The sequence below is a fragment of the Mesorhizobium qingshengii genome (genome assembly GCF_900103325.1).
Lineage (GTDB): Bacteria > Pseudomonadota > Alphaproteobacteria > Rhizobiales > Rhizobiaceae > Mesorhizobium > Mesorhizobium qingshengii.
This window is the reverse complement of record NZ_FMXM01000015.1, coordinates 115,057-172,727: the sequence shown is the minus strand read 5'-3', so window position 1 is coordinate 172,727 and position 57,671 is coordinate 115,057. Positions and strand designations below refer to the sequence as shown.

At 59.5% G+C, this 57,671-nt stretch carries 52 protein-coding genes and 2 pseudogenes (1 of these 54 running past the window's edge); 29 read left to right on the top strand and 25 right to left on the bottom strand.

All coding sequences use genetic code 11. The features are described from left to right. The 7 genes from BLS48_RS22935 to BLS48_RS22905 form a co-directional block, all read left to right on the top strand. Positions 1-1,081: the 3' portion of a 2Fe-2S iron-sulfur cluster-binding protein gene (locus BLS48_RS22935; protein ID WP_091582490.1), read on the top strand. Its footprint begins 41 nt before the window's first position; the window shows 1,081 of its 1,122 coding nt (coding positions 42-1,122); its start codon lies beyond the left edge, outside the window; it ends in the stop codon at positions 1,079-1,081. Between the two features lie 47 nt (positions 1,082-1,128). Continuing rightward, positions 1,129-2,250, top strand: coding sequence for a histidinol-phosphate transaminase (gene hisC / locus BLS48_RS22930; RefSeq protein ID WP_091582489.1), 1,122 nt, complete (start codon positions 1,129-1,131; stop codon positions 2,248-2,250). After that, positions 2,247-3,773, top strand: coding sequence for an FAD-binding oxidoreductase (locus tag BLS48_RS22925; RefSeq protein ID WP_091582486.1), 1,527 nt, complete (start codon positions 2,247-2,249; stop codon positions 3,771-3,773). Before hisC ends, BLS48_RS22925 begins: the two co-directional genes overlap by 4 nt. 67 nt (positions 3,774-3,840) lie before the next feature. Then, entirely contained in the window at positions 3,841-5,811 is a 1,971-nt protein-coding gene (locus BLS48_RS36605; RefSeq protein ID WP_167365208.1) for a DUF2817 domain-containing protein, read from the top strand. Between the two features lie 75 nt (positions 5,812-5,886). Continuing rightward, on the top strand, positions 5,887-6,684 hold the full coding sequence (locus BLS48_RS22915) for a transporter substrate-binding domain-containing protein (RefSeq protein WP_091582483.1): 798 nt from the start codon (positions 5,887-5,889) through the stop codon (positions 6,682-6,684). Positions 6,685-6,758: 74 nt separating this feature from the next. Continuing rightward, positions 6,759-7,466: an ABC transporter permease gene (locus BLS48_RS22910; RefSeq protein WP_167365204.1), complete on the top strand. Its 708-nt coding sequence runs from the start codon at positions 6,759-6,761 to the stop codon at positions 7,464-7,466. Between the two features lie 4 nt (positions 7,467-7,470). After that, entirely contained in the window at positions 7,471-8,202 is a 732-nt protein-coding gene (locus BLS48_RS22905) for an ABC transporter permease (RefSeq protein WP_167365207.1), read from the top strand. 331 nt (positions 8,203-8,533) lie between these two features. On the opposite strand, the gene BLS48_RS22900 is transcribed toward BLS48_RS22905, so the two are convergent. After that, a complete protein-coding gene (locus BLS48_RS22900; RefSeq protein ID WP_167365203.1) occupies positions 8,534-9,577 on the bottom strand; it encodes a helix-turn-helix transcriptional regulator in 1,044 nt (347 codons plus the stop codon). A 195-nt stretch (positions 9,578-9,772) separates the two neighbouring features. Between BLS48_RS22900 and BLS48_RS22895 the strand changes: the two genes are divergently transcribed. The 5 genes from BLS48_RS22895 to BLS48_RS22875 all read left to right on the top strand — a co-directional run bounded on the left by BLS48_RS22895 (position 9,773) and on the right by BLS48_RS22875 (position 16,473). Next, on the top strand, positions 9,773-12,139 hold the full coding sequence (locus BLS48_RS22895) for a beta-glucosidase family protein (protein ID WP_091582474.1): 2,367 nt from the start codon (positions 9,773-9,775) through the stop codon (positions 12,137-12,139). A gap of 21 nt (positions 12,140-12,160) precedes the next feature. Next, a complete protein-coding gene (locus BLS48_RS22890; RefSeq protein ID WP_143019473.1) occupies positions 12,161-13,486 on the top strand; it encodes an ABC transporter substrate-binding protein in 1,326 nt (441 codons plus the stop codon). A 220-nt stretch (positions 13,487-13,706) separates the two neighbouring features. Beyond that, positions 13,707-14,519, top strand: coding sequence for a carbohydrate ABC transporter permease (locus BLS48_RS22885; protein ID WP_244529789.1), 813 nt, complete (start codon positions 13,707-13,709; stop codon positions 14,517-14,519). A gap of 56 nt (positions 14,520-14,575) precedes the next feature. After that, entirely contained in the window at positions 14,576-15,400 is an 825-nt protein-coding gene (locus BLS48_RS22880; protein WP_091582468.1) for a carbohydrate ABC transporter permease, read from the top strand. Between the two features lie 71 nt (positions 15,401-15,471). Then, positions 15,472-16,473 (top strand): ABC transporter ATP-binding protein, encoded by a 1,002-nt coding sequence (locus BLS48_RS22875; protein WP_342028530.1) that lies wholly within the window; start codon positions 15,472-15,474, stop codon positions 16,471-16,473. A 139-nt stretch (positions 16,474-16,612) separates the two neighbouring features. On the opposite strand, the gene BLS48_RS22870 is transcribed toward BLS48_RS22875, so the two are convergent. The 4 genes from BLS48_RS22870 to BLS48_RS22855 all read right to left on the bottom strand — a co-directional run bounded on the left by BLS48_RS22870 (position 16,613) and on the right by BLS48_RS22855 (position 19,633). Beyond that, a complete protein-coding gene (locus BLS48_RS22870; RefSeq protein WP_091582464.1) occupies positions 16,613-16,876 on the bottom strand; it encodes a hypothetical protein in 264 nt (87 codons plus the stop codon). Between the two features lie 301 nt (positions 16,877-17,177). Next, positions 17,178-17,972 carry an SDR family oxidoreductase gene (locus BLS48_RS22865; RefSeq protein WP_091582461.1) on the bottom strand — a complete coding sequence of 265 codons (795 nt, stop codon included), beginning with the start codon at positions 17,970-17,972 and terminating at the stop codon, positions 17,178-17,180. A 1-nt stretch (position 17,973) separates the two neighbouring features. After that, positions 17,974-19,155 (bottom strand): aminotransferase class V-fold PLP-dependent enzyme, encoded by a 1,182-nt coding sequence (locus tag BLS48_RS22860; protein ID WP_167365202.1) that lies wholly within the window; start codon positions 19,153-19,155, stop codon positions 17,974-17,976. Between the two features lie 16 nt (positions 19,156-19,171). Continuing rightward, positions 19,172-19,633, bottom strand: coding sequence for a RidA family protein (locus BLS48_RS22855; protein WP_167365201.1), 462 nt, complete (start codon positions 19,631-19,633; stop codon positions 19,172-19,174). Positions 19,634-19,728: 95 nt separating this feature from the next. Between BLS48_RS22855 and BLS48_RS22850 the strand changes: the two genes are divergently transcribed. The 4 genes from BLS48_RS22850 (at position 19,729) to BLS48_RS35740 (ending at position 22,297) form a co-directional block, all read left to right on the top strand. Further along, on the top strand, positions 19,729-20,574 hold the full coding sequence (locus BLS48_RS22850; RefSeq protein WP_091582455.1) for a LysR family transcriptional regulator: 846 nt from the start codon (positions 19,729-19,731) through the stop codon (positions 20,572-20,574). Positions 20,575-21,514: 940 nt separating this feature from the next. Beyond that, entirely contained in the window at positions 21,515-21,760 is a 246-nt protein-coding gene (locus BLS48_RS22840) for a hypothetical protein (RefSeq protein ID WP_091582451.1), read from the top strand. A gap of 145 nt (positions 21,761-21,905) precedes the next feature. Then, complete coding sequence (locus BLS48_RS22835) at positions 21,906-22,097, top strand: hypothetical protein (protein WP_091582540.1); 192 nt, start codon at positions 21,906-21,908, stop codon at positions 22,095-22,097. A gap of 32 nt (positions 22,098-22,129) precedes the next feature. After that, the gene (locus BLS48_RS35740; protein WP_167365200.1) at positions 22,130-22,297 is read left to right on the top strand and encodes a hypothetical protein; all 168 of its coding nucleotides are present in this window, start codon (positions 22,130-22,132) and stop codon (positions 22,295-22,297) included. Between the two features lie 498 nt (positions 22,298-22,795). Here the strand turns inward: BLS48_RS35740 and BLS48_RS22830 are convergent, their stop codons facing one another. From BLS48_RS22830 to BLS48_RS22790, 9 genes are all read right to left on the bottom strand, one after another. Further along, positions 22,796-23,017, bottom strand: a complete 222-nt coding sequence (locus tag BLS48_RS22830; RefSeq protein ID WP_091582449.1) for a DUF768 domain-containing protein — start codon at positions 23,015-23,017, stop codon at positions 22,796-22,798. A gap of 69 nt (positions 23,018-23,086) precedes the next feature. Further along, complete coding sequence (locus BLS48_RS22825) at positions 23,087-23,299, bottom strand: hypothetical protein (RefSeq protein WP_091582446.1); 213 nt, start codon at positions 23,297-23,299, stop codon at positions 23,087-23,089. Beyond that, positions 23,300-24,160, bottom strand: a complete 861-nt coding sequence (locus BLS48_RS22820; protein WP_091582443.1) for an ATP-dependent DNA ligase — start codon at positions 24,158-24,160, stop codon at positions 23,300-23,302. A 381-nt stretch (positions 24,161-24,541) separates the two neighbouring features. After that, on the bottom strand, positions 24,542-24,991 hold the full coding sequence (aroQ, locus tag BLS48_RS22815; protein WP_091582441.1) for a type II 3-dehydroquinate dehydratase: 450 nt from the start codon (positions 24,989-24,991) through the stop codon (positions 24,542-24,544). Positions 24,992-25,053: 62 nt separating this feature from the next. After that, positions 25,054-26,943, bottom strand: coding sequence for a bifunctional sugar phosphate isomerase/epimerase/4-hydroxyphenylpyruvate dioxygenase family protein (locus tag BLS48_RS22810; protein WP_091582438.1), 1,890 nt, complete (start codon positions 26,941-26,943; stop codon positions 25,054-25,056). A gap of 69 nt (positions 26,944-27,012) precedes the next feature. After that, entirely contained in the window at positions 27,013-28,245 is a 1,233-nt protein-coding gene (locus BLS48_RS22805) for an aminotransferase class III-fold pyridoxal phosphate-dependent enzyme (RefSeq protein WP_091582435.1), read from the bottom strand. Positions 28,246-28,247: 2 nt separating this feature from the next. After that, positions 28,248-29,534 (bottom strand): TRAP transporter large permease, encoded by a 1,287-nt coding sequence (locus tag BLS48_RS22800; RefSeq protein ID WP_091582433.1) that lies wholly within the window; start codon positions 29,532-29,534, stop codon positions 28,248-28,250. Beyond that, positions 29,531-30,049, bottom strand: coding sequence for a TRAP transporter small permease (locus tag BLS48_RS22795; RefSeq protein ID WP_091582431.1), 519 nt, complete (start codon positions 30,047-30,049; stop codon positions 29,531-29,533). The genes BLS48_RS22800 and BLS48_RS22795 overlap by 4 nt, the downstream gene beginning before the upstream one ends. Positions 30,050-30,059: 10 nt before the next feature. Further along, a complete protein-coding gene (locus BLS48_RS22790; protein ID WP_091582430.1) occupies positions 30,060-31,055 on the bottom strand; it encodes a TRAP transporter substrate-binding protein in 996 nt (331 codons plus the stop codon). Between the two features lie 236 nt (positions 31,056-31,291). On the opposite strand from BLS48_RS22790, the gene BLS48_RS22785 reads away from it, so the two are divergent. From BLS48_RS22785 to BLS48_RS22780, 3 genes and pseudogenes are all read left to right on the top strand, one after another. After that, a complete protein-coding gene (locus BLS48_RS22785; protein WP_091582427.1) occupies positions 31,292-32,194 on the top strand; it encodes a LysR family transcriptional regulator in 903 nt (300 codons plus the stop codon). A 306-nt stretch (positions 32,195-32,500) separates the two neighbouring features. Then, positions 32,501-32,596 (top strand): annotated as a pseudogene (locus BLS48_RS36290) (IS5/IS1182 family transposase); the annotation flags it as partial. A gap of 192 nt (positions 32,597-32,788) precedes the next feature. Then, positions 32,789-33,703 carry a nucleotidyltransferase and HEPN domain-containing protein gene (locus BLS48_RS22780; RefSeq protein WP_091582538.1) on the top strand — a complete coding sequence of 305 codons (915 nt, stop codon included), beginning with the start codon at positions 32,789-32,791 and terminating at the stop codon, positions 33,701-33,703. A gap of 465 nt (positions 33,704-34,168) precedes the next feature. On the opposite strand, the gene BLS48_RS22775 is transcribed toward BLS48_RS22780, so the two are convergent. Further along, positions 34,169-34,450: a hypothetical protein gene (locus BLS48_RS22775; RefSeq protein ID WP_143019471.1), complete on the bottom strand. Its 282-nt coding sequence runs from the start codon at positions 34,448-34,450 to the stop codon at positions 34,169-34,171. Between the two features lie 1,135 nt (positions 34,451-35,585). After that, on the bottom strand, positions 35,586-36,203 hold the full coding sequence (locus tag BLS48_RS22770) for a TetR/AcrR family transcriptional regulator (protein ID WP_208604660.1): 618 nt from the start codon (positions 36,201-36,203) through the stop codon (positions 35,586-35,588). 55 nt (positions 36,204-36,258) lie between these two features. On the opposite strand from BLS48_RS22770, the gene BLS48_RS22765 reads away from it, so the two are divergent. Further along, positions 36,259-37,425: an FAD-dependent oxidoreductase gene (locus tag BLS48_RS22765; protein ID WP_091582423.1), complete on the top strand. Its 1,167-nt coding sequence runs from the start codon at positions 36,259-36,261 to the stop codon at positions 37,423-37,425. A gap of 478 nt (positions 37,426-37,903) precedes the next feature. On the opposite strand, the gene BLS48_RS22760 is transcribed toward BLS48_RS22765, so the two are convergent. After that, positions 37,904-38,389, bottom strand: coding sequence for a MarR family winged helix-turn-helix transcriptional regulator (locus tag BLS48_RS22760; RefSeq protein ID WP_091582420.1), 486 nt, complete (start codon positions 38,387-38,389; stop codon positions 37,904-37,906). A gap of 66 nt (positions 38,390-38,455) precedes the next feature. Here BLS48_RS22760 and BLS48_RS22755 point away from each other — a divergent pair, with 66 nt between their 5' ends. The 5 genes and pseudogenes from BLS48_RS22755 (at position 38,456) to BLS48_RS22740 (ending at position 43,815) form a co-directional block, all read left to right on the top strand. Further along, positions 38,456-38,746 carry a DUF1330 domain-containing protein gene (locus BLS48_RS22755; RefSeq protein ID WP_091582417.1) on the top strand — a complete coding sequence of 97 codons (291 nt, stop codon included), beginning with the start codon at positions 38,456-38,458 and terminating at the stop codon, positions 38,744-38,746. 126 nt (positions 38,747-38,872) lie between these two features. Further along, positions 38,873-39,046, top strand: coding sequence for a Tn3 family transposase (locus BLS48_RS36805; RefSeq protein ID WP_143019474.1), 174 nt, complete (start codon positions 38,873-38,875; stop codon positions 39,044-39,046). Further along, positions 39,018-39,466 (top strand): annotated as a pseudogene (locus BLS48_RS22750) (recombinase family protein). The gene BLS48_RS36805 and the pseudogene BLS48_RS22750 overlap by 29 nt, the downstream one beginning before the upstream one ends. 86 nt (positions 39,467-39,552) lie before the next feature. Further along, positions 39,553-40,185 (top strand): LysE family translocator, encoded by a 633-nt coding sequence (locus tag BLS48_RS22745; RefSeq protein WP_091582414.1) that lies wholly within the window; start codon positions 39,553-39,555, stop codon positions 40,183-40,185. A 624-nt stretch (positions 40,186-40,809) separates the two neighbouring features. Continuing rightward, positions 40,810-43,815 (top strand): autotransporter outer membrane beta-barrel domain-containing protein, encoded by a 3,006-nt coding sequence (locus BLS48_RS22740; RefSeq protein ID WP_091582412.1) that lies wholly within the window; start codon positions 40,810-40,812, stop codon positions 43,813-43,815. A 74-nt stretch (positions 43,816-43,889) separates the two neighbouring features. Here the strand turns inward: BLS48_RS22740 and BLS48_RS22735 are convergent, their stop codons facing one another. Then, positions 43,890-44,768, bottom strand: coding sequence for a LysR family transcriptional regulator (locus BLS48_RS22735; RefSeq protein WP_342028529.1), 879 nt, complete (start codon positions 44,766-44,768; stop codon positions 43,890-43,892). Between the two features lie 198 nt (positions 44,769-44,966). On the opposite strand from BLS48_RS22735, the gene BLS48_RS22730 reads away from it, so the two are divergent. From BLS48_RS22730 to BLS48_RS22720, 3 genes are read left to right on the top strand one after another with little or no spacing between them, the layout of a single operon-like run. Continuing rightward, positions 44,967-45,938: a quinone oxidoreductase family protein gene (locus BLS48_RS22730; RefSeq protein WP_091582409.1), complete on the top strand. Its 972-nt coding sequence runs from the start codon at positions 44,967-44,969 to the stop codon at positions 45,936-45,938. A gap of 14 nt (positions 45,939-45,952) precedes the next feature. Further along, positions 45,953-46,330 carry a RidA family protein gene (locus BLS48_RS22725; protein ID WP_091582406.1) on the top strand — a complete coding sequence of 126 codons (378 nt, stop codon included), beginning with the start codon at positions 45,953-45,955 and terminating at the stop codon, positions 46,328-46,330. A gap of 11 nt (positions 46,331-46,341) precedes the next feature. Then, positions 46,342-47,226 (top strand): PhzF family phenazine biosynthesis protein, encoded by an 885-nt coding sequence (locus BLS48_RS22720; protein WP_091582404.1) that lies wholly within the window; start codon positions 46,342-46,344, stop codon positions 47,224-47,226. Between the two features lie 365 nt (positions 47,227-47,591). Here the strand turns inward: BLS48_RS22720 and BLS48_RS22715 are convergent, their stop codons facing one another. The 7 genes from BLS48_RS22715 to hglS all read right to left on the bottom strand — a co-directional run bounded on the left by BLS48_RS22715 (position 47,592) and on the right by hglS (position 56,649). Further along, positions 47,592-48,056, bottom strand: a complete 465-nt coding sequence (locus tag BLS48_RS22715) for a GNAT family N-acetyltransferase (protein ID WP_091582401.1) — start codon at positions 48,054-48,056, stop codon at positions 47,592-47,594. Positions 48,057-48,971: 915 nt separating this feature from the next. Beyond that, positions 48,972-49,853, bottom strand: coding sequence for a PhzF family phenazine biosynthesis protein (locus BLS48_RS22710; protein ID WP_091582399.1), 882 nt, complete (start codon positions 49,851-49,853; stop codon positions 48,972-48,974). Positions 49,854-49,889: 36 nt separating this feature from the next. Further along, positions 49,890-50,678, bottom strand: coding sequence for a dienelactone hydrolase family protein (locus tag BLS48_RS22705; protein WP_244529782.1), 789 nt, complete (start codon positions 50,676-50,678; stop codon positions 49,890-49,892). Positions 50,679-51,028: 350 nt separating this feature from the next. Then, complete coding sequence (locus BLS48_RS22700) at positions 51,029-52,264, bottom strand: pyridoxal phosphate-dependent aminotransferase (protein ID WP_091582393.1); 1,236 nt, start codon at positions 52,262-52,264, stop codon at positions 51,029-51,031. A 10-nt stretch (positions 52,265-52,274) separates the two neighbouring features. After that, complete coding sequence (gene amaB, locus BLS48_RS22695; protein WP_091582390.1) at positions 52,275-53,789, bottom strand: L-piperidine-6-carboxylate dehydrogenase; 1,515 nt, start codon at positions 53,787-53,789, stop codon at positions 52,275-52,277. A 38-nt stretch (positions 53,790-53,827) separates the two neighbouring features. Continuing rightward, the gene (locus tag BLS48_RS22690; RefSeq protein WP_091582387.1) at positions 53,828-55,249 is read right to left on the bottom strand and encodes an FAD-binding oxidoreductase; all 1,422 of its coding nucleotides are present in this window, start codon (positions 55,247-55,249) and stop codon (positions 53,828-53,830) included. Between the two features lie 2 nt (positions 55,250-55,251). Further along, positions 55,252-56,649, bottom strand: a complete 1,398-nt coding sequence (gene hglS / locus BLS48_RS22685; protein ID WP_091582530.1) for a 2-oxoadipate dioxygenase/decarboxylase HglS — start codon at positions 56,647-56,649, stop codon at positions 55,252-55,254. A gap of 113 nt (positions 56,650-56,762) precedes the next feature. Here hglS and BLS48_RS22680 point away from each other — a divergent pair, with 113 nt between their 5' ends. Then, complete coding sequence (locus tag BLS48_RS22680; RefSeq protein ID WP_091582385.1) at positions 56,763-57,665, top strand: LysR family transcriptional regulator; 903 nt, start codon at positions 56,763-56,765, stop codon at positions 57,663-57,665. Positions 57,666-57,671 lie beyond the last annotated feature (6 nt).

Below are 57,671 nucleotides of genomic sequence, written 5' to 3'. Positions count from 1 at the left end.
GTTTCGTGACCTGAAAGTGGTCGCGAAGGTGCGCGAAAGCGCCATTATCACGTCGTTCCATGTCGAGCCCGTCAATCCACAGGACTGGCGCGACTTCCAGCCGGGCCAGTTCCTGGTGTTCCGGATTCCGGCAGCGCGGGAGGGCGCCGGCGAAAGGGGATATGTGCTGCGCAACTACAGCGTCTCCTGTTCCCCCGACAGCACTCGCTATCGGATCAGCGTGAAGCGTGAAGCAGCACCTGCGCCGGGGCTGCCCGACGGGGTCGGTTCGTGCTTCCTGCATGACCGGATCGAGGTCGGCGATGTGCTTCAGGCGGAAGGGCCACGCGGCGATTTCGTGCTCGACAAGGGCAGCAGCCGTCCAGTCGTGCTGCTCAGCGGCGGCGTCGGGCTGACGCCGATGGTGTCGATGCTGCATGCACTGGCTTCCATGCCGGACCGCCGTGCCGTCTTCATCCACGCTTGCGAGAACGGGGGCGTACATGCCTTGCGCGACGAGGTGACCGGCCTGGTCACGACCCGGCCCGGCCTGACCGCGCACTACTGCTACCGGTTCCCGTCCGCGTGCGACAAAGCCGAGCAGCGCTTCCACAGCGAAGGCATGATTTCGCGCGAGGTGCTGCAGCGGCTGCTGCCGATCGATGACTATGATTTCTACCTCTGTGGCCCACCGCCGTTCATGCAGGCGATTTACGCTCTGCTTCGCGAGCTTGGCGTGCCGAAGCATCGCATTGCCTACGAATTCTTCGGCCCGGCGACGGTGCTTGAGCCCGATGCCGTGCCTGTGGTTCCGGCGCAGCCGGCAAGGATCGAGCCGGCCGGGGAGGCGACAACCGTGGAATTCCGGAAGTCGGGCCTGACGGCCGTCTGGGATGACTCGGCCGCATCGTTGCTCGACTTCGCCGAGAACCAGGGTCTGCTGCCTGAGTTCAGCTGCCGGGCCGGCATCTGCGGCACATGCAAGTCGCGGCTGATCCTGGGCGACGTCATCTATTTCGAAGAACCGCTGGATGAGCTTGGGGCAGGCGAAGTGCTGCTTTGCTGCTCCAAGCCGCGCGGATCAGTTGTCCTGGATATTTGACAAGATTGTGATGCCGCGTGTGGGCGCGGGGAAACGGAAGTCGGGATTTGGAACAGTCGGTCAAACCAGTGTCGAGCCTGCCGCTCAATCCGCATATCGCCGCCTTGCCGCCCTACAATGCCGGCATGAACATCGCGATGGCGCGGGCGCTGAGTGGCCGCCACGATATTGCGCGGCTGGCCAGCAACGAGAACCCGGATGGATGTTCTCCCGCCGTCATGGCCGCTTTGGCCTCCTCATCCTTCGAGCCATGGCGTTATGCCGATCCGGCCTGCACGGCGCTCCGGTCGGCGCTTGGCGAAAAACTGGCGGTCGATCCCGGGCTGATCGTTGCCGGCAATGGTTCCGAGGAGATGATCGCCGCCATCTCCCGAGCCGTCCTGGTGCCGGGCGCCTCGGTCGTCACGACGGTGCCGAGCTTCGGCCTGCATGAGATAGAGCCGCTGGCGGCCGGGGCCGATGTCGTCAAGATTCCGATGACACCCGAAATGGGGTTCGATCTTGCCAGGCTCGAGACGGCGATCGCCGCTCGGCCACGGATCGTTTTCATATCCTCGCCGTGGAACCCGGTCGGGCCGGGTCTCGGCCATTCCAGCCTGCGACGGCTGATCGGCGCCGTGCGGCCCGGTACGCTTCTTGTCCTGGATGAGGCCTATTTCGAATTCGCCGATCCCGGTGCGCCCGACGGCATCGAAGTCTTGCGCGACAGCGGTATCGACTATGTGGTGCTGCGGACATTCTCGAAGGCCTATGGCCTGGCGGGACTGCGCGTTGGCTATGCCGTCTGTTCCGGCCTCGAACTGGCAAGAGTGACCGCGGCAGCCAAGACGCCGTTCAACGTCAATGCTGCGGCGCAGACCGCCGCCGTCGCGGCACTCGCTGACGAAAGCTGGATGAAGGCGTCGGCGAGCCGCGTCAGGGCCGAGCGCGTGCGCACGTCCGCCGCACTTGCCGGCCTCGGCTTCGGGGTTGCCCAATCGCAAACAAACTTTCTGTTCTTCGACTGCAAGGGCGACAGCTCTAGCCTTGCCGCCGGTCTCCTGAAGCAGGGGATCATCGTCAAGGCGTGGCGCGAAGCCGGCTACGAACACTATCTGCGCGCCACCATCGGCTTGCCGGCTGACAACGATCGGCTGATTACAGCGCTTCGGGAATTGGCGGGGCGATGAGCAGCCTCGTGTCTCCCAGGCAAACGAACTGGATCGAGCAAGCTGTCCCGTTGCCGGTTGTCGACGCGATCCGCGATGTCGTTGGCGGCTCGAATGTCCGCATCGGTGATGATGCCGGGGCGATCGACCTTGGTTCGAATGGGGCGGATCGCCACGCCGGAATCGTCGTTGCGCCTTCATTGACCGACGAGGTCGCGGCGGTGGTGCGCATCTGCCGCCAGAACGAGATTCCCATCGTGCCGCAAGGTGGGAAGACTGGTCTGGTCGGCGGCAGCGTTTCGCGGCCGGGCGAGATCGTTCTTTCCCTGCTACGCATGAACCGCATCGAGCGGCTCGATCCGCTCGAACGCGTGGCCGTGGTCGGCGCCGGCGTCACCCTCGAAGCCCTGCGGATGGCCGCGCTCGAACACCGGCTGGAACCGGGCATCGACCTTGCCGCGCGCGGCTCAGCGACGATCGGCGGCATGGTGTCCACCAATGCCGGGGGCGTGATGGCCTTTCGCCATGGCGTCATGCGCCACCGCGTGCTTGGCCTGGAGGCCGTGCTGGCCGACGGATCGGTCTATTCCGATCTGACCCGGGTGGTGAAGAATTCCGCCGGCTACGATCTGAAGCATCTCTTCATCGGCGCCGAGGGCACGCTCGGCATCGTCACCCGCGTGGTCGTGAAGCTCGACCCTTCGCCGCGAGCCACGGTCACCGCGCTTTTCGGACTGCCGTCTGTCGAAGCGGCTCTACAAACCATTCGCCTGGCACTTGAATCGGATGCCGGGCATCTGCGCGTGGCGGAGGCGATGTGGACCCGGTATTTCAGCCTGGCCGCCGCCGCGCATGAATGGTCCGAACCCGGCGTGCCGTTGGACCAGCCGCTGTTCCTGCTGCTGTCGCTTGGCGGCGCGCGCGAAGAGGCGCTGCGCGAGGATTTCGAGCGGATCTATTTGGAAGTGATGGAGCGCTATCCCGAAGCCACCGGCATCATCGCCGGCTCGCGGCGGCAAGAGGACGACCTGTGGCGGTTGCGCGAGGACACCGGTGTGCTCTATCGCGCCCATCCCAATGCGCCTTCCTTCGACGTTTCGGTGCCTCTGTCGGAAATTCCGGCCTATCTCGACAGAATCCTGCCCGGCCTCGCCGCGATCGAACCGGGTCTGGCGCCCTATGTCTTCGGGCACCTGGCCGATGGCAACCTGCATATCATCCTCAACCGTCAGGGTCCGCTGGCGCCTGACATGGCGGAGGCTGTCGAGGGCGTCCTGTATCACCAACTGCGGGAGATCGGCGGTTCCTTTTCCGCCGAGCACGGTGTCGGGTCCAAGCGCATCCATTCGCTGCTGGCGACGGCCGACCCGACGAAGCTCGCCGTGATGGAGCGGGTGAAACTTGCGCTGGACGATCAGTCGATCATGAACCCCGACAAGGTGCTTCCCTCTGACGCCTGGTTCGTCCGGTCCTCAAGGCCGCTCCTTTATGGCAATGAGCGCCGATTGCCACCTCACAACGCGAGCGATCACAACGATGAATAGCCCCTCGGTGGAACGACAGGGAATGAACGGATTGACCGCAACCGCCAGCGGTCCAGTGGGATCGACCATGCGCCATGATGAGCCAGCACCAGCCTACGCCTGTGATTTCGCCACCCTGCGCCAAGGATTTCGCGAAGCCGCTGAGCGGGCTGGCGCGGAACTGTCGGAATATGTTCATCCGCTGAACGGTCCGGATGGCGAGACGCTGGCGACGGATGTGGCGCTGCTTGGCCGCCGCGATGCGCGCAAGCTGATCGTGCTCATTTCCGGCACGCATGGTGTCGAGGGCCCGTTCGGCTCGACCTGCCAGACCGCCTGGCTGGGCCAGAAGAACCTGCGGCGCCTGCCCGCCGACACGGCGATCCTTGCCATTCACCTCATCAATCCCTGGGGCACGGCATGGTCGCGGCGCGTCAACGAGGACAATGTCGACCTCAACCGCAACTTCATCGACTGGTCTTCGAGTGCTCCGGTCAACAATGGCTATGCGGGCCTACACGACGCCGTGGTCTATCGCGAATGGGAAGGGCCAGACCGCATAGCGGCCGATGAGAAGCTCGCGGTTGCGCGCAAGAGGCTTGGGCATGCCGGGCTGGCGGCGATCGTCGAGGCCGGCCAGTATGAGTTCGCCGACGGCATGTTCTACGGCGGTGGTGGTCCGGTCTGGTCGAACCGCACATTGAACGAAATCCTGAAGACCTTTGCCGGCGCGGCACGCCAGGTCATCGTCTTCGACCTGCATACCGGAGCAGGGCCTTACGGTTATCCGGCTCTGCTTTCGGTCGCGAGTTCCGAGCATGCCGGCCTTGCCTGGGGAAAATCCATCTTCGGGCCGGCGCTGGTGACAGTGCTGACCGGCCCAGGCGCCAGGACCGGCACCGGCATTGCGGCGACAGCGACCGGCTACGTCTCCGACGCCGTCCTCAAGGCAATGCCAAATGCGCGCGTGCTGCCACTTGTCGTCGAATGTGGCACGCTGGACGGGCCGACTGTCATGGAAGCGGTCCAGGCCGACAATTGGCTGCATCTGTTCGGCAAGATCGATTCGTCGCTGGGCAAGCGGATCCGGGACACGCTGCGAGTTGCCTTCCTTCCGAATGACCCAGACTGGCAACGCACCTGCCTAACCAGCAGCCTGCGCTATTTCGACCGTGCGCTGGCGGATCTACGGACTGTCAAGGTAACCCAGGACGCGGCCATCGGCAGCGAACAGACGCGGCCAACCGCTCCCGCCGTGGTGGCGGATCCGGCGCCCGCTGAAGAGGCGAAGATCGCCACGCCGGCCGTGCAGATCGACGAGCTTCACAAGAGATTTGGCTCGCTTCTGGTGTTGAAGGGCGTCAACCTCACCGCCCATGCCGGCGAAGTCATTTCCATGATCGGCTCGTCGGGCTCGGGCAAGAGCACGTTCCTGCGCTGCATCAATCTTCTGGAACAGCCGGACGGCGGCAAGGTCGCCATCGACGGTGAGGTCATCAAGATGAAGCCGCTGTCGAACGGCCGCCTTGGGCCAGCCGATATGGCGCAGGTCGAACGCATCCGTGCCCGCGTCGGCATGGTGTTCCAGAACTTCAATCTGTGGCCTCACATGACGGTGGTGGAGAACATCATCGAAGCGCCCCGACACGTCTTGAAGGAGCCCCGCGAGAAGGCCATCGAACATGCTCACGCACTTTTAAAGAAGGTCGGGCTCGCCGACAAGCACGCCCATTATCCCGGCCAGTTATCCGGTGGCCAGCAGCAACGGGCGGCGATCGCCCGCACGCTGGCGATGCGGCCCAAGGTCATCCTTTTCGACGAACCGACTTCGGCGCTCGATCCCGAACTGGTCGGCGAGGTGCTGCGGGTGATCCGTCAACTGGCGGAGGAAGGCAACACCATGATCCTCGTGACGCATGAGATGCAATTCGCGCGCGAGGTCTCCCACAAGGTTCTGTTTCTCCACCAGGGAAAGGTGGAGGAAGAGGGTGCGCCAGCGGAGCTGTTCGGCAGCCCGCGCTCGGAGCGTCTGCGCCAATTCCTGGCACGGACGTTGTGAGGAAAGCCTGCATTCTCGAAGCGTCCGGTTCGCACCGGACAACGGCAATGAAGACCAACAACAAGGGGAACTGATATGAAATTGAAAGTCTTGACGCTGCTCGCATGTCTCGCGGGAAGCATGGGAAGCGCATTGGCCGCCGAAGGCGAGTTGTCCATCGGAACGGAAGGTGCCTACCCGCCATGGAGCATGTCCGACGCCAATGGCAACGTCACCGGTTTCGACGCCGATGTCGGCGCGTTGTTATGCACCAAACTCGCGGTGACCTGCCATTTCGTCGTGCAGGCGTTCGATGGGTTGATCCCGGCGCTGAAGGCCAAGCGCTTCGACGTCATCATCTCGGGCATGTCGATCACCGCCGATCGCAAGAAGGAGATCAATTTCAGCGTCGGCTATGCCGAACTGGCCAACATGTTCGTTGCGGCTAAGGGTTCTGATCTGGCCGCCATCACCGACGTCGACACGCTGCTGAAGTCGCTCGACGGCAAGAAGGTCGGCGTGCAGGCTGGCACCACCCACGCGCATTTCCTCGAGAAGCGCGCGCCGAATGCCGACCTGAAAACCTACGACACGCTCGACCAGATGCAGATCGACCTGGCGAGCGGCCGTATCGACACGGCTTTCGCCGATCAATCCGCCCTGCAGGATTTTCTGGACAAGCCCGATGGCAAGAACTTCCAACTGGTTGGCGTTGAGATCAAGAGCACGTACGACCCAACGCTTGGCGAAGGCATCGGCGTCGGCATCGCCCAGGACAACGCCGAACTCAAGGCAAAGATTGACAAGGCGCTTTGCGAGCTGATCGCGGACGGATCGATCGGCAAGGCAAGCCAGAAATGGTTCAAGACGGACATCTCCCGGCCCTGCAAATAACGCCTTGGATTCGTCGCATGCGCCCGGACCGCCGGGCGCATGCACTTCAGGCACCACAGACTAGGGCAATACAGATGGAATTCGGTCTCTGGCAGGTTTGGGAAGCAGGTTGGGTGACCGCCATCCTGCGTGGAGCGTCGATAACGATCCTTGTCGGTCTCGTCAGCATGGCGGCCGGGCTGGTGATCGGCATTGTCTGCGGCCTAATCAAATGGGCCCGGATATTTCCGCTCTCGCTGCTCGTTGATGCCTATACGTCGCTGGTGCGCGGCGTGCCCGAACTGCTCATCATCTACCTCCTGTTTTTCAGTTCGGTTGAATTTGTGACCAAGGTCGTGACCGCTTTCGGCTATGCCGGTGTCGCCGAGAACGGCTATGCGTTCGTCATCGCAGTCATCGCCATCGGCGCGATCTCCGGCGCCTATTCGACCGAGGTCGTGCGTGGAGCCTTGGCGGCGATCCCCGATGGGCATATCGAGGCCGCTCGCGCGCTCGGGCTATCGGGCGGGCGGATCTTTCGCCGCATCATCGCGCCGCAGATGCTGCGCATCGCGGTTCCCGGTATCAACAATGTCTGGCAGACCACGATCAAGGACACGGCCCTGGTCTCGGTAGTCGGCCTTCAGGAGTTGATGCGCATTTCATTCGTTGGCGCCAATTCCACCCGCCACCCGTTCGTCTTCTACCTGATCGCGGCTGTGGTTTATCTGGCCATTACGCTCGTCAGCCAGGCCGGGTTCGACGGCATAGAACGCCGCCTCAGAGTGAGGACGAGAAAGTAGTATGATGGATCTCATCCAGCTAGCGGTTCCCGTCCTTCTCAAGGGCCTGTGGGTGACGGCGGCACTGACGTTCGTCTCGGTGCTGATCGGCTTCAACCTGGGCCTCGGCCTGGCGCTGATGCGGCTGTCATCGAACCGCTTCCTGTCAGGCTTCGCCAAATATTATTCCAATGTCTTTCGAGGCACGCCACTGCTGGTACAGATCTTCCTGTTCTATTACGGGCTTGGCCAGCTTTCCCTGATCAGGGATAACGCGGCTTTGTGGTGGGTGATTAGCGATGGCGCGCGCTGCGCCATCCTAGCGCTTGCGCTGAACACGGCTGCCTACACGTCCGAAATACTGCGCGGCGGATTGATGTCGGTTCCGGTTGGTCTCGTCGAAGCGGCCCAGGCGTGCGGCATGTCGCGCATGCTGCGGTTCCGGCGCATCGAGTTTCCGCTCGCCATTCGCCAGGCGCTGCCGGCCTATGGCAATGAGCTCATTCTCGTCGTTAAGGGGACCAGCCTTGCCTCCACAATCACGGTGCTCGAAATAACCGGTTACGCCAAACGGCTCATGAGCCAGACCTTTGCTATCTTCGAGATCTTTGCCATTGCCGGTGTGCTCTATCTGGTGGTCAATCTGATGTTGATCGCGATCGTCCGCTCCACAGAGCGTTTTCTCATGCGCCACGAGTCGCAATCCCGCCAAGGTTCTAGCGCCCCGCGCTCAAAGGAATCTGCAGCAGTTTCGTAACGCCGTTCCTGTCGTTGGACGCCGGCGCGTCTGCATCGCTCGATTGCTGAAGACAGGGTAACCCGATCGGGCGCAACCCAAGTCGGTCGCCGGATTGTTCACTCCCTATTCCGACAAGCGCCTTGTGGCTCACGCGGGACTGCCAATGCTTGCAGCATGAGAGAGTCTGATTGCACCAGGGGCAAGATTTGCCGTCGCGAATACCACTGTCGACCCCTTGCGTCGCCCACAAACGCCAACACCGAAAGCGGCTCCTCCTTCGTGATAGCAACAAATCATCCAAAGTTATTACGAGCTAATATGAGAGCAAAGAGTGATGCAGAACGATGGTTTAGATCGCGCTTGCGTTGTGAGGAGCGCTGAGCACTATTTGCCCTCGACCTGTTCCGCCGAGGCCAACAGCAAGTTCCGCAGCCTTGCCTAAACCAATGGCGTGAGAGGCAAGGATTTTCTGCGCTTCGGCCGCGTCTTCATGAGTCAATACACTTTGCGGCTTCAGCGGCCGGCTGCCGCGGCGGAATTCAGCCGGGCTAAAGCCGAAGCGACACCTGAACTTGTTGTAGAAGACAGCTGGATTGCCGAAGCCGTTACGCTCCATGATCATCGCGATCGTACTGTCTGTTGTCCGCAATTCCTCGGCCGCGTTGTCGAGTCTCAGGTTCTGTGAATAGTCGCGATAACCGATGCCAAGATGGCGCTTGAAGAGACGCGATAGGTGGCTGAGCGTCAGGCCCTCGGCTTCGGCGATCTCGCCCAGATGTTGGGTGTCTTCGCATCTGCTGATTGTATGCATGATGCGCAGAATACGGGTGCGGCTGTCCGACCGCAGTTGAGCAGTCGATGAATCCGGCTCTTCGTGGCGCATTGAGCGGTAGATATAGCACGCGAGCAGATTGGCTATTGTTTCTCGTACCATTCCCTCCTCGGGATGGTTCAATTGATCCAGCGCGAGTCTTGCCATGAAAGCCTTGATTGCAGCGACCTTGTTCATGAAGGGGCGGCTGTGCAGAAATGTCCGACAGAGATACTGGCGAGAGGCAAAGCCGGGCAACCCCATACGCTCGAAATGGGCGACATCCAGGTGCGCTCCACAAATAAGGGCATCGCGCGAAATCGACGTGGAATTGTGAGGAACGTCGGCATTGATGATGATCACGTCGCCCTCACCCATCTCGCAAACTTGTCCATCGACCACCAGCCGGAAGTTGCCGCGCAACACGAAGAGGATCTCCATTTCGCGATGCCAGTGATACGGAACATCGGCATAGCCATGCACAAAAACCTGACAGTGCGAACTCTCAGCCGGCGCCTTGCTTTGAAAGCCGCAATCACGCTTTTCGAGGCACGGGTCGGTCCGGATGTAGGCGATGTTCATCTGCATTCTCCCTGCTTTCAACTGCAATAAAATATCAAAAACTGTCGTACCGCTAGCGCAATTCTCGCGACTAGAAGGTGCCGTTTTGCTGTGCAATGAATTTGTCACTCTTTGAGGCGGCCGCAAGGCTTCCAAGCGAGGAAGCCCTCTAGCGGCTGCCAGATACTCGCTGAGACAGTGTGGGATGGAATACCAATGACGTGGAATATCTCCGACAAGGAACTTGAGGCGCTCGTTGGTCAGATGACCCTCGAGGAGAAGGTCGGGATGGTGAGCGGCTATGGCCTTTGGCGCACGGCAGCGAACTATCGTCTGAACATCCCAGAAATACTGATGACCGACGGCACCTACGGCGTGCGTTATTCAATCGAGCAGATCGACGGTGCGCAGGACAGCGACAGCCAACTCGCGATGTTCCTAAGCGTGGTCAACGCGGACGTATCGCGCAGTGTGGAAGGTGCTTTTGGCTCGACCCGCCCGGCGACCTGCTTTCCCAATGGCTCCTCCTTCGCCTGCTCCTGGGATGTCCAACTTGCCCATGAACTAGGAGAGGCACTTGCCGCCGAATGCCAGGCCTTTGGTGTGAACATCCTTCTTGGTCCGGGGATCAATATCCGCCGCACGCCGCTCGCAGGGCGCAGCTACGAATATTACTCGGAGGATCCGGTGCTTACCGGCGAGATCGCCGCTGCGGTGATCAATGGTCTGCAGGAAAACGGCGTAGGTGCGTCGCTCAAGCATTTCGCCTGCAACAATTCCGAGGTTCAGCGTACAACGATGAGTTCGGTGGTCGAGGAGAGGGCGCTACGCGAGATCTATCTGGCCGGCTTCGAGCGGGCGATCCGCAAAAGCAATCCCTGGACCGTCATGAGCTCCTACAACAGGCTTAACGACGTGCAGGCGGCGGAAAATCACTGGCTGCTGACGGATGTCTTGCGCGGCGACTGGGGCTATGACGGCGTTGTGGTTTCCGACTGGCACGGCATCAAGGATCGGCCTGCCTCGATGACCGCAGGTAACGATCTCGACATGCCGGAAAGCGGCGCCCGCAAGCAGGAATTGCTCGAAGCGGTCCAAGCCGGACGCGTGCCGATGCAGACCCTTGATCGCTCCTGCCTGCGCATATTGAAGCTCGTGCGCAAGGCCCGGAAGGGCATCAGGCCAAATGCGATCGCCGACCACAAAAAGCACCATGCTCTTTCACAGCGCATGGCAGCAGAATCGATCGTGCTGCTGAAGAACGAGGGCGCACTGCTGCCAATCAACCCGGAAACGACCCGCCAGATTGCCATCGTAGGTGCTGCGGCGACCGATCCTGTCATCCAAGGCTCCGGCTGCGCAACGACGCGGCCGAGCGAGGTTGATATCCCGCTCGATGAAATCCGCCGTCTCGCTACAGGCGCGTCGGTCAGCTATCACGCAATCGATGACTTCGCCGCCGGCGGCAACGCCGAACAGGCGGCTCTTGCGGATATTGATGCTGCCGATGTCGTGCTGTTCTTCGGCAACACCGAAGTCGGCTATGATGGCGAAGGTTCGGACCGTATGCACCTCGGCCTGAACGATGACCAGGACGAACTCATCGCCGCGCTCTCGAGGCGCAACCGCAAATTCGTCGTGATACTCGCTACGCCTGATGCCGTGGTGATGCCATGGATCGACCAGGCCGCGGCGGTGTTGGCAGTGTTCTTCGGCGGGCAGGGGTCAGGTCGCGCAATTGCCGAGGTGCTGTTCGGCAAACAAAATCCCTCCGGCAAGCTGACAGTCACCTTTCCTATCCAACTCGAAGACACACCTGGCTTCCTGACCTATCCCGGCGAAAACAATCGGCACATCTATAGCGAGGGTATCCATGTCGGCTACCGCTCCTACGACAAGCGCAAGCTTGCGCCCCTGTTCCCGTTCGGTTTCGGCCTGAGCTACTCGACCTTCGAATATTCGAACATCTCGGTCGACGCGGATCGCATCAATGCGGCGAGCACGATCAAGGTGTCGTTTGATGTTACGAACACGGGCAAGGTGGGCGGCAAGGAGATCGTCCAACTCTACAGCCGGGTGCACGCGCCGCGCCTCATTCGGCCGCTGCGCGAACTCAAAGGATTCGCCAAGGTCGACCTCGATCCAGGCGAGACCAAACGGGTCGACATCGTCATCGAGGCCCGTGACCTCCGTTACTATGACCCGGACCACGGCCAATGGCTGCTGGATGCGGGCAAGCTGTCGATTGAGATCGGCGCATCGTCCCGCGACATCCGCCTGGAAAAGACCCTCGACGTGGATGCGGCATCACGGCCCTCGACAATCCTCAACGTCGAAAGCCAGCCCTTCATGGTGCTTGAACAGGAATTCGCTCGGAAGCGTTTTAGCGCCTTTCTCAAGGACCAATTGGAAATCGACGACGCAAAAGCCGAGAAGATGATGGAGTACTGTGCGGGGTCCTTTCTTGGGATCTACAACACGGTCGCTTGGGTTGCCGGAGACAAGATCTCCAAGGCCGACATGGCGGAATTTCTCGATGGTTTGAACAGGGAAATGGGAGCGACCATCAGTAAGGCTGCATGACCGAATCCACGGGGGCAGCATTTGCTCCCGACGCCTATCGCATTCTGGACTGGGTCCACGAAAGTTCGAAATTTACAATCAACAACAACACCAGAGAAAGCGAGAATTGATATGAATTTCCGACGTCTTTCATCTACGATGGTGCTTCTTGGCGTGCTTGCGGCGGGCTCCTCCGCCTTTGCCCAGACCGTCGACGTGCAGCAATATTGGACCAGCGCCAGCGAGTCCAAGGCGATGAACACAATCGCCGACGCTTATAAGGCCAAGGGCGGCAAGTGGATTGATAGCCCGTCTGCCGATTTTGACTCGACGCTCGCAGCGGCCACCAGCCGCATTGCTGGCGGCCAACCCGCCTCAGCCGTGCTGATGACGCCGAGTGCGGCGATGCGTGATCTTGCCAAGTCGGGACAGCTTCGGAATTTCGACGATATGGCCGCAGCAGATGGGTGGCAGAAGGTGATGCCGCCGCTGGTCTGGGACAAACTCAACGTTGACGGCCATCTGGTTGGCCTGCCAGTCGGTATCCATGCAGACAACTGGATATGGTATTCTAGGCCGCTTTTCGAGGAGTTGAAGATCGACGAGCCCAAGTCTCTTGACGAGATGTTCGCGGCCGCAGACAAGCTCAAGGCTGCTGGACATACAGCCTTTGCCGTGGGCGGCGAACCCTGGCAGGAGGTCACCATCCTTACCAACTTCATCCTCGCGCTCGGTGGCCCCGAATACTGGAACGAGCTGTTCGTCAAGCGCGATCCTGAAGCGATGAAGTCGCCAATCATCCCAAGGGCCTTCGAACTGTACCGTAAGGTATCGACCTATGCCGACCCGGCCAGCGCAGGACGCTCGTGGAACGACACCACGAATATGGTGGTCACGGGCAAGGCGGGCATGCAGTTCATGGGCGATTGGGCGCGCGGCGAATTCCTGGCCGCCAACCAGGTGGCCGGTAAGGACTTCGGCTGTTTCCTCGTGCCGACCGACAAGCCCGCCTACGCTATCATCGTCGACATCTTCGCCTTCCCGCTCAACTCCGATGAGGATCGCATCAAGGGTCAGACCATGCTGGCGGAAACCGTTATGGATCCCGCGATCGAGGCCAAGATCGCCGCCGTCAAGGGCTCTGTTCCGTCGCGCTCGGACGTTGATACCAGCACCCTCGATGTCTGCGCCGCCAAGGGCGTGAAGGCGTTGGCCACGCCGGGCGTAGCGGTCTCGGGAACCTATGACGCGCTTCCGGGCGACTTGAACGGCCAGATGACGGATCTGGCAACACAGTTCTGGACCGATCCATCAATGGCCAGCGACGCTGCGGTCGAGCGCCTGACGGCCATCCTGCTCAGCAAGTAATGCTATGGCCTCGGCCGGGTGTGGCAATAAGCCTGCCCGGCCGTAATGTTCTGTCAGATCAGGCCGAAGCAGGGCAGCGTGACAAAGCCTTCGCACTTAGGATCGATACGGAATTGATTGCGATGCATGCGCTCCACACTCCGCGAGAGGAGGCCAGATGACACGCTGGTTGCAGCGACAGGTCTATCGGCCCGACATTGCCGTTGCAGTGTTCTTCGCCATGGTCGCCGTCTTCTTCTACGGTTCTATCTTCTGGACCTTCTTTATGTCGCTGACGCGCTCGACGCTGATGCCGGACTACCAGCCGATCGGGTTTGACCAATATATCAAGTTGTTCACCAATCACCGTTGGCTGGTGTCATGCCTCAATATGGTGATTTTCGGCGTGCTCTATATCGTTGGTACGCTTGCCTTCGGCATGCTGCTCGCTGTCTTTGCCGACCGCCGCATCGCGGCGGAATCCTTGTTCCGAACAATTTTCCTTTATCCGCTTGCAGTCTCGTTGATCGTCACTGGTCTTTCCTGGCGCTGGGTACTCGAACCCGTCAACGGCCTTCAGGCGTTGGTTCGCCAGACCGGCTGGGAGAGCTTCACCTTTGATTGGCTGACCAATCCCGACCGAGCAATCTATACGTTGGTCATGGCCAGTATTTGGCATTCGGCCGGCCTGGTGATGGTCATCGTGCTTGCCGGTCTGCGAGGGATAGACAATGATCTGTGGAAAGCGATCCGCATGGAAGGCATACCGCTCTGGCGCGCCTATCTGCAGGTTATCTTTCCCGGCATGCGCCCGATCATTGCTTCCTGCGTTGTGCTGCTGATGTCGGAAGTCATTCGCGGCTATGACTTGATCATTGCCATGACCAAGGGCGGCCCGGGCATCTCGACGGAAATGCCAGCAAAATTCGCCGTCGATTACTACTTCGCCCGCGTCAATCTAGGCTTAGCTTCGGCTGCATCGATTATGATGCTGGTGCTGTCGCTGGTTCTGCTCGCGCCTTACTTCTACACGGAATTTAGGAGGCGCACGTGAGCTATGTTGTCTCGTCCCGTAACGCCACTTTCGGGTCTCGTGCCGCGCGTATCGGCATGTACGCATTCCTGGTCGCCTCGGCGATCTTTTTCCTCTTGCCGCTTCTGCTGGTGGTCATTAATTCGCTGAAGCCGATGGAGGAAATCCGTCAGGGCAACCTTTTGGCGCTACCGATCAACCCGAATTTCGACGCCTGGGTTGCGGCGTGGCAAAGCGCATGTTCCGGTCTCGACTGCGGAGGGGTCCGTCCGGGCCTGTGGAACTCGATCAAGATCACCGTGCCCGCCGTGGTGATCTCGACACTGACCGGCGCATTGAATGGATATGCGCTGGCACAATGGAAATCGAAGCACGCTAACCTGATCATGCTGCTGGTGACGGTGGGACTGTTCATACCCTACCAGGCGATGCTCTACCCGACGGTGAAGATCCTCAGCACCGTCGGCATGTTTCGGTCCTACGTTGGCATCGTCTTCGTGCACGTGGTCTACGGCTTGCCATACACCACGCTGCTGTTTCGCAATTTCTACATCGGTGTGCCGGATGAGATCAGCCGGGCCGCACGCATGGAGGGTGCGACTTTTCTCAGGACCTTCTGGTCAATCATCCTGCCGATTTCGACCAACGTCCTCGTTGTCGTGGGCATTCTACAGTTCACAGGCATTTGGAACGACTACCTTCTCGGCCTGATTTTTGCCGGCAACGACAGCATGCCGATGACGGTGCAACTGACGAATATCGTCAACAATTCACGTGGCGCCGCATTCCCGAACGTCAATATGGCAGCGGCCCTGATCACCGCCATTCCGACGCTGCTCGTCTACTTCCTCTCCGGTCGTTATTTCGTGCGCGGCATTGCCGCTGGCGCGGTGAAAGGCTGAACATGTCCAGTGTATCCGTCCGCCAGATCAGGAAGTCCTTCGCTGGCCTCACCGTTCTTGATTCCGTCGATATGGAAATCGCACCCGGCGAGTTCGTTGTCATTCTCGGTCCGTCCGGCTGCGGGAAGTCGACGCTTCTCAACGTGATCGCGGGCCTCGATGAACGCGATGCCGGCCAGATCTTCATCGACGGTATCGATGTCAGCGACTTGGAGCCCAGCCAGCGCGGACTTGCCATGGTGTTCCAGTCATATGCGCTCTTTCCCGCAATGACAGTGCGGCGAAATCTCTCCTTCGGAATGGAGATCGCAGGCAGGCCCAAGACTACAATTGCAGAGAAGGTTGCCTGGGTGGCAAAGCTGCTGCAAATCGAAGCCCTGCTAGACCGCAGGCCAAGCCAATTGTCCGGCGGCCAGCGCCAACGCGTGGCGATCGGCCGGGCTCTCGTTCGATCTTCCAGCATTTGCCTGTTCGACGAGCCGCTTTCCAACCTCGATGCGAAATTGCGCGCGGAGACCCGCGTCGAACTCAAGCAGTTGCATGAGACTCTCAGGTCGACAATGATCTATGTGACACATGACCAGACCGAGGCCATGACGATGGCCGATCGTGTCGCGGTAATGCACAAGGGCAAAGTCGAGCAATTTGCCCACCCGCAATCGATCTACGAAAAGCCAGCGAGCCTGTTCGTCGCAGGCTTCGTCGGTTCGCCGGCGATGAACTTTCTGCAAGGTCGACTGGACCACGCTGGCAGATTCCAGGTTGGCGATATTGGGATCGACACGTCAGGCTACGGTTTCGAAGATTCATCGCGAGAGCGCGATGTGGTGCTTGGCATCCGCAGTGAGGATGTAAGCGTGGTGGATCAGGGGACGCCCGAAAGTATTCCCGCAACGCTTGCGTTTACCGAACTGCTAGGCGCGGACGCGCTCAGCTGGTTCCAATGCCTGGGCAAGCGCTTCAGTGTTCGGCTTGGTGTGAACGAAGCACGGGCGATGCAACCGACCGTCGGCCTCTGCTTCAACATGGCCAAGGCATCTTTCTTTTCGGCGGCGTCGGAGCAGCGGATTTGACGACTACAGGGTCCCTCGACGTATCAAATGGCGATGGTGCGAGAAATTTCGCAGACATAAACTGGCTGAATGTGCGGGTAATCAGCCAGTTCGTCGAGGGTCACCTCATTGGAGGGCCGTCAAAGTCGCAATCAATGTGCTACCTATTGTAATACAATTTGACTGTGGAAAGAAAAAAGAACAATAAAAACAATAGCCTATCGATGCGGTCGCGCGTGCCTTCTCTTCGAGCCGGCAGTCCGTAGATGAGGTTCGACACCGTGCCGATCGAGACAGCCCGCGCGGTGAAAGGCTCGGTCTCGGCTACGCGCAGTTGGCGCGTATTGCCGGTCTCACTGACACGATCGGCGCGCTTGCAGATCGCCCCTTTTCTGACCGTGACATTGAGCTGCTGGCTATGCACCGCTTCCAGCAGAGTACTTGGATTGCCCTGCGTCGCCGCAGCTTTGTTTGGCTGGAAATGTAGCTCCGGATAAAGTGCGCGATCTCAGATGACAGCAGACGATTTGATGATTGCGTCTTTAATGGCTCACGGTCGAGGACAATTTCGGGTTCGGTCTCACTTACGGGAGCAGCTTAACATCGCCATGTTTCTCGCTCCGCATCGGGCAATCTGCGCTCGCAGAGCGCGGTGGAGAAATTTGAATGCGCGGCCCTCTGCCCGAGAATGCGATTCGAATCGCTTCAGCGCCCAGAAGACGTCGCTACAACATCGAGCGGGTTAATCCGCCATCGACAGGCAGGGCCACACCCGTCACATAGGCGGCCTGCTCGCTCGCGAGAAACGAAACGACTGCACCGAATTCCGAAGGGGTTCCGTAACGCCGGATCGGTATCTCGGCTTGGCTTTCGGCAGCGATCACGCTTGGATCGACGCCGCGATCAACAGCATCCATCCTGTCGAAATAGGTGGTTCGCTCGGTAGCAAAACGTCCGGGAAGGACCAGGTTGACGGTCACGCCGTCAGCAGCCACTTCGCTTGCCAACGTCTTGGCCCAGCCAGCAAGCGACGCACGCAAGCTGTTCGAGGCGGTCAAACCTCCGATCGGCTCCCTCACACTCGTGGAAGAGACCACGATAATGCGGCCGAAGCCACGCTTACGCATTTCCGGCAAGAAATGCGTGGCGATCATGATCTGATGGAGCACCATCGCCTGGAACTGTTCGATCCAGACTGTGGGCTCGAACTGTGACGCTGGAAATGGAGGCGGCCCGCCTCCATTCAGCAGAACGATGTCGGCGTGACCCATCTGGCGCGTCGCCTCGCCCAGCATGTCACGCACACTAGCCTGATCGAAAAGATCGCAGCCAAAGGAGTGCGCCTGGATGCCGCTCTCACGCAGTCCGCCTCGCGCAGTGGCGAGCGTTTCCTCACCTCGGCCAACTATGCCAACCTCGACACCTCGGACTGCCAGCGCCTGCGCGACCCCGAAGCCGAGGCCCTTGCTGCCGCCAAGTACCAGTGCCTTGCGTTCACTCTTGAGATGTCCAGTGGACATGTTACGCCAACTTTCCTGGTAGAAATTTGTTCTGCGATGACGCGATCTCGGCAATGGCCAGCACGAGCAGACCAATCGCCTTTTCATCGGTCGAGAGATGTACCGAAGCCCTGAGAACTTCGTCGATGCCGCGGTGGGGCAGGTCGATCGGCGTGTAGCCCTTGCCATTCTTGCCGATCGTAATTCCGCAGCTTGCAAGCAGTTCTTTTGCCCGATCGCATTGCACGCCGTTGATCACGAATGTGACGAAGGCAGCCATTTCCGCGCCGAGATCGAGAATGGAAACGCCAGGAATTTCGGCTAGGCTTTGACGAAGGGCGCTTGCAACTTCGTTAAGGCGGATTCGGGTATCGGCGATGTTGGCTAAGAGCGCCTCGTCCATGGCCTGGATAAGCCCAAGTCGCAACGCCACAGGGTATTCCCCAAATTCGAGGGCCCGTGCTCCGTCGTGGAGCCGGTGGCGCTCGCCCTGGAGCATGGCCGAATGGTCGTCGGCACTTGAGGGCTCAAGCTTTCGCGAAAGGTGTCGAGAGATAAACGCCAACGCAGTCCCACGCGGACCCCGCAAATACTTTCTCCCACAGGCGACAAGGGCGTCACAGCCGATGACATCCACATCAATGGGTATTTGACCAATTGCCTGACTTGCATCAATCACAAAGGCCGCACTTGTGCCCTTGAGAATGTCGCCCAATCGGGCAGCCGGGTTGATCAGCGCACAACTGGCACCCACCCACGTCATCGCCACAAGCTTCACGTCATCGTCGAGGATGCGTCGAGTCGCCTCGACGTCCACCGCTGTTGCGACATCATTCGGCATAACTTCGATCGTTGCACCGCAGGCTTCCGCCTTTCGCCGAAGAGCAATCAGATTTCCAACCCATTCCTGCCGGCTCACGAGGATGCGGTCGCCCTGCTTAATAGGCATCGCGGCTATGAGGTTGCCGTAGAGTTGGCCATGGCCCGTGCCGAAGGCGATCTCATCGGAGCGGCAACCAAGCAATTGGCCGGCGACGCGATAGCCGTCGGCCAACCTGCCGGCGACACTCGCCTCCGCTTCCATCGGCCCCATAAGCACTTCCCGATCCAGATGATCGGTTATGGCCTGCAGAGTTGCCGCTGTAGGAAGGCCAGCGCCGGCATGATTGAAATGTGTCACGGAGCCATCGGGTTTTGTCAGCATGGTTGCCCCTGTTGTGTCATCGGACGTGAAACACCGCATCGATCTCCACCGGCACGTTGGCCGGGAGGCCGCCCATGCCGAGTGCACATCTCGCATGTTCGCCGCGAGATCCGAAAACCGCTCTCATGACTTCCGAGGCGCCGTTGCCGACCTGCGAATAGTCCGTAAACCCGGGAACGGCGCTTATGAAAATATTCATTTTGGCGAGCTGCACGACGCGGTCCAGATCGCCGTCGAGGGCCTTGTCGACCCAGTAGATGATGTTCGCAGCGCAGACGCGGGCGCTCTTCTGTGCGGCTTCGAGGTCGATCTCGCGCCCCACCTGACCGGTGGAGGGGATGTCATCGAGAATCTCGGGTATCTGGCCGGACACGTAGAGCACGTCGCCGACGCGAATCGTTGGCGCGAACGGCAGATCGGGCCTTGAGAGGGTCGGCCAGTCAATCCCGCAAGCTTCAAGTCGCTGCTTATAACTCACTTCATCACTCCCGTCGGTCTGATCGATCGGAAGCTTGTCATGGCGCCAAAGTCGCGTGTAGTCTTATATTTCTTAGGGCAATATAAGGGAATTTGATGGAGCGGAACCTCGACATCAGGCTGTTGCGGACCTTCGTCATGGTCTCGGAGACCGGCACCGTCAGCCGAGCTGCTGACCGATTAGCCAGGACGCAGGCGGCCGTGAGCATGCAACTGCAGCGGCTGGAACTGGACCTCAACGCCAAGCTCCTCCTGCGGTCGCCAAAAGGTGTGACGCTTACCGATGCCGGCGAAACCTTCCTCGCCTATGCGCGAAAAACCATTGCGCTAGGCGAAGACATGCGCCGGCAACTGGAAGGCCGCAAGTTGAGCGGTCGCGTCCGGTTGGGGATGGTCGAAGATCTTGCAGTCACTCGCCTCCCTTCGGTGATTGCGGATTTCCGGAGGCGTCATCCGTCAGTCGAGATTGAGTTGACCTCGTCAAACAGCGCCGACCTCGCGAAAATCCTTTACGACGAGCGCGCCGACATCGTCGTGGCCGACCCCGCCCGCTGCACTGTAACGCCCTCAAGTTATCTCTCCAGGCAGCTGATCTGGTGCGCAAGTCGCATGATGGAACTTGAAGACGGCGCCGACCTTCCCCTCATAATTTTTGAGGGATCCTGCGCCTGGCAAGACAAGATGCTCAGTGTGCTCGCGGAGAAAGGTATCAAATGGTATTCTGGCTGCCGGGTATCTTCATTCGCCGCCCTGATATCGGGCTTGAGGGCAGGCTTGGGTGTAGGATTGCTCCTTCCGGAAGGGCTGCCGTCAGACTGTCACAATCTGCAAGGGCAGTTCAATCTACCCACAGCGCCAATCGCGGAATTCGGCGTATATGTCTCACGCAATCCGCCACTGCTTGTTCAAGAACTGGCGGCATTCCTTCGAGCGGGTTTTTAGGAACTTTTTCATTGAGGCACCTCACACTCCGTGCCACTCGTAAGCCTTGCATCCGGGTCTAAATTCATGGAAGATTGCGAAAATTGTCTACTAAACGGAGCGCGAAACTCGCCAATTCTGGGCGCTCGAACTCTCGCGGTATGTGGCGTCCTCTTCTCACATAGAAATGAAATCCTCTCAACCCTCTCTGCGAGGCGGCGAAGGCAAACAGATGGTCCGAGAACGGGTCTTGCTTCAGCGTTTGTCGCAAAGTTTTCGCTGGCTCAGCCGCAATTGCCGCATCGGCGATGGGCGGCCTGGTCGAGGCCGACGCAAGCCCAACGACGCAGAGTGAATATCCCGTACAGAAGGTCAATCGTTTAGCGCGCGAGCTCGCATTGGCGATGGATGACTGGATGAACGATCTGGCAGAGCCGGGACACTATGCCCATTGGGTCGCCCACGTTCATCCTGCAAGTCTCGTTGAACAATCGGTCTACTTTGAAAATTCTATGAGACCTTCGCCAGATCGCGAACTCGTCCGCCTTCGCGTCAGACCTGTCCGAGGTGATCGAGTGTGGTCGACCCGCTCTCTGGATCCACGGGCATACTCACGACAGTCTCGACTATCAGGTCGGCAGCACGCGCATTCTCTGTAATCCGCGCGGCTACGATGACGAGAACATCGCATTTGATCCGGCGCTGGTCGTGGGGGTGTAGGCCAGCGGACCGTTAGGCGTTCGCTATTCACGGAACCGTAGGCCGTGAGTGATGAACCCGCCCGCCAAACTGACGGCCTGCCCGCACCGCGGCTCGCACATGAGCGGATCGAAAATCACGTCTGCGAGTTTGACGAGTGCGGCAAGCGCGCGCCGTTCGGATTTGCAAAGCCCAGACAACCATCGCACTGGTTCTGTTTCGAGCACCGCGAACACGGCGCCAGGCATCTGGCGGGGGCGAGATGATTAGTCGACCAAGAGAAGCGAACGATTATCCAGACCGCGTCATCGACTGCCAGGAGGCGATGGAGCCCGGCTTCCAAGCCATCGTCGATTGCATGCTGGAGGCCGGCTGGTCGCGCGGCGAAACTCTTCGGTCACTAAAGCGGCTGATTGCGGCGGACAACATGACCCAGAAAGAGAACGCCAGGACGGAAACACAGCTTGCCATTGCTCGGGCCATGATGCGCGCGGGCAAGCCGTTTTAGGGGTCGGCGGTGGTGTTGGGGTGAGGCTTAGGCTTAGGCTTAGGCCGCAATCCCGCTCCCCGGCTACCACATTTGATATTGAAAACGGCCGGGGGCGAGCGTTATTAAAATGGACGTTTCCCCATTGCTTTCTTGGGAGGCTGCGATGGATAACGTGACGCCTAACGGCAAGGTCCAGCCTTGCGTTGAAGTGCTCGAAGCCTGCGGAGAATGGTTCGTCCGCGTGGTCGACGGCGACGAAGAACTCACCCGATCATTCGAATTGGAGTCGTTCGCCCTAGCCTTCGCAGAAGGCCAGCGAATACGTCTCGGGCTTGCTGATTTCGATCGGCTATAGCGCTGGCCGGGTTCGAGGCGCATACTTGCCGAATGAGCCGCCCCCTTCCCCTGCCGGGAAACGACAACGGCAAGCCTGAAGATCACCTGGCAGCAGCTACCATGGCGCTGCGCGAGGCCATCAAGGGTCAGGACAATCCTGGCGAGATGGTGAAGGCCATTCTTGCCTTGACTCGTCCCGCAGGCGCTGCCCTGCCGTAGGTGATAACGCTTTCGTGCGTACTCTGGAGCGCTTCTCTCCTGCCTGTCCTTCATTCGCAGGTTTCGGCCGGACCAGGGCTGAACTATAGCCTACCTAGCCGGCTGACGGCATATTTTCCGAGCTTACGGCGAGGCCCGGTTTCCTCTGCGGGGAGGTACCGGGCCGTCTGCCATGCGCCGCACATCTTGGCCCTGATAGTCAGGAATGCAGGTAAAGAACACCGGTCGCCGATCGCGGCCAGCGACCTTGCAATGCGAGCAGACGAACAACCCGACAAGATCTTCATGCATTGAGCCATGGCCAGACCCCAGGCGGTCTATGAGCGCTTGTATATCGAGTCGGGTCGATCTGCAGCACACCGGATGGCTGCAGTTGACGTGCACGCTTTCGCATGCGGCAAGGGTATCGGCGAGAGTTTTGAGAGGCATGGCGATCTCCGTTGGAGGGTCGCCGCAACAGGAGGATTATATTCCTCGGCTCGAGTTCGGTGGCAAGGCCTATTCGGGCAGGCCGGAGTCGTAATGCACAATTGCGTCGAGGATCGCGCGATAGAGGCTGTCGACCTCTTCGTCGATCTCGCCCCGCTTGATGCCGAGCGCCTTGGCGTCGGCAATGAGCTTATGCGTGAGTTCGTCGACCGAGATGACGTCCGCCTTCGTCGTCTCAGGCACGTTGTTGGCCAGCCATTGGTCCAGGAAGTTGATTCCGCGTGTGCTCATGACCGCTTAAGCTCGGTGCCGATATTAGGTTCCACCGCCTTGACGACGCTTAAATTGTAACGCCTTGGGCTAACGCCCCAGCGGCTGTCTCGACAGTGAGACGAGCTCGGCCTCATCCTTTATCCCGGCCATGTAGTTGGCAATGATCCGGGAGGCCAAGCGGCCCTGCGCATCGGGTGATTGGTCGTCGACGAGTTTGAGTTGGTCGAAAACCCGCCCGAGCAGGGCCAGTTCGGCACGATTAAAAATCCCGGCGTCCACAGCTTTTCGTCTAATCGGCATCTAGTCCTCCTCTCTGAAATCCTGCAGCGAGGCGTGGCGGAGGTCTTCCTCGCCTCGCAGGTGCTTCACGCGGCCGATGATGCCAGACTTGACCCATTGCGTCGCCGGCCGCTTCATGCCCTTCGGCGCCGGCCCGACGCGCTCCTGGACCCGCTTCCACAGCCGCTCGCGGATCGCCTGGCTGGAATTGATGAATGCCGAGCCGACATAGCGGCCGGTCTGCCGGTCGGCCATCAGGGCAAAGGCCGGCTTGCCGGCCTCACGCTCGACGCCGAGCAGCTCGTATTCGTCGACCGAGTAGCATTTCGCCTTCAGCCAGCTTGCCGACAGGCCGCTGCGGTATTTGCTGTCGCGCCGCTTCGATACCATCCCCTCGAGGCCACTCTGTTCAAGCAGATGAAAGATCGCCTTGGCTTCGCCAGGCAGCGGCTCGCTGAACTGGATCCGGCCGCCAGGCTCGATCATGCTGGCCAGGATCTCGCGCCGCTCCTCGAGCGCCATGTCGCGCAAATCATGGCCATTGAGGTGCAGCAGGTCGAAGGCTACGAAATAGAGATCATGTTGGCGACGCATGATCGCTTTCCGCAGTTCGCCGAAGTCGGACAACCCTGCTTCATCGAGCACAATGATTTCGCCGTCGATGATGGCGCTTTCGGCCCCGAGGCTCTTCGCCTCCTGCACCAGGTCGCGATATTTGGCCGTCCAGTCATGCCCGTTGCGGGTGTAGATCCTGGTGCCGTCGTCGTCGATGATCAGCTGCGATCGATAGCCGTCGAACTTGACTTCGTGAATCCAGCCGCCGCCTTCCGGAGGCCGGTCGACCAGGGTCGGCATCAACGGTGCGACGAACTTCAAACGCATGCACGGACCTCTGACAGACCGCCATTAAATAAGATTAAGCTAAAATAGTTCCGGAGCTTTTGCGACGGCGTGTTCGGTCGCAAATGAAGAACGATCCCCAAGCGCGCGCAGCGTTGCGGCTGATCAGGGTTACCGTGGAAGAGCACTGCAGCCCGGCGTGCTGGCCAGTGAGGAAGCCGTTGACAGGGCGGAGGCGATCGCCGCCGCGATCATCGCAACGGTAGAGCAACTCCAGTTCCAGGCGATGGGCCTGAGTATCAAGACCTTACATTGCCGGCTTGTAGGCGTTCGGAAGCAGGAAGCTTCTGCTGCCCAAGAGAGCGCCATGCTGCGGCGAGGCGCTACTGGCGGTGATGGCTACAATCAGATCGATAACCGCGTTCAAACGGCCCTAGATTTCGCCTGCAAGTCGGCGAGGCGGCGGATTGCGAGTTCATATCCGAGCACCCCAAGACCTGCGATGACACCGTCGGCGCGGCGCGACATGTAGGAATGGTGACGAAACTCCTCACGCTTGTGGATGTTTGAAATGTGCACTTCGATGACCTTGCCGTCGAAAGTGTTCAGGGCGTCAAGGATGGCGATCGATGTGTGGGTGAATGCGCCGGGGTTGATCACGATGCCGAACGCCTGTTCCCTCGCTTCGTGGATCCAGTCGATGAGTTCGTACTCACGATTGCTCTGATGGAACCGCAGTTCGTGGCCCAGCTGCTTGCACAGGTTGCGGCACGCTTTCTCGACATCCTCCAGCGTTTCATGACCGTAGATTTCGGGCTGTCGTTTGCCCAAGAGGTTCAGGTTCGGGCCGTTCAACAAGACAATCAAACTCATGGTTTCTTCTCCCTTGGCGATAGAAGCCTGATGCCCGTCGTCATGGTCTAACGTGGGCCGTTTCATCTGCGCGGAATGCCGACCGGTTGCAGCCGCTTCCTCAGAGCTGCAATACGAAAAATTGCATTCGACGCGCCATAGCCTTTGTATCCGGCGCGTTGCACGATTTCGAAGAAGAAGCCTTCGGCAGAGGTCGGGCTGTATATCTGGAAATACTCTCCGCCGTCATCCCGGTCGTAGAGTATATCGTTTGCTTTCAGCCGTTCCGTCAGGGCGGGATCCAGGCCGAGCCTGGCTTCCAAATCCTCATAGTAGTTCGGCGATATGGCCAGGAATGGGAAGCCATTCTGGGAGAGCCGTTCCGCCGTCGAGAAAATGTCTTCGGTTTGAAGGGCGATATGTTGGATACCGGAGCCGAAATTCTCGGCAACGAAGCGGCCGGCAAGGGTATTTTGGTTCTCGGCTCCATTCATTGTTATGCGCAGGGAGCCATCGCTGTTTTCGACGACCTGGCTGCGCACGATGCCCGAGGGATCGACAACGTCGACGACGGCAGATTTGTGCGACTCCACGAGCGACATGTAGAAAAGCAGGCATGTCGGCAGATCCTCGTAGCGCATCGTCTGGGCAACGTGGTCTACCTCCGTCAGCCCGGCCGAGACCGGGTTCGCCGGCTCGTCCACGCTGACAAATTCGTCGGCCCAGGCGCGATCAAGCCCGGCTTTCTTGTCCAGGAAATACAGAAGGCCGCCACCAGCGCCGTGAACGGCAGGTATTTCCAGTTCATGCTGTCCGGCCGCCGGCGAAAATTGGTCGGCGCCGAGCGCCACCGCACGCTTCACGACCGCGGCCGCATCATCGACAAGCAGCCCCAAGGCGTAGGCAGAGGTGCCGCGGACGGCATAGGAGGCGCCTGCAAAACCCTCTCTGCCGGTATTGATCACGATGTTGATCAGGCCCTGCCGGAAAAGCACGGCTGACCTGGTCTTGTGTTTTCCGATCTTATTGAAGCCCAGGCTGAAGAGGAGCGCTTCCAGCCGGGAGCCGTTTGCCGAGTCGGCCGCGAACTCGACGAACGCTACGCCCTCGACAATGCCCCGCGCCGGCATTGGAGGCACGGACAAGGCTGTTTTCGGCTCCTCGCGTTTGACCTGGTCACCGAGATGGATCAAGGATCGCCAACCATCCCTGGCGATTGTGGCGGCGGAGCCACCACGGAACTGATCGTTGAATATCTCCAGCGAAAAGTAGCCATCATAGCCGGTCGATACGACCGCCTGCATGAAATCGAGCACAGGCAGGTCGCCTTCGCCCGGCATGTTGCGGAAATGGCGGCTCCAGTAGAGCAGATCCATGTCAAACAAGGGCGCATCGGCGAGTTGGACGATGAAGAGTTTTTCCTGCGGGATGGAACGGATCGAGTTGATCTCGATCTTTCGCGAAAGCGTGTGAAAACTGTCGAGGATGAGACCGACGCTCGGGTGATCGGCGCGGCGCACGATCTCCCATGCGTCGCGATGGTCGCTTATATGACGCCCCCATGCCAAGGCCTCGTAGCCGACGCGAAGTCCGCGTCTTGCCGCCCGATCGCCGAGCTCGTGAAAATCGGCCGCCGCTCGCTCCAGGCCGCCGAGTGCCGCCGGGGACACGTTGGAACATACAAGGACAAGATCGGTGCCGATCTCCTGCATGAGATCGAATTTTCGTTCCGCGCGGTCGAATGTCCGGGACCGCAATAGGTCGGGCATACCTTCGAAATCCCGAAACGGCTGGAACAACGTGACCTCCAATCCCAGGTCGCGAGCCATCCTGCCCACCTGACGCGGGCTCTCATCCGAGGTCAGGAAGTCATTCTCGAATATCTCGACCCCATCGAAGCCGGCCTTGGCTATGACCTTGAGTTTCTCGCTCAGGTCACCGCTGATGGAGACGGTCGCTATCGAGGTTTTCATTTTGGCCAAACCCTTAGCATCACAGCCGATGGATTCCCTCTCGGATATCCGCGGCGACCGCTCGAACGGTTATGCCGCGAATTGCTTTGCTGTCCCCACGAAGGCCTCTGCCCAGAGCGCCAGCGCGTGTTCATCATGCCTGGCCGACACATAGTGGCGGCCATAGACGCTGTGCATCGACATCACGCCGTTGCGCCTGAGTTCCACATGGAGCCGCGAGGTGAAGCCGGGATCCGAAATTGCAATGGCCTCGCGATAATTTGTCGGCTCCTTGTTTCCGCGCCAGACAGTGAAGACCGTTCCGTAGCCGCTGGTGCAAATGGATATGCCCTCGCTGGCGAAGGCGCTTACCGCGCGTTCCCGCAATTGATTGCCAGCTCGCAGAACGGCTGGATAGTCGACGGTGTCGACGACGCTCATGGCGGCCTTTACCGCGGCACAGGCCAGCGGATTGCCGTTATAAGTTCCGGCCCTGTTGACCCTGTGGTCATCAAAAGCAGTGGCGAGCTCGGGAGAGCAGAGCAGGGCCGCGACGGCGACGCCGTTTCCGATGGCCTTTCCGACGGTTGCCATGTCGGGTTCGACACCGAGCAGGTGGCTCGCCAGTCCCGGATGGAGGCGAAACCCCATCAGGACCTCGTCCATGATGACCAAGGCCCCGTGCTTTCTGGCAAGCGAGGCCACGTACTGGAGGTAGCCTGCCTCGGCCAGGATACACCCCGCGTTCGCCATCATGGGTTCCAGAATGATCGCGGCTATATCGGTGCATTCCGCGAAGAGGAGATCAGCGTCTTCCTTGTCGTTGAAGCGAAGAAGCAGCGTATCGTCCTTCGACGGCCGTTCGTTCGAGACCATGGCAGCCTCATGCGATCCGGCATTGCCGAATGCCACGTCGTCGAACCAGCCGTCATAGCCGGCCGCCATCTTGACGATCTTGCGGCGCCCCGTAACCGCTCTCGCGGCACGGCATGCCAGGTGCACGGCCTCGCTGCCCGAGTTCAAAAACACCACCTTGGTGAGATTGCGGGTGTGGGATGCCAGACTGGCCGCGGCCTCCTCCTCGAGGGCGTGGGCGTAGGCCGGCATTGAGCCCCTGTCGATCGCCTCGTGGATCGCTTCCGAAACGTCCGGATCCGTATGCCCCAGGAATGTCGCGCCGAAGCCCAAGGCCGTATCGACATACCGCCTGCCTTGGTCATCCCAGACATAAGGACCCTGTGCCTTTGACACCAGGAAACGTCGCCCGTTCAAATCCGGCACTGTTCGCCCAGCGCTCGAAATACCGCCAACCAGATGCTGCATGACTAAACTCCAAACAGGCGGGGGAGCCACTCGGTCAGCGACGGGAACGCGACCAGCACGGCGACGCAGACAATGCTCGCGATCCAGTACGGAACCAGCCAGACCGAAACCGACCACATGTCGATCTTCGCGACCTTGCAGACTACGAAGATGTTCGTTCCAATCGGCGGCGTGAACAGACCGATGCCCAATGTCATGGTGAACACGATGCCCGTCTGGTAGGGCGTCAGCCCTGCTGCGAGCGCAATTGGCACAAGGATGGGCGCGAGGATGATGAGCGCGGGGCCGAGGTCCAGCCAGAAGCCCACGACCTTCAACAATGCCAAGACCAGGATGATGGTGATCAATGGCGACGTGTGCAGTCCGGTAATCCACGCGGCTGCGTTCGCCGGTACCTGCTCCACGGTCAAAATCCACCCGAATGGCGTGGCCAGAGCCATGATCATCATGATCACGCCCGTCGTGGCGACAGCGGCGGCCGCGGCTGAGTAGAGCGAACGGATCGGAAGTTCCCGATAGACCAGGATGCCGACGAGGAACGAGTAGACGACCGCAAGGGCAGACGCTTCCGTCGCCGTGGCAATGCCGCCGATTATGGACCCTAAAACCAGAACAGGCATCAAGAGCGCCGGCAAGGCACCAATGGCATCGCGGCCGATTTCTCCCCATGACGAGGGTGTGTCGTTGCGCGGGAAATTGTTGCGCCGCGCGACGATGTAGGAGGTCACCATGAAGGTCGCCGCGATAAAGGCGCCAGGAACCAGCGCGGCGACAAGCAGGCCGCCGATCGATGTGCCTGTCAGGACGCCATAGAGGATCAGGATGACGCTCTGCGGCCCGATGATGCCGAGCGTTCCGGACGCCGCGGTCACAGCCGCTGCGAAGGCTTTGGGATAGCCACGCTCCGCCATTGCCGGGATCATGATCGCGCCGACCGCGCCCGTATCAGCGGTGGCCGACCCGCTGATACCGCCGTAGACCAGGGCGGTGGCGACGTTCACCAATCCCAGGCCGCCCCTGATGCGCCCGAAAACATGTTCCGCCATCCGCATGATCCGCGCGGTCAGCCCACCGCGGTTCATCAACTCGCCGGCAAACAGAAACAGCGGAATCGCGGCCAGCGTTATGGCGTCCGCCCCCCTGATCGTCTGCTGGGCGAACCAGGCGAACGGCAAGCCAAGGTTGCCGAAATAGATCGTCAGCAGGCTGGCGATGCCCATGCACCAGGCGATCGGGACACCGATAAGAAGCAGGAACGAAAAACTTCCGATGAGGATCGCGATCGTCATTGCGCTTCGCCTTTCCCGGCCGGCGAAGACAGCGAGCCCAGGACCCGTGGAACACGTGAGGCGGCGATGCAGACCGCGGACACGCCCAGGATCAACACCGTGACGGTGATCACGCCGGTGGGCATCCGCAGCACGGAAGTTGGCACCGCCCATGACCGTTGCCAGACCGCCCAGCCACTGACCATGAAGGCAATGCCGATTGCCAGCAACGCGATCGTTCCGATGATGTCGAAGACCGCCCTCAGGCGGGCGGGAGCGCCGTGGTTCAGCGCTTCGAATGCGACGTTTTCACCCCGCAGCTCGGCATTGATCACGCCGATGAAGGTGATCCAGATGAAGGCGATACCAGCGATCTCGAAGGACCATTCGACGCCTCCAAATTCGAAAAAGCGCGCGATGACGCCGAGCAGTGTCGAGCCGAACATGACGACGAACGCGGCCACGCCGACGAGCTCGAATGCGAGCACCAGCCACCCCCGCCCGCCCGGCGGGGGATTCAAGGAATTGGGCTCCATGGGGATCACCTCAGTTGGAGGTCGCGGCTTGCTTGACCGCGGACACCAGATCGGCGCCCCACTCACTGGAAAACTTGTCGTAGACAGGTTTGACGAGCGCAACGAACGGCGTCGTATCCACGGTGGTCACCGTGACGCCTTTTGCCTCAAGCTTCTTCTGGGTTTCGGCGTATGTCGCCGTCAGCTCGCTGCGATACCAGGCAACGGTATCGGAGGCGGATTTCTTCACCGCGGCCTGTTCGTCTGGCGTGAGGGTCTCGAACTTGTCCTTGTTCATGTACCACCAGTTGGCAGTCCAGATATAGTTCGAGATCGAAAGGTTCTTGACCACCTCATACCATTTGGAATCGTAGTAGTCGCGCATTTCGGGTTCGACGGCCGCAACGACGTGCGATTGCAGCGCTGTGTAGACCTGACCGAAAGGGATGGATTCGGCGAGCGCGCCCAGTTCTTTCATCGTGGCCAGAATGACCGGGTTTGGCGGCGTCCTGATCTTGACTCCGGCGAGGTCGGCTGGCGTTACGATCGCCTTGCTTGTGGCGAATTGGCGAAAGCCTGAATCCAGAACACCGAGCATGAGGTAGCCACGGTCTTCGCCGAGGCGCTGCACCTTTTGTCCCTGCTCGCTGTCGAGGAATTTGTGGACGTTGTCAGCGTCGCGAAACAGGAACGGCAATGAAAGCACGTTCAGGCGAGGGTCGATCGCATCGACCGCTCCGCCAAGGCCGATGTCGATGGCACCTGCGCCGACACCATCGGCAATCGGGCCTTCATCGCCCAGCTGGGCGTTTGGAAATATCTGGATTTTCACCGATCCCTTCGTGGTATCGGCGACTTCGGCTGCAAACTTCTCTATCGCCTTGTTGATAAGGCTATCTGGAGACGAAGCATGGGCAAGCCGCAATGTCGTTTCGGCGCTTGCCTGCGTCACCCACAGGCCTAAGCCGCAGATGACGCCGCTGACGAGCGAGGCAAGAATCAGGCGAGGTTTCGTGGTCCTGGTCATTGGTTCCCCTTTGCGATCTTGTTTGTTGCCGCGGTTCTAAAATAACGGCGACAGCGGACCTGAAAACCGCAGATTTGTTATTGCAGCATAAGCGTCGCTGATACCTCGCCTGCCGCGGATCGGATCACGGCAAGCAGCGCATTCCTGGGCGATGCGAAAGGGCCAAGGTCAGATTTAGTGTGCTGTAGGCGTCATCATCTGACATAATCAACAGGCGAAACCTTGGATCCGGATGAATGCGCAATCTCGACAGCGATGCATTGGCAGCCTTCGTCGCGGTCGCCGAAACAGGCAGCTTCACCGCCGCCGCCGAGCGGCTTGGTCGAACCCAGGCCGCCGCCAGCATGGCGGTCGGCAGGTTGGAGGAACGCCTCGATCTGCGACTGTTCGATCGAGGACACCGCCGCGTAACGCTAACGCCGGTCGGAGAGCGGCTGCTGGGCTACGCGCGCAGGATTCGCGCGATCGAAGACGAGGCCCTTGCGACGCTTCTCGAGGGCAGAAACGAAAGCCGGGTGCGATTGGGCATGCCGGATGACTATCTGACCTTGTTCGGCACCGCGCTTATGCAGCGCTTCGTTCCACAACACCCGACGGTCAGTCTCGATCTTCAGTACGATTTTTCGCACCGTCTGGAGTACATGGTCGAGAATCGCGAACTGGACATAGCGATCATCACGCAGAACGCAGGGAATCCAAAAGGCGAGGTCATCCGATTGGAAAAACAGGTCTGGTGTTCCGCGCCCAACAGACGTCCCGAGCAAGCAAGCTGCGTCCAACTCGCTCTTTTCCCCGATGGGTGCCGGGCTCGCCCGCAGATTTTGTCTGCTCTCGAGCAGGCGGATCGGCGCTGGCGCATTGTCTATTCGTCTTCCGATATCGCTGGCATTCAGCTGGCGGTTGCTTCCGGCGATCTCTTGACGGTCCTGCCGGAAGCCGCGGTGCCAGCGGAGTGGCGCAAGCTGGAGCCCGAAGATGGGATGCCGGACCTCCCGCTCTTGCGCCTGGCGATGGTTCTTCCACAACAACCGCGCTTGCCGGTCAGGCAACTCGCAAACTTCCTGAGAACAGAGTTTCAAAGCACGGTGCTCGTACCGTTTTCCGATCGGGTGTCGAAGCCTCAAAGCTTGCCCCACTAGGGCTCTTGCTACTCAGAGGTCATCCGGCAGCGCAACCTGGTGCGGCCAGTCGCGGTCGATCGCCAATGGCGATGGTGAGCCCCGACTGCGGTTGACCACTATTCGAAATGCATGGACTGGCCGCGCATCATTGCCAGCTTCAGCCTTGCGAATAGGCTGGGATGGTTTGAACGCCAGAAATTCCGCGGCATTCCGGCTGTTTGATCGCAGGCCTTGATTGCCATTTCTGTGAAAAGGACGGTCGCTCAATGGGCCTGAGCGCGCTGATTTCGCCGTCCCTACCATTGACAGAACTCGAGGGGCTGTGACGCTGGTTGCATGAGACGCTCCCTCGGCGGCCTCGCGGCTAAGGTCCACGCGCTCTTCGATGCCGAGGGGCGCCTGGTCAACCTCGTCCTGACGCCGGCGAGGCGGTCGAATGTCGCATTTGACCTTTTGATTATGTTGCAACATAATCGCTGTGATTGCTTATGACAAGCAGGAGTTGTGGCACTCGGTCCGTGGCGATATGCAGGTGAAAGGCCGTGTGTATGGACTTCGCGACGGCACCATCTAACCCTTTGACGCAGATCGCGGACCGCGAATTATCGCATGATGAAAACCAGTCTTGATCACCTGCCATTGACGAAGCAGCGGGAACTCGCCCGCATCGTCGAGATCCTGCACGAGGAGTTCGAGGATGCGCTCAAGGGCAGCTCTTCCGAGTTCAAGAAAAAGGGCAGGATTCTCAAAATCATCCTGTTTGGGTCTTACGCGCGCGGCGATTGGGTCGACGAGCCGCACACCATGAAGGGCTACCGTTCAGATTTCGATCTGCTGGTTGTCGTCAACAACCGCAAGCTGACGGACTTTGCGACATACTGGTACAAGGCAGCCGACCGCCTGTTGCACGATCGCGGTGTTTCTACCCAGGTCGGACTGATCGTGCACTCTCGCCGGGAAGTGAATACCGCGCTCAGGCAGGGGCAGTATTTCTTCTCCGATATACGTCGCCAGGGCATCGTGCTTTATGAACTCGATGACGAGCCTTTAGCGGAACCAAAACCTCAGAGCCCCGCCGATGCGCTCAAATCAGCGCGTGGGCATTTCGAGGGCCGGATGCCTTCCGCAAGGAACTTCTACCGCTTATTCAATACGGCGTTGGCAGACGGCATGCTTAGAGAAGGTGCCTTCTTGCTCCATCAAGCTATTGAACAATCGTATTCGACATTCTTGCTAGCGAGGACTAGCTACAGCCCGCCATCGCACAATTTGAACTTTCTTCGCACGTTAGCAGAAGAACATGATCTGCGGCTGACTGAGGCCTGGCCGCGCGATCAGCAGCGTTTTCGCGCATGGTTCAACACGCTCAATGAGGCCTACGTCAAGGCACGATATTCCGAACACTACCAGATCAGCGTTGAAGCGTTGGAGTGGCTTGGCGAACGAACGGCGATCCTGCATGACCTTGTCGGGTCTATCTGCAGGCAGCATCTGGAAATGCTTGCCCAACAAGTTTCTGCTGCGTGAGCTCGATGCTTACAGGAGGACCAATTTGATCACACCAAGGGAGATCGGATCAGGCTGTTGAAGAAGGTGATGTGATTGCCAGGGACGACACGGAAAAGTCGAGACGGACTGTCTCGATCGTGGCTCAGCTAGAGTTTTGACGTCCGGCCATACTTAACCCCTGCGTCGGACATTCACGCAGGAACATCATCATGCTGAAACCTGACAGACAAACTCCGGCAAACGTTCATGGGAAGGCAAGCGAACTCGCCACTTCGGCAACCCTTGACGGCACCGCGCTGGTCGCGGCCTGGTGTGCCCTTTACGCTCGCAGTGAGGGTCGGGAAGCCGATTATCGGTTCTGGTTTAGGATCTTCGAAAGTCACCTCCCGCGAAAGCAAGGTTAGGCCTCCAATGCGAGGCGATGGTCATTGCGCGGACCCGAAATGGCGCTTCCACGTCGGGCTAGTTCGGCGTCAGCCAGACCTATTTGGGGCGCCGCTCAAGATTTTGAAGGTGATCCAAGCGAACCTGGCTTTCGCGGCCAAGCGCTCGGCGGAGCAACGCCACCAGACTGTCGATCGCACGCCCGTGAGCGGGGTTACGCGGCCGTCGTGCAAGAAAGTCGTCAATCGTCATCCAGCGGGCGGGGTTTGTGGTCCTGCCCGGCCTCACAAATTCAATGTAAAGGTGCAGAGTTTCGGGTTCGAACACGATCATCCATGCTCCGTCGCTATCTTCGGTCAGATGGTAGATTAGGGCGCTCATGGCAGTCACTCCTCAGCCCGGAAGTTTGCCGATCCGGCTGGGGATTTCCATCCTCAGAAACGGGTATTGACGCCTGACAGCTGTGCGCTTGCCCCTCGCTCTGGCGAACGACGGCTATTTTGCTCCGCCATCGACAATGGGATTGCCTCAGAGAGATGCCACAGGTGCAAGGACTATACCTGTGAGCTATCGCCTCATGTTGGCCGTTTAGAGTGCCTTTCTCACTGCCTAAAACCAGACATGCCAACGACCATGCCGGAGATCGCGGTTGCGCCATGGGCGGACGTTCGCAGGACGTTTCCAGAGCGGTCATTCGTGCGGCAATGTCCTGCCCGCTGGCCGGCGCTTTCCTGAGGTTGTCATGCGGCCGCTGACCGGAAAGTGAGAAGAATTCAAGATGCTTGGTCATGCCGGGAAGCTTCAGCGAAAAGGACCCGGCGAGCTCGCCGACCGAAAGCCCAGGTTCGTCTATCAGCCGTTGCTGGACGCCGCGCCGGGTGGAATCGGCCAACGCCCGGAACGTGCGGTCCATGCCTCAAAAGCTGTTTGCGGTTGAGCAGACGCAGGACCGCCGGGCACGCTCGACTGACCGGCGGGTTTCCGCACATCCTGGGGAATCTCCCCGCAGAAGGGGGCGCGTCGGCGAACGCAGCGTCGATCAGGCGGAAGGCTTTCCCTCCAGGCCTTCCAGATAGTGGCCCAGTAACTTCCAATCAGCGGACCATTGACTTCCAATCAGCGGACCATTGACTCCCATGCCGGATACCCGTCCTACGTGAAGCTTATGTGAAGCGCGGAAAGATGATGCGGTGGACGCGGAAGCGATTTGCGAAGCGGTGACACGTCCGACTAGCCGCTTTAGGTAGGCGGGGAGTTCCCCCTTTGTCGACCTCTGGCACGTCGAATTATTCCGGAAGGGCCGAGCGGACAGCCTACACACTGAAACTCAGTGCTTAGTTCTTCCGTATCCAGTTTAATGATGCCGTATATTCGCGGTGGCCTTAAGGAACCAAGTGACCTTGCGAACGGATTATTCCGGAAGCCGCAAAATGTCTGCGCGAGTCAGAATGTGAGCCGGTGCTATACCGCGCAGGGACAGGCTCCCTATGATCGTATCCATCGGCGCTCGACGGTCCTAATCGCCGCGCACAGAAAGGCCTCGGGTCAAATACGCCTGAACGGTCGCGCCGACGTTGGCGATGATCACCTCATGCTCCATCGCAACACAGGCGGGAAGAGCCAGCACATATCGCGTGAGTGCAAGTCCAAGGAACTGGCTCGCGATCAGGGCCGCCCGTCTGTCTGCATCCTCGGGGCTGCTAATCGCCGCAACCGCAACTTGGAGCTGGCCCTGGAAAATCTCTATCAAGCGCTGGCGAGCTTCCTCACTGCTGACGGCCGCGCGAAGGAGCGCGCCCAATTCCCCGCCGGACGGCGCTTGTTCCCACCGGGTCAGAAAATGCCGCGTCAGGTGTGCCCCGAGGTCATCCTTTGGAAGGCGAGTCAGATCAGGTAGGCGCAGTTCGAATTGAACCGCCACCGCAAACAGCCCATCCTTACTGCCGAAGTAGCGGATCACCATGGACGGCGCGGTTCGCGCCTCTGCGGCCACCAACCGGATGGTCGCGCGATCATACCCGTGTATCGCGAAGACATGGCGCGCGGCAGCCAGAATGCGGTCACGGTTCGGTTGAGACCTAAGCGGCCGCTGCGCTTGAGACCTCGCACTTTTATTTACGAGGTTCTGAACCAAATCGCCTCACGCAACGTTGAATGCGAACACCTGTTCGCATTTTTTGGAGTATGCCATGAACGCGCTACCTTCTCATCCTGAAATCGTCATCGTCGGGGCCGGCCCAAGCGGACTGGCCCTTGCCGCCGAACTTCGACGGCAGGGGGCGACACCGTTGGTGCTCGACCGGCAGGCGGAAGGCGCGAACACGTCGCGCGCCGCGGTTGTGCATGCGCGGACGCTGGAGGTCCTTGCGCCCCTCGGAGCAACCGCTGCACTGCTCGCGGAAGGGGTCAAGGTTCCGATCTTCCGCATTCATGATCGTGACAAGGTGTTGATGGAGGTCGACTTTTCCGGCCTTGATACCCCGTATCCATTCACAATCATGTGCCCGCAAAACCGAACCGAGGGCATCCTTCTGGAACGGCTGCGCGCGTTTGGCGGTGAGGTCGAACGTCCGGTGGACGTGGTTGCGGTCAATGTGCGGGGCAACGGCGTTGATCTGGCAATCAAGCGAGATGGCAAAGCTGAACAGCAGATCCAAACCAACTGGCTGATCGGCTGTGACGGCGCCCATAGCGTGGTGCGCGCCGCCGCCGGTGTCGCCTTCGAAGGCGGTGCATACGAGGAAAGCTTCGTCCTTGCCGATGTCCGGATGAACTGGCCGCTCTCCCGCGATGAGGTCAGCCTGTTTTTTTCGCCTGCAGGATTGGTGGTGGTCGCGCCGTTGCCGGATGAGGGCTATCGGATCGTCGCTACCATTGACACGGCCCCCGAGCATCCCGATATCGCGTTCCTGCAGCGCATTCTTGACACCCGCGGGCCACAGAGCGCGGGATCGACAATCCAGGAAATTGTCTGGAGCTCGCGTTTCCACCTTCAACATCGTGTCACCGCCACGCCACGCGTGGGACACATCTTGCTATGCGGAGACGCCGCGCATGTGCACAGCCCGGCAGGCGGGCAAGGTATGAACACGGGCATCCAGGATGCCGTATCCCTCGTTCAACCTCTGCTCGAAGCTGTCGGGTCGAGCGCCACCACCTCGCTGGATGCATGGGCGGCGCGCCGCCATGAGATCGCGTTAGATGTGGTCACGATGACTGATCGAATGACACGAGCAGCAACCCTTAAATCCGCGCCAGCACGTTTGCTGCGCAACACCGCACTTGCGATCGCCGGCCATATTCCTGGCATGCCTGCCAAGCTGGCGCGGCTGCTGGCCGAGCTTGATAACCGTTAGTTGTGCACCTAGAATCACTGTAAGTGTCTGATTTTATTATCAAAACAAAATAGATGATGGCTGGGGCGCCAGGACCCTCAATGCACATTTTTCCTACCGAAATTATACAATGTTTTCCAATACATAAGGATACGGCGCTCCTTCGGTCGAGCAAAATTTGTAGCAGTAAACTGTAGGCTGTTGACCGCCTGACTGCACTCGGGCAACGCTTGGACTATGCCTTGATCGACCGGCCGCTGGCGATACTCGTGACGATAGATGGAGCAAGTGGATTGAATCAGACGGTTGGTACCGATGTGCGATACTCCGCCGCACGACGACAGATAGCGAGAGGCCAGTCCGCCATCTGGTGGTTTGACGGACGCCTCGCCAACGCCCGCTACGGGGTGAAGTGGTAACCCGGGAGATCGAACAGTGGGCACTGCTACCCACACCAGCAGCGGCTAATGCGATGCTTTCGGGTAGCGGGTGTCCCGAGCTAGGTACCTGAGGAATCGGTTGGTGAGATAGCCGAGGCCGCAGCCTGCGCAGCGACTGCAAGCTGGGACATGACGCTCTGGGCTGCACGCGATGTCTCCTCGCCAAGAGCCTCAGCCAACCGGACCTGGGCGCGCTCCCACGCGGCCATTGAGTCGTTCATCAGCCGGCGCCCTCCGTCGGTAAGTACCAGGCGTTTGCCGGTTCGGCCCCGCCCCCCATGGCTGCGCACGAGATCCCTCCGCTCGAGGCTCTTCACGTTGCGGCTGAGAGTGGTGGCGTCGACCCCAGCGCGCGCCGCCAACTCAGCGAGCGTTGGTTCGTGGCTGCCGCCAATCCCCACAAGAAGGCTGAACTGCTCTGCGGTGATCCCCAAGGGCCGAAAGCAGGCATTGTAGTAGCGCGTGAGCGCCCGCGCTGTGACCCGGGCCTGGAAGGCCGGGCACTCGGTTTCGACGCGGCGATAGAGATCAGAAGCCTCTGTCATTTGCAGGTCTCGACAAGCTCCCACTCACATAATACTGTATATGCAGTATTGTTAGGGAGCCGCGCCATGACGGCCTATGTCCACGTCAATCTGCGTATAAAAGATCCGGCCAGGCAAGCCGCACTGGCGCCGCGCTTTCAGGCGGCGCTACAGACAGCAGGAGGCCGCATCCTCCACTTCGGGCCGGTGGCCCAGATGTTGGAAGGGGACGTGGCGCCATTGCCCATGGCCGGCATCTTCGAATTCGCGACCCTGAACGACGCGCTGGCGTTTTATCAGTCACCGGAGTACGCGCCGATCAAGGTTGAGCGCGACGCGGCGCAGGAAGCACGCATGTTTGTCGTAGACGCAGGCTGAGGGGTACCAAGACCGCGGTCGTCTGGCTACGGACGGGTCCCGCTCCGTTCGCGATCTTCGCAGCAAAGGGCTGCCTAGGAAGCCGCTGCCCCCGCTCCCGATCACGTACCGCCTGCTCTTCAGCCGCTGACAGGCGGACGGATCAACATCCGGCTGATCCGTGAAAATTGGCCCGATGTTCTGAGGCTCCCTGCCGGTATGGCCGCTGGAGCCGTCGTGCAGAGTCACAGGTTCCGGCGCGAAGCTCGACCGAGCCGAGCGACGCAAAATCATGGCGCTTGCTCAGTCTCGACAGATTGACGTGATCCTGGTTACTGAGCTTTCGCGTTGGGGACGCTCAACGATCGATCTACTCAATACGCTCCGCAAATTGGAAAGCTGGAATGTTCCGTCATCGCCATGAACGGGATAACCTTCGATCTGTCATCTCCACACGGGAGGATGCTTGCGACCTTCCTGTCGGGCATTGCGGAATTCGAACGTGACCCCATCAGTGAGCGCGTCAAATCCGGTCTCGCCGCCGCAAAAGCGCGGGGAAAGAAACTCGGCCGCCAGACAGGCCAACGTCCGAAAGGAGATCGCCTCGCCCCGAAGGTGCTCGCCGTTGTCGCCGAGGGGCGTAGCTATCGCTGGATCGCCCGCGATATGGCCATCAGCAAAAACACCGTGGCTGATATCGTTACGCGAACACGGGGCTCTCATCTGATGTCGGAGAACTGACTATTCGCAACTTGTCATCGGTTCAGGCTTGTCATCTTAATGGATTTTGATAGTTCGGAATTCCGGCCAACTCGAAGGAAAACGATATGCCGGATTTCTCCACAATCATGCTTTTTGCCACCGCGTGTGTCGTGCTCACTGCCACGCCCGGGCCCGATATGCTTCTCATTGCGTCACGCAGCATAAGCCAGGGGCGAGCTGCAGGGTTTCTGACCTATGCCGGTATAGCACTCGGCACATATTGCCATGCCCTCGCAGCAGCGTTGGGACTTTCACAGCTTTTTGTCGCAGTTCCAATGGCATACGAGATCATTCGCTGGGCTGGCTGCGCCTATTTGATGTACTTAGCTTGGAAAACTATTCGTTCTGAGGGCACGCATTTCTCCCCTACATCGACCCTAAAACGGTTCTCAATGAAGCGGATTCTCGGCGAAGGTCTGGCAACAAATCTTCTAAATCCGAAAATGGCCCTCTTTGTCCTGGCGTTGTTTCCTCAGTTTGTGCACCCAGAGGCGGGGGCACTCACCGTCCAAATGCTGGTTCTGGCTACCGTGCTGAACGGAATCGGCTTTGTCGTAAATGGCTCGGTTGTCTTGCTGAGCGGACATATCCGCAGTCGTGTCACCGGTTTGGTCCGGTTCAGGAAGCTGCCGCAGTATCTTCTCGCGACAGTCTTCGCAGGATTGGCCTGTCGTCTCGCATTGGGAGTCAGAAACTAACTGCATCCCATCCGACCAAGCCGGGCGGTTCTCGCGGGAAGCTTAAGGTAGTATTTCGCTCCCTCCTGCAAACGACCCCGTCTTGCTGACGCCAACGGCACGCATGACCGCCGCGTGCCCAGCTCATTGGCCCTGGCCACCACGATCCGGGCGCGCCAGACATGCTTCTGGGGACAGTTGCGGTCATCGACGATCGCCTGCAAGCGCTTGCGATCGGTCGAACTCAGATGGACGTGACGCCAGTATGCGTCCCGCAGACTCGCACGCCGCCAAGGCCATGGGAATCCCGACAAGGACTCTTACGTCGACATCAATCCACGAGCGTCCACGTGAGCAGCTTGCCGCCATGCTTTGACCCTTGCGGACATCGTTTTTGCACTGCCTATCAAAAGTGGCGACATGTGGAATTGGACTGTTCGGGCTTTCCTGTTTGTGAGGCGTGGCAGAGGCACGCGGAAGAAAGCCTTCGTCGACTGGATCGGTCCGGATTTTCCTCGACAAGTCGAGGATCGTAGTTCGCTCCAGATCTCTGCATGAAATTTCTTCAACTGAAGGTGAGGAGCCTCGAGTTGACGCTCACTGGAGCTGGACGCGATATCCCTTTGACGGTTCGGGGGAATTTTCATGAAGTTGTTTGCGCGTTGGAAAACAAATTTGGACAAACACGCAGTCTGCGCGGGTTATTTTTTCCGCTCTTCTGCGTCCGTGATTGCAATCGCCGCGAGCGTATGGGCCAGTCAATCCCAGGCCGAGACGATTACCATTTCGACTGCAACTACCGTCCCGGTGTCGTCCGTCGTAGAGTCGACAGGAACCGTCAACGTGACGCAGACAGGTTCCGTGACAACGCAGTCCGGAGGCAATCACGCCATTCAACCCTACCTCTCTCCGGGATTGGGGGTCTGGACGGTCAATGTCGACGGCTTGGTCAAAGTCCTCGATGTGGACAATGACGTGTATGGCATCTGGCTACGAGCGGGCGGAACAGTCAATGTGAGTTCGACCGGAAAGGTGGAGGGTTCGCGCAAGGGCTTGGTGATTGAGGGCGGGGTGGCAGACGTCCAGAATGACGGGTTGATTTCTGGCAGCCAGATAGCCGTTCATGTCCTTGCCGGTGGCAATGTCGAAAACCGGGGCACCCTGCTTGGAGGCGTTGTCTTCGCGACGTCTCCGACCCCCGGAACGTTCGTCAACAAGGGAAATGTTTCGAGCAACGGTGGCGGCTTCGGCGTCATCATGAATGGGGGTGGATCGCTCAACAATTCCGGAACGATCGAATTCACCAACATCGGACAAGGTCTTTGGAGCCGCGGCGACTTCACCTTCACGAACACCGGCACCTACACTGCTAAAGGTGACGCTTCTTTTTCCAGTCCGATCTATGGGGTGTTGCTACAGAACGGCAATGTGGCAGCCGATAATTCCGGAACCATCGAAGGTCGGGATGTCGGCCTTTTCGTTTCGCAAGGAACGGCGGATGTTACCAATTCCGGCACGATAACAGCCACCAAGGTGCATGCCGTCGCATTGCAGACGACTGGCGCCGCGTCCTTCACGCAAACGGCCGGCGCGCTGAACGGAGGAACCCATGGTCTCTCCGTTGTAACCTCGGGAGACACCGAGGTCACCATAACTGGCGGCGTCGTGACTGGCGGACTTTCAAGCGCAAACGGCATTGGTGTCAGGTTCGGCGGCAGCGGCAAGACACAAATGAGTGTGGCAAATGCGACCATCACAGGAGCGCAGGCGGCGATACAGGGAGGTACGGGATCGTTCGACCTGTCCCTACTTCAGGGAAGTATCATCAATGGCGACGTGAAGCTCGGTTCGGGGAATTCGAGCCTGAAGCTGGAGACCGGTGCATCCGTTCAAGGAAACATCGATGCCGAGGCCGGAACCAATACACTACTGCTGACAGGTTCGGGCAGCGGCAGCTTCCAGGGAAATTTTCTGAATTTTGCGTCGGCCAAAGTTGATGCCGCAGGCGGAAAATGGGCGCTTGGCAGCGACGTCACTCTTGTCGACGGTATGGAACTGGTCGCTGGGTCGCTTGCCGTCAACGGCAGCCTGAACGGCACTGTCGCCGTGAGAACGGGCGCCGGGCTGGGGGGCACCGGTACCGTCGGAGCCATGACGATCGATGCCGGCGGCGTGCATGCGCCTGGCAATTCGATCGGCACGCAGGCTATTGCCGGAAACTACGTCAACCATGGCACGTTGCAGATCGAGGCGACACCCGCCGCAGCCGACCAGGTCAAGGTTTCCGGCACGGTGGATATTTCCGGCGCCACGCTCGACCTGCTTATGTCGCCGAACTCGGCTTCCAGCTGGAATATCTCCAACGGACCTTTCAACATCATCGACAATGACGATACGGATGCGGTGACCGGCGTGTTCGGTGCCGTCAACAAGAACCTTTTGTTCCTGGACGAGAAGCTCGACTACGCCGGAGGGGACGGCAACGACGTGACGCTGGAACTGATCCGCAACGACATCGAGTTCGCCGAGGTCGGCATCACACCGAACCAACGGGCGGTCGCTGGCGCCATCGACAGTCTCAATTCCGGCAATCCACTGTGGAACGCCATCGCCCTGCAAGGTGACTCCGAGGCCACCCGTACCGCCTTCGACCAATTGACTGGCGAGATCCATGCCTCGGCCAAAACAGCGCTGATCAATGACACCCGCCTCGTTCTCAATGCAATCAACGAGAGGCTGCGCGCGGCCTTCTCTGGAACTGGCGCCACTGCTTCGCTGCCCGTGATGGCGTTCGGTGAGGGAGGACCGGAACTCGCTCCCGCCACGACCGATCAATTTGCCGCCTGGAGCACCGCCTTCGGATCTTGGGGCCATGCGGAGGAGGATGGCAATGCGTCGCTGAAGCGCTCCACCGGTGGGGTCGTGTTCGGTGTCGACGGCCCTGCTTTCGAAACCTGGCGCCTCGGTGCGATAGCCGGATATAGCCACACTAATATCGACGTAGAGGATCGGGCCTCGTCCGGCGATTCCGCAAACTACAATTTCGGGCTCTATGGCGGCGCGCAATGGAACCAGTTTGGCCTGCGCACCGGCGCGGCTTACGTATGGCACAACATCGAGACCGGCCGCACGGTCACCTTTCCCGGCTTCGCCGACAGTCTGCAGGCCAAATATGGCGCTGGCACTTTCCACGTCTTCGGCGAGGCCGGCTACCGTATCGATGCCGTCCCGGCAGCCTTCGAGCCCTTCGCCAACCTGTCGTATGTGAGCCTTCACACCGATGCCTATTCGGAAAGCGGGGGCGCAAGCGCGCTTCATGCCGAGAGTCAGACCACAGAAGCAACCTCTACAACGTTTGGGCTGCGAGCCTCGACCAGCTTCGACCTCTCGGGCATACGGGTCACGACAAACGGGACAATCGGCTGGCGCCATGCCTATGGCGATACAATCCCACTCTCCACATTTACCTTTGGCGGCTCCGAAGCGTTCGACATTGTCGGCGTGCCGATCGCCAGGGATGTCGCGGTCGTCGAAGCCGCCATCGACCTGAACCTTACAGACGACGCCATTTTCGGTGTGACCTACAGTGGACAATTGGCTTCAGGCAGTCAGGATCACACCTTCAATGCGAGGGTGGGCGTGGAGTTCTAGACGGACCGAAGAATACGTCGTGGCCGCCGCCGGAAATCATCGTTCTAGGATTGCCACCTTTTGCGACAGGTAACTTAAGCCGCGCGGCGCTCCCTCATGAAGCCATTGCGAAGGTGGGATTCGAACGAGCGCACCGCCGCGCTGGCGTTCTGAGCCGGGCCGTAAAGATTGATCGCAAAAGACGGCAGGCGAGGGACCTCGCATTCCGGCCCCAGAATCTCAAGGTCAGCGGGAGCATATGTTTCAAGCCATACCGAAACCGCAAGGTCGGCGCGGGTCGTCGCTGCGGTTGCTTCCATACTAACGTTCTCGAATACGGTGCGCCAGTCTCGCCCCGCCTTGTCCAGCGCCTCTATGACCGCCGGCCGAAACGCACAGGTCTCCGAAACCATCGAAACGGGAAGGGGCTTCTTGCGATAGGCTCGTCCTTGCTTCGCGCCGGCCCAAACCAGTCTTTCGACGCCCAGGCAATTGCCACCTGACGATGAGGCCCTCTCCTCAACGATAGCCAAGTCGATCTCCCCACCAAGAACGAGCTTCTTCAGTTCCGTCGATGAGCCGGACAGCAGGGATACCTCGACCAGGGGATACGCTTCCACATAGGCTTTCAGAATTGCCGAAAGCGTATTTCCGACGAGGTCGAGCGGCACGCCGACCCTGACGCGGCCAGAGGGACCAGTGGCGGTCATTTCCGAGATAATCTCGTCGTTCAGGCTTAGCAGGCGGATAGCTCTGCTCCGGAGACGCTCACCGGTGCGGGTCAGGCGCAAGCCCCTGCGGTCCCGGATGAACAGCGATGTTCCAAGGGATTCCTCCAGGCGTTTGATTTGTTGGCTGACGGCACTTTGCGTCAAATGCAAAGCGTTGCCGGCGGCCGTCATTCCGGCATGTTCAGCCACCGCAACGAATGTACGAACAAGGCCGAGGTCGAGAACGTTGATCATAGCCGCCATCACGTTTTCTAATCCTGTGCATTCCTAACATTCTTTTCCTTGCTGGCAACACCGATGATAGAGATGCCTTACCCAGGCACCGATGGACCTTGATGGCGAACTGCAACCAGCCGGTGCCGCTATGTCGAGACGTATGCTTTGCGTACGCGTGGCGGACCCTGTCCCGCCGCCGCGTAGCTCAGATCAGGAGGCGAATGAATGGTTCGAGCTATCCAGATTGGTGCCGTAGGCGGTCCAGAAGTCCTGAAATCTCAGTCTGTCGACATTGGCTTGCCTGGGCCCGGGGAAGTGAGGCTGCGCCACACAGCAGTCGGGGTGAACTACATTGACGTCTACTACCGCACGGGACTCTATTCTGCGCCCTTGCCGTTCATACCCGGTATGGAAGCCGCGGGCGTGGTTGAAGCGCTCGGGCCGGATGTCGAATCCCTGAAGGTCGGCGATCGGGTGAGCTACGCAGGGGCGCTTGGAAGCTACAGCGAGGCGCGCATCATAAATGCCGACAGACTGATAAGCCTTCCCGAGAATGTTTCCAACGATCTTGCCGCGGCAATCACGCTGAAGGGACTGACCGCCCAGGTACTCCTGCGGCAAGTCTACAAAGTGAAGTCGGGCGACACGATCCTGATCCATGCTGCGGCGGGTGGTCTTGGACTGCTCATGACACAATGGGCCAAAGCGCTCGGCGCAATCGTTATCGGAACCGTGTCGAGCGAGGACAAGGCCGCAATTGCCAGAGAGCATGGTTGCGATCATCCCATCGTCTACACGCGGGAGAACTTCGTCAGCCGAGTGCGAGAGATTACCGATGGAAAGAAACTTCCTGTCGTCTTCGACTCCGTAGGAAAAGACACGTTCCTTGGATCACTCGATTGCCTGCAACCACATGGCCTGATGGTGGTGAGCGGGGCTTCGTCGGGCCCCGTGCCTCCCATCCAAGTTTCGCAACTGGCGCAGAGGGGGTCACTGTTTCTGACGAGAGCAGTGGTCTTCAACTACACCGCGACGCGCGCCGATCTCGAGGCCGCTGCGGCCGATCTTTTCGCAATCGTTGGCAGCGGGAAGGTCCGGGTCTCCGTGAACCAACGCTATGAGTTGGCGCAGGCGGAAACAGCGCACCGCGAACTCGAGAATCGTAAGACGACTGGCGCCACCATTCTTTCCCTTTAACCTGGAGAACCACCATGACGCGCCACGCGATTACATCTGAAAAGCTCGCCCCTGTCGCAGGACCTTTTTCACCGGCCATGAAAGCCACCAGTGCCATCTACCTCAGTGGCCAGGTGGCTCAGGATCCGGTGACGGGAAAGTTGATCCCGGGTGATGTCAAAGCGCAGGCTGAGCAGATTTTCGCAAATCTCAAGGTGGTTCTGGAGGCAGCGGGCAAGACATTGGCCGACGTCGTTCGAGTTGGGGTCTATCTCACTGACATTTCGGACTTTGCCGCGGTAAATGAGGTCTACGCGCGCCACTTCAACACGCCATTTCCGGCCAGAACATGTATCGGAGTCGCGGCGTTGCCTTTGGGTGCCACTGTCGAAATCGACCTGATTGCTAACTGAAGGGCCGCGGCATGCAATCATTCCATTTCGTGATCGCGAATGTTTTTGCGGAGACCCATTTCGGCGGAAACCAACTTGCGGTCTTTACGGACGCGAGGGGATTGTCGGATCTGGCAATGCAATCCATTGCTAAGCAGATGAATCTTTCGGAGACGACTTTTGTGTTACCCGCAAGGGACAAGGTCAACGCCGCCAAAATCAGGATATTCACCCCCCAGGCTGAGTTGCCATTTGCCGGGCATCCGACAGTCGGCACTGCTGCAGTACTCGGTCAGCGGGGGCTGGGCGCAGGCCAGTTCGTTCTTGAAGAGGCGATCGGCGACATTCGGGTCGATGTAGAGTTGCGCGGCGACCGCATAGCGGCCCGGTTCCAGATCGATCGTCCTATCGATTCTCCTGGTTTTACACCTACGAATGCACTCGTGGCAGATTTGCTCACATTGGCTGAAGCGGATATTGCCGCAGCCTGGTTCGCAAGCGCAGGTGTCCCATTCTGTGTTGTCCAGCTTGCCGGGCGCGAAGCCGTTGATCGGGCTGTCCTTGACCGCAATGCCTGGAACGCGAAACGAAAGGACCTGTGGGCGCCAAACTTCCTTTTATTTGCAGGCAAGCCTACGTCCGAGCGTCTCTATGCGCGGATGTTCGCGCCAGCTCTCGGGGTCGATGAGGATCCAGCCACCGGCGCGGCCGCTGTTGCCCTGGTCGGTTCGCTGGCAAAGCGTGTCGTTGCCGGGGATGGAAGACTGGCAATCACGATAGACCAAGGCGTAAAAATGGGGCGGCCAAGCGTCATCGAAGCATCTGTGGATGTGCGAGCCGGCCAAACTTCAAATATGCGGGTCGGCGGTCTGACAGTGATCCTGGGCGAGGGCTCCCTCGCTGTCCCATCAAACTAAGCAGGATAGCGTCATAACCCACAGCCTGTGCAGCGGGTAACACATGCAGTTCACGAAGTTCCGCCTGAGTGATCCCCTGAATCACCTACGGAGGATTCTGGGGCAACTAGAGAGATTGGGTTTTGGACTTGAGTTTGTCCGCCTTCGCGCCAGGTTCTTCCGGGTTTTCGGACGTGTGTATCCTCTATCGCGTTGCTGGAAATCTGACCTCGCAAACGATTGTCGAGCGGACCGCCCAGTTGCCGGGCATGGAATCCCTCAGTCATGGAGACGCCACCCAAGGGCGCACCGCTGAACGACTACGGCAAGAAGACATTCCGCCGTGAAGGGCAGACACATCTAAAAGAAGATGGACCGGTCGAGGGTTAGCCGATCTGCTTTCTCATGTAGACGGTGATTCCGCCCATGAATGGTTCACGTCTGTCGGTCACATATCCGATCTTTCCATAGAGGTTCAAATTGGTTTCGAAGGCGGCATTCGTGAGCAATCGGATTTCTCGAAGCCCAGCCGACAAAGCCTTCTTTTCGGCATGACGCAGTAACTCCTGGCCAACTCCTCGGCCTTGGTCTTCTGGCCTTACAGCAATGTTTTCAATCCAAAGATGATCATCGTGCAGGATCGTCTCGATCAACCCTATCAATCTTGAATCCAAATGGGCGAGGTCGAAGTCGTGTTCCTGGACGGCCTTCTCGTAGTCGACGGTCATCGGCCGCGGTTTTCTTCCGATGATCGGGATCCATTTCGCATAAGCCATGCAGACCACGTCTGTGATCGGTGCCACGTCTCCCGGTTCGGCCGGTCGCAATCTGATGGTCTGCTCAGAGGGCATGGATGCTCCTCAAGTCGCTCGAGTGTTCTTTTATTGCCTCACTCATCGTATTTTCCCGTACGCGGTTTGTCGGTTCCAGAAGCTGATACGCTGCATGATCCCCGGATGCTGATGGAGTATCGGGATCCAATGGAGAGTTTTTCAAGCAAGTTCCTTTCGTCTTTTGCTGAGGGCCGCTCATGTGGGGAATCGCACCCCACGATGACCGAAAAACATGTGGCGATATGGGGATGAACGCGACTGATCTTTGGATGAGGGGAACGTTCGGCCTGAGGACTGAATGTCGGGATGCGGTCCCGCGCTCAACCCAGTCTTCGAACAGAGGAAGCCCGAAGGATTGACGCATGTTCGGGATCGCCTACATCGCCTATTCGACGTTGCCGGCGCGCGGCTTGCGTCGAGCGGTGTTCCAATGACCGTCATGTCGGCCAGTTGGATTGTGCTGGGCGTAGCAACGACTATTGGGTGCCCCCTGACAGCGGTGTTGCTTTCGACGCCTAGCATAAGGATGTCCGCTCTAAACGTCGCCCTGTTCTGTGGAGCTGTTGGGGCTTGGTTGGTTGGATTTGAAGGCGCGCTCTATCCACTGCTGGCCTCCTTCTTCGTAGGGCTTGGCTGCTACGCCCGCGATCATCACCGCCTGCGTAAGACAGCGGATCAGCAATGCCGCCTACGCCCGCGTTTTCAGCCTAGCCGCGACCTCGCTCGGTGTTGGCCAACTCGTTGGGCCGGTACTCGCAGGCATGCTTGCCGATCGGTACGGTTCGGGCGCAGTCACCATCTTCGCAGCCGCCAGCTACGCATTGGGAGTCGTTTGGCGGTGACCGATGCGTGTTTCGGCCGCAGGGCGAAAGGGATGCTTTCAAGGGACTACGCCAAACGTGATTTTGGGGGCGCTTGACGGCGACGTTGCCCTTAGACCTTGGCGGTGCCTGACAGAACCTCGACGCATTGGCCGCTGGCTCTGGACCGGATGCCGTCAGGTGTCTTGCGGGCTTCAACCATTATCAGGCTGGGCCTTCCCATCTCGATGCCTTGGCTTACTTCCAGGGCAAGGCTGTCTTGCCCAGTTCGCGAAAGAACCAGAGCAACCATCGCGGCGTTTGCGCTGCCAGTGGCAGGATCTTCCCACGTTCCGCTTATTGGCGCGAACATACGGGATCGGACCTTGTTGCCGTCACGAGAGTAAAAGAGGACGGAAAAGCGTGTGCCGCTTGAGGGATGAGCTGCGGCGGCGCGTCGGAATGCGGGCAAGTCCGGGGCAGCCGTAGCGAGGGCTTGGCGTTCAACCTCGACAATGACGAACTCGACACCGACCGAGGCCGTGATAGGAAGGTGGGTGGAGGTGATAATTCCGGTTGAGGGAATTCCGATGGCATCAGCCACCGATTGGACACTTATTTCCATACCCGTACTTAGTGGCTGGGGCGCATCAAGACTGGCGCGTTGGATGGATCGGTTGAGATCCCTGTCGAGGCGTACTTCAACCAGCCCTGCCTTCTGTTCGAGGCGGAGGGTGTCAGAGCTTTCCTTTGCGCCAACGACAAATGCGGTCCCGATTGTAGGATGTCCTGCAAACGGCATCTCGTCCGTTCGATTGAAGATACGGACCTTGGCTGTGTTTTCGGGATTGTCAGGGGGAAAGACGAACGTCGTCTCGCTCAGATTGAATTCGGCGGCAAGCTGCTGCATCTGTTGAGTGGAAAGTCCCGACGCGTCGGGAAAGACCGCGAGCTGATTGCCCCCGAAACGACGATCGGTGAAGACGTCGACAGTGATAAACTCATACTCTTGCAATTTGTCTTCCCCATCTGTGTCGTATGATTTGGCATTCTATTTCTTCGTCAGCCTGCCCCTGAGAAATGCGATAATTTCATCCCGGGCGGCTATAGTCGGCTGACCCTGCTCGTCGATTAGGTGCACGGTGACAACGCTGTGAGGAGAGCGCACGTGCTTCTCAAAAAACGGCGGCACATCCTGTTTTGCCGCGCTGTCAGGTAGAACTCGTTCGACGAAATGGTTGCCAAGCGCCTGGCGGTACGTCGCAAACCGCTCGGCCCTGCAAAAACGATCACCCTCGAAACGATAAGCCAGCACGTCCAGATTTTCTCTGTCCAGGCGCTTGCGGATCGTTGATATCTCCTCTGCGGAAATTTCAATTCCTGCCGGATTGTCGAGCGGCAATGAGGGCTGACATAGTACCGATGCGATCGTTGCTTCGTCGAGCATCATGCTCAGGGCAAAATTGCCGGTAAAGCACATTCCGATCGCGCCCACTCCGACACCGCCGCACTCATCCAGTGCAATTCTTGCCAAAGCTCGCAGCCACTCCGTTACCGGGCTGGCAAGACCACCTCCGAGAGCCCTGAAGTCCGTGCTTATGCATGTTCGCCGAAAAACTGCGGCGCCCTCGTCGGCGCTCTGCACGGCACCATCGCGGCCGAACAGAGAAGGCATGTACACGGTAAACCCCGCATCCCGCACCCATCGCGCGAAACGGGCGACGTGAGGACTTATTCCCGGCATCTCCGCCATAATGACGACAGCGGGTCCACTACCGCTGACATACACTGTCTTTGGCTGGCCGAGCGCTCGGACCTCACGACGCTTGAAGTCAGCCAAATCGTCATCTCGGTTCAAATCTCGGTGCGGCATACGAGGTGACACAATCGCTGTAAATCAGATGTTCGATTCGAAAGAATGTCTTCCAACTTGTTCCAGCGCTCCCTCGCGCGAAAGGAGGGCCGGGGCGGATGACTCGATGCGATCGAGCCCGAGGAAAGGGATGTAGTGTCAAAAGGTGGCTACATTTCCTGTCGCCGGCAACTGAAAGTATTTCACGTGCCAGTGATTTGATTTCGCGCGCCGCAAGTGACAAAAATCTGCCGTTTGGCCGAGACAGGCGCGCCAGCAGGTGAAAGGCCATTGACTGCCAGCGAAGGCCCACACTTCGTCACCCTACCGGTCGAACCTCAACTGTGGAGTCGCGCGCAGGCAACCGTAATCCGCCGCAGGGCTTCCCGCAGTTCTGCCTCGGAGGTGGCATATGAGATGCGGAAAAATGGCGACAGCCCGAACGCCACGCCGGGGACCACCGCCACATGCGCATGTTCTAGCAGATAGTCGCACAGGTCGCTATCTGAATCGATCCGCTGGCCGCCAGGTGTCATTTTCCCGATCAGACCTTGGCAACTCGAGAAGGCATAGAATGCGCCTTCCGGCATCCGGCAACGCACTCCGGGAATGGCGTTCAATTCGGCAACGACAAGATCGCGTCGGCGACGAAAGCTCAATGTGCGTTCCGCCAAAAATCCTTGCGGGCCCGACAATGCCGCGCCCGCCGCCGCCTGGCTGACAGATGACGGGCAGGAGGTCGACTGGCTCTGCACCACCGCCATTGCTTTTATCAACTCGCGGGACCCGCCGGCATAGCCAATTCGCCAGCCGGTCATCGCGTAGGCTTTCGAGACACCGTTGACCGTCAGTGTTCTCTCTTTCAGCTGTGGTTCGAGCCCAACCGGTGTGACGAAGCGAAAATCGTCATAGACGATGTGTTCGTAAATATCGTCCACCAGCAGGTTGACGTGGGGATGCCGCAGCAGCACCTCTATCAGGGTTCGATATTCGTCTTCGCTATAGGCTGCGCCAGAGGGATTGGAAGGCGAATTGAGGATCACCCACTGCGTTTTGGACGTGATCGCATCGGCGAGCTGCCTCGCGCCTAATTTGAACCCGTTTTTCGCGCTGCACGAAACACAAATCGCACTGCCCCCGCCGATGGCGACGATGTCTCGGTAAGATGTCCACGCGGGGGTAGGGATGATCACCTCATCCCCGTCATTCAATGTCGCCATCATGGCGTTGAACAGGATCTGCTTGCCGCCGGTCGCTACCGTAATTTCGTCGGTGGCGTAGTCAATTCCGTTCTCGCGACGGAATTTTTCTCGGATCGCCTGTTTCAGCTCGGGTGTTCCGTCGAGGGCTGTGTATTTCGTGTCGCCGGCGTGGACCGCATCGCAGGCCGCCTTCTTTACGTGGTCCGGTGTATCGAAATCCGGCTCGCCCGCGCCCAGGACTATTACCGGAATGCCCTCCCGCTTCATGGCCTGGGCTCGGGCGCTGATCCTCAGGATCTGCGACACACCGATCGCCGATATTCGGGAGGCCGACCTAAAGTTCACCTTGTCCATCACTGGCACCGCGGTCATTGCTTTTCTCTCAGTCGATATCGAAAGAGACGCCCTGGGCGAGCGGCAGCGCCTTGGAATAGTTCACCGTGTTGGTGGCGCGGCGCATATAAGCCTTCCATGCATCTGAGCCGCTCTCGCGGCCGCCGCCGGTTTCCTTTTCGCCGCCGAAGGCGCCGCCGATTTCGGCTCCCGACGTGCCGATGTTGACGTTGGCGATGCCGCAATCCGAACCGTCGACGCCGAGGAAGCGCTCGGATTCCTGCAGGTCGCGGGTGAAGATCGACGACGACAGGCCGGCTCCGACCGCATTGTGCTCATCGAGCACGGCGTCGAAATCCGAATATTTCATCACATAGAGGATCGGTGCGAAGGTCTCTTCCGTCACCGGAGCCACCTGCTTCGGCATTTCGACCAGCGCCGGATGCACATAATAGGCATCGGGATGGCCATTCTCGACCCGCTTGCCGCCGGTCACCTTGCCGCCATGGGCGGTGGCTTCCTTCAGCGCCTTCTGCATGGCGTCGAAGGCGGCCTTGTCGATCAGCGGCCCGACCAGAGAGGACGTCTCCAGCGGATTGCCAACCGAGACGCTTTCGTAGGCCTTCTTGAGACGCGGAACCAGGGTATCATAGACGCTGTCATGCACGAACAGGCGCCGCAGCGTGGTGCAGCGCTGGCCGGCTGTGCCCATGGCGCCGAAGGCGATGGCGCGCAGCGCCATGTCGAGATCGGCGGTCGGGCAGACGATGCCGGCATTGTTGCCGCCGAGTTCCAGCACGGCACGGGCAAAGCGCTTGGCCAGGCGTGGGCCGACATCGCGGCCCATGCGGGTCGAGCCGGTGGCCGATACCAGCGGCACCTTGGGGTGATCGACCAGGATTTCGCCGACGGCGCGATCGCCGATCAGCACCGGCGCCAGCCCCTGCGGCGCATCCGTGCCGAAACGCTTGACGGCGCGCTTGAAAATCGCCTCGCAGGCAAGTGCGGTCAGCGGCGTCTTCTCCGACGGCTTCCACACCACCGCGTCGCCGCAGACCAGCGCCAGCGCCGCGTTCCACGACCATACCGCGACCGGGAAGTTGAAGGCGGAAATGACACCGACGACGCCCAGCGGATGCCAGGTTTCCATCATGCGGTGTCCCGGACGCTCGGTGGCGATGGTCAGGCCGTACAATTGCCGGGAAAGACCGACGGCGAAATCGCAGATGTCGATCATCTCCTGCACTTCGCCGAGGCCCTCGGACGGGATCTTGCCGACCTCGATCGACACCAGCCGGCCAAGCTCGGCCTTATGCGCGCGCAGCTCCTCGCCGAGCAGCCGTACCAGCTCGCCGCGCCGCGGGCCCGGCACCAGCCGCCAGGACTGGAACGCCTTGTGCGCGGCATCGATGGTCTTGGCCGCGTCGGCCGGCGAGATGGTCTTCAGCGCGGCGATCTGCTCGCCCGTCACCGGGCTGCGCACGATGAGGTCGCCACCGACAAGCGCCTCCTTGGCGACGCCCAGTTTCGCCAGCAGCCCCGATGCTTCGTTTCGGACATTCATGTCTCACTCCTTCTGTTTTTGAAATGATCGGATGCGTGTCAGCTCACCCTTACAGCTCCGAGCTCCGACGCGGACGTCACCTGCTTGAGAGCCGCTGCAAATCGTCTGAGCTTGAGAGGGGTATAACGGTCATAGAGATGTTGATTGCGGCGACCCAGCGCATGTTCGGCGCTGAAGCTCCCGCCAAACATTTCGACGGCGACGGAGTTCACCTCGTGGCGCAATGACTCGATCAACGAGCCTTCGACAGCCTCCCCAGGGTTCTCGGCGATGACAAGGTTGAAATGAATGCCCCCATCGCCGATATGGCCGAAGTCGCAAATCTCCACGGTCGGGAAACACGTCGACAATCTGCTTTCCATTTGCGTCCGAAAGCGCATCGAGTCACCCCGACGGAAAGCAAGGTCAAAAGCCACGAGATGACCAGCGGCTTTCACACCTTCAGACAGGGCGTGGCGCAGCCCCCACATCTCTCGCGGCGGCCCGACAAATGCGTCGATCAGCGGCTCCGCTGGGTCTCGCCAGATTTCTTCCAGAGCCGTCTCGAGGAGCGCTTCCAGTGGCTCCTCTGTGCTACGACGCGTCCACGACCGGGACACTTCGACCAGGATGACAAACGATGGCACCTGCCCGCCCGGGAAAGGATTCTTCAGCGCAGGCGAATGAGCGAGCGCATGGCGGATTGCCGAACCTGACATGCCCTCGAACGCACTCAGCTGCGATCCGAGATGCTCCTCCAAGGCCGCAAGCAAGGCCATTACATGGCTGTCAGACCTTGGCACCAGATAGGCGGTCGCCGATTGATTTAGCAGCCTCTCTAGGTTGAGCTCGCATTCGGTAACTACGCCGAATGCCCCTGACGTGCCGATGAACAGATGCTTCCAGTCCGGTCCTGTGTTGTCTTTTCGCAGCCCAGTCCCGAGGTTCAGTATGGTGCCTTCATCATCCGCAAGCACGACTTTAAGGCCGAGGACGTTTCGTCTCACGTCACCGAACCGTATGAAACGCGCGCCGCCGGTGTTGGTAGAGACCATCCCTCCAGCAGTAGGGTCAGCGCCAAGGTCGATAGGGAAGAACAGCCTGTGCGGCGCAAGCCGGGCATTGATCTCGGAGAGCCTCAGGCCGGCATCCACTCTTACGGAGCGGTTGAAGATGTCTGGCTCAAATATCTTGCGCAAGCGGTCGAGGCTGAGGACGCCCTGCGCGCCGGTCATATCGGGGATAGATCCGCCGACAAGGCCAGTATTCCCCCCTTGCGGCACGAGAGCGATCTCGTTTCGGCAGCAATAGGCGAGGAGACGGGAAACTGCGATCGTGGAACTCGGCCTGGCGACGAAAGCCGCGCGGCCTTCATCGTGCCTTGCACCCGTCTGATAAGGCACCATATCGCCCGGTTCGGTCAAAAGTCCGTTGTCGTCCAGCAAGGCACGAAGCTGCGCTATGTGGCTGCTAGCGATCATGGTCAGGCCACCGAAGCCTTGCGCTCGAGTAGTCGCAGGCAGTGTTCGAGCGAGGCCATCTCGATACCGGCGTAATGATCGAACTCATTCAGGATTCTTGCACCCAAGGCCTTTTCAAAAACCTTTTGGTGCGGACTGGCGACAAACTGTTGTGTGTCAGCGTCGCCGAGGTTGGACTGGAAAATGCCGGCAGCGCTGATGGGCAGGAAATCCTGATAGATGATCGGCTCACAGTGGATTACGCCCGATTCAATCAGCGCATCGATATTGCCCTGCGCCACGCCACGTGGTGCGGTGTTGCCACTCAGCGAGTAGAAAAAATAACCGAGCCGGGCCTTTCTGATCGCGTCCCAGTTGTCGGGGAAAGCCTGGAAGGATGTTTCCAGCGCCTCGCGGTATGCTTGCGCGTTTGATCCATCCGTGCGCGGCCGCACCTTGAGCCGGGCCTGCGTCAGGAGTCGGTCGTAGAGCGCGCGCCCCTTTGGAGTGAGGGCGATCCCCCGTTGCTCGATCTCGCCGAAGCGAGCCGTGTGCGATCCGTGATGCACTTTGCCTGAAGCGTCGCGGAAGGACACCGATTCCTCGATAGCCTTGAATGAGGTCTGCCGAAGCAGAATGGGGCAATTTCGTCGCGGCGGTCCCTCGACTACCGCCTTAGGTATCATGCCGTGTTCGACCATTCGTCCATGAACCGCATCGATATCGAGCGTTCTCGGCGTCAGGTGATTGATATGCGGCCCTTTGAAGGAGACGACATCAGCGATCAGGCGATGGGCATCATGCAGCCGGCGATAGAGCTCGCGGTCCACACTGGCTTCGCTATGCCAACGAAAGGTGTCGAGTACTTCCGAAACGAATATGGCCACGTCCCCGGACTCAAGGCCTCCTTGGCTCTCCGCCTTCTCGACCAGCGACATCACCACGCTGGAGAAGATGTCACGGGTCGAGACCAGTCTGTCCGCCTCCTGGCGAAGCTCTTCATCCTCGATGAGGTCAAGCCGCAGGAGCGAGGTGAATATCCTGAACGGGTTGATCGCAAGCGCTAGGTCGCTGACTGGCCGGAAAGCAGTAGAGTGGACAGGAATGCCCGCCTCACTCAGATCGTAGTAACCAACGGGAAACATGCCCATGATTGCGAACACGCGCCGCGCCATGGCAAGCTCGCGGGGGGTTCCCAGTCGGATGGCTCCGTGACGCTCCTGAGATATCCGGTCCAGACTTTCGGCCGCGTCTAGCGTTGCGAGAAAGCCTGGTCCTTCGACAAGCGCCTGCCGGTTTACATCGGCGACCAGAGACATCAGCGTGCCGTACGCCGGAACCTCCAGGCGATACATCTCCGACATCGCGGTGGAAAACGCCGAGCGAATGTCGTTGGATGTGGCGAAAACATTGCGTTGCAAAGTGTTCTTCCCTCTGTAGGCAAAATGAGAGATCATTCGCAAACAGAGTGATATCGCCGTTTAACCTCGATAGATTGCGCTGATTTTGACTATGTTGATGCAAGGTAAGCACAATGTTAGGTAGGAAACTGATTCTAGATATGGTCGCTGTCCAGGCATTCGAGTGCGCGGCGCGGCATGGCAGCTTCACACGCGCGGCTGCGGAGCTTAGTCTCACCCAGAGCGCGGTCAGCCGGCAAATAAAGGATCTCGAGAGCCGCCTGGGTGCACAGCTATTCGAGCGCATTCGTCAACGGGTAGTGCTTTCCCAGGACGGGCGACGTTTGCTGCCACAGGCGCGAAGACTCTTGCAGCAGACCGAAGACATAGTGTTGCGCACCATGTCGGCCGCTGACGCCAGGCTGAGCCTCAGCGTCGCTACCTTGCCCACGTTCGGCAGCCGTTGGCTCAGCCCGCGTCTCGCCAAATTCTTGACCCTGCATGCGGGGACTGTCCTGAATGTGGGCTCACGCTCCGCCACATTCGAATTCGAGGAAGAAGACTTCGACCTCGCCATCCACTACGGCAAGCCGGTTTGGGCTCGGGGGATATGCACTTATCTTTGCAGTGAGCTCATTGTGCCGGTAGCAGGCGGCGCGCTAATGGGACAGGTTGGCCATTTGACGCCATCGTCGTTGCTTGCGAGGCCGCTTCTTCATTTAGCTACCCGCCCCAAGCTTTGGCAGCAGTGGTTCGAGACTGTCGGCGTGGTTACGGACCGGGCGTATAGGGGGCATCGCTTCGACCAATTTTCGATGATCGTCGAGGCCGCGATTGGCGGCATGGGTTACGCGCTGTTGCCCCGTTACCTGATAGAGCGGGAGTTGGCCTCAGGCGACTTGATGGTCGTATTCGACGCGCCAATGGAAACCGACAACAGTTATTACGTGGTTGTGCCCGAGGCCAAATCCACAAACGCCCTCGCCAGGGACTTCATCGAATGGCTTCTCGCGGAGATAGGTGCCAAGAACGGGTAATACAGC

Coding starts and splice junctions, on each gene's coding strand:
- BLS48_RS22775 (WP_143019471.1), bottom strand. CDS start 34,450: ATGAGCGCCCTAATCTACCATCTGACCGAAGATAGCGACGGAGCATGG.
- BLS48_RS22850 (WP_091582455.1), top strand. CDS start 19,729: ATGGAGCGGAACCTCGACATCAGGCTGTTGCGGACCTTCGTCATGGTC.
- BLS48_RS22740 (WP_091582412.1), top strand. CDS start 40,810: ATGAAGTTGTTTGCGCGTTGGAAAACAAATTTGGACAAACACGCAGTC.
- BLS48_RS22915 (WP_091582483.1), top strand. CDS start 5,887: ATGAAATTGAAAGTCTTGACGCTGCTCGCATGTCTCGCGGGAAGCATG.
- BLS48_RS22805 (WP_091582435.1), bottom strand. CDS start 28,245: ATGCAGCATCTGGTTGGCGGTATTTCGAGCGCTGGGCGAACAGTGCCG.
- BLS48_RS22885 (WP_244529789.1), top strand. CDS start 13,707: ATGGTCGCCGTCTTCTTCTACGGTTCTATCTTCTGGACCTTCTTTATG.
- BLS48_RS22795 (WP_091582431.1), bottom strand. CDS start 30,049: ATGGAGCCCAATTCCTTGAATCCCCCGCCGGGCGGGCGGGGGTGGCTG.
- BLS48_RS22800 (WP_091582433.1), bottom strand. CDS start 29,534: ATGACGATCGCGATCCTCATCGGAAGTTTTTCGTTCCTGCTTCTTATC.
- aroQ (WP_091582441.1), bottom strand. CDS start 24,991: ATGAGTTTGATTGTCTTGTTGAACGGCCCGAACCTGAACCTCTTGGGC.
- BLS48_RS22830 (WP_091582449.1), bottom strand. CDS start 23,017: ATGAGCACACGCGGAATCAACTTCCTGGACCAATGGCTGGCCAACAAC.
- BLS48_RS22840 (WP_091582451.1), top strand. CDS start 21,515: ATGATTAGTCGACCAAGAGAAGCGAACGATTATCCAGACCGCGTCATC.
- BLS48_RS22895 (WP_091582474.1), top strand. CDS start 9,773: ATGACGTGGAATATCTCCGACAAGGAACTTGAGGCGCTCGTTGGTCAG.
- BLS48_RS22755 (WP_091582417.1), top strand. CDS start 38,456: ATGACGGCCTATGTCCACGTCAATCTGCGTATAAAAGATCCGGCCAGG.
- BLS48_RS35740 (WP_167365200.1), top strand. CDS start 22,130: ATGAGCCGCCCCCTTCCCCTGCCGGGAAACGACAACGGCAAGCCTGAA.
- BLS48_RS22875 (WP_342028530.1), top strand. CDS start 15,472: ATGGAAATCGCACCCGGCGAGTTCGTTGTCATTCTCGGTCCGTCCGGC.
- BLS48_RS22925 (WP_091582486.1), top strand. CDS start 2,247: ATGAGCAGCCTCGTGTCTCCCAGGCAAACGAACTGGATCGAGCAAGCT.
- BLS48_RS22910 (WP_167365204.1), top strand. CDS start 6,759: ATGGAATTCGGTCTCTGGCAGGTTTGGGAAGCAGGTTGGGTGACCGCC.
- BLS48_RS22905 (WP_167365207.1), top strand. CDS start 7,471: ATGGATCTCATCCAGCTAGCGGTTCCCGTCCTTCTCAAGGGCCTGTGG.
- BLS48_RS22810 (WP_091582438.1), bottom strand. CDS start 26,943: ATGAAAACCTCGATAGCGACCGTCTCCATCAGCGGTGACCTGAGCGAG.
- amaB (WP_091582390.1), bottom strand. CDS start 53,789: ATGAATGTCCGAAACGAAGCATCGGGGCTGCTGGCGAAACTGGGCGTC.
- BLS48_RS22825 (WP_091582446.1), bottom strand. CDS start 23,299: ATGCCGATTAGACGAAAAGCTGTGGACGCCGGGATTTTTAATCGTGCC.
- BLS48_RS22700 (WP_091582393.1), bottom strand. CDS start 52,264: ATGACCGCGGTGCCAGTGATGGACAAGGTGAACTTTAGGTCGGCCTCC.
- BLS48_RS22765 (WP_091582423.1), top strand. CDS start 36,259: ATGAACGCGCTACCTTCTCATCCTGAAATCGTCATCGTCGGGGCCGGC.
- BLS48_RS22880 (WP_091582468.1), top strand. CDS start 14,576: ATGTACGCATTCCTGGTCGCCTCGGCGATCTTTTTCCTCTTGCCGCTT.
- BLS48_RS22735 (WP_342028529.1), bottom strand. CDS start 44,768: ATGGCGGCTATGATCAACGTTCTCGACCTCGGCCTTGTTCGTACATTC.
- BLS48_RS22730 (WP_091582409.1), top strand. CDS start 44,967: ATGGTTCGAGCTATCCAGATTGGTGCCGTAGGCGGTCCAGAAGTCCTG.
- BLS48_RS36605 (WP_167365208.1), top strand. CDS start 3,841: ATGCGCCATGATGAGCCAGCACCAGCCTACGCCTGTGATTTCGCCACC.
- BLS48_RS22745 (WP_091582414.1), top strand. CDS start 39,553: ATGCCGGATTTCTCCACAATCATGCTTTTTGCCACCGCGTGTGTCGTG.
- BLS48_RS22790 (WP_091582430.1), bottom strand. CDS start 31,055: ATGACCAGGACCACGAAACCTCGCCTGATTCTTGCCTCGCTCGTCAGC.
- BLS48_RS22785 (WP_091582427.1), top strand. CDS start 31,292: ATGCGCAATCTCGACAGCGATGCATTGGCAGCCTTCGTCGCGGTCGCC.
- BLS48_RS22900 (WP_167365203.1), bottom strand. CDS start 9,577: ATGAACATCGCCTACATCCGGACCGACCCGTGCCTCGAAAAGCGTGAT.
- BLS48_RS22865 (WP_091582461.1), bottom strand. CDS start 17,972: ATGTCCACTGGACATCTCAAGAGTGAACGCAAGGCACTGGTACTTGGC.
- BLS48_RS22860 (WP_167365202.1), bottom strand. CDS start 19,155: ATGCTGACAAAACCCGATGGCTCCGTGACACATTTCAATCATGCCGGC.
- BLS48_RS22715 (WP_091582401.1), bottom strand. CDS start 48,056: ATGCCCTCTGAGCAGACCATCAGATTGCGACCGGCCGAACCGGGAGAC.
- BLS48_RS22680 (WP_091582385.1), top strand. CDS start 56,763: ATGTTAGGTAGGAAACTGATTCTAGATATGGTCGCTGTCCAGGCATTC.
- BLS48_RS22690 (WP_091582387.1), bottom strand. CDS start 55,249: ATGATCGCTAGCAGCCACATAGCGCAGCTTCGTGCCTTGCTGGACGAC.
- BLS48_RS22835 (WP_091582540.1), top strand. CDS start 21,906: ATGGATAACGTGACGCCTAACGGCAAGGTCCAGCCTTGCGTTGAAGTG.
- BLS48_RS22760 (WP_091582420.1), bottom strand. CDS start 38,389: ATGACAGAGGCTTCTGATCTCTATCGCCGCGTCGAAACCGAGTGCCCG.
- BLS48_RS22780 (WP_091582538.1), top strand. CDS start 32,789: ATGAAAACCAGTCTTGATCACCTGCCATTGACGAAGCAGCGGGAACTC.
- BLS48_RS22820 (WP_091582443.1), bottom strand. CDS start 24,160: ATGCGTTTGAAGTTCGTCGCACCGTTGATGCCGACCCTGGTCGACCGG.
- BLS48_RS22725 (WP_091582406.1), top strand. CDS start 45,953: ATGACGCGCCACGCGATTACATCTGAAAAGCTCGCCCCTGTCGCAGGA.
- BLS48_RS22720 (WP_091582404.1), top strand. CDS start 46,342: ATGCAATCATTCCATTTCGTGATCGCGAATGTTTTTGCGGAGACCCAT.